This is a genomic window from Vibrio sp. 10N.222.55.A1 (assembly GCF_041473835.1).
In the GTDB taxonomy this organism is placed as follows: domain Bacteria; phylum Pseudomonadota; class Gammaproteobacteria; order Enterobacterales; family Vibrionaceae; genus Vibrio; species Vibrio crassostreae_C.
Map to the genome: position 1 here is coordinate 1 of NZ_JBFRSX010000038.1, position 41,984 is coordinate 41,984.

Below are 41,984 nucleotides of genomic sequence, written 5' to 3' on the forward strand. Positions count from 1 at the left end.
AGATAAAATCAATAAAGTAATTATATGAAATATAAAAATGAATGAATCATAAATAAAGTTCAAGAATGAACTCAATATTTCACTGAGAGGTGTCAAATGAACAGCACACTTTTTCTTACAGGCTTCGGCGTGTACGTATGTTTTTTAATTTGGTTAGGCTGGTTTGTCTCGCGTAATCAAAAATCTGGCGAAGATTTCTTATTAGGTGGCCGTGGCCTGCCATTATTCTTAGTACTTGGTACAACAGTTGCGACTATGGTCGGCACGGGTTCAAGTATGGGCGCGGTTGGCTTTGGCTACGCAAATGGTTGGGCGGGTGCTCTGTACGGAATAGGCGGTGCTGTGGGCATCCTATTGCTTGCACTTTGGTTTGCTCCGGTTCGTAAACTGAACTTCATGACCATGAGTGAAGAGCTGGCTTATTACGTTGGCGCTAACCGAATCGTAAAAAACGTGGTTGGCCTACTTATCTTTATCGCGTCAATCGGTTGGTTAGGTGCGCACATTCTAGGTGGCGGCATGTACCTAGCGTGGATTGCAGACATCGACCTTAACCTTGCGAAAATTATTATTGCTGCAGCTTTCACTATCTACGTTGTTATCGGTGGTTACACAGCAGTTGTATGGACCGATACGATTCAAGCAATCATCCTTTTTGCTGGCTTCATCCTAATGGCGGTAATGTCTGTTGATCACATTGGTGGCATGGATAACCTTTACGCTGCGATGGACCCTGATGCTACAAGCTTTTTAGCAATCGATAAACTGGGCATTCTGCCTGCTGTTTCTCTGGCTGTGGTTATCGGTGTGGGCGTACTTGCAACACCTTCATTCCGTCAGCGTATCTACTCTGGTAAAGATGTTTCAACTATCCGTCGCTCATTTGTCGCTTCTGGTGTGTTGTACCTTTTCTTCTCTATTATTCCAGCAATCATTGGTATGGCTGCGCACGCAATCGACCCATCATTGGATAACCCGAACTACTCGTTCCCATACGTAGCTGCAACGGTTCTTCCAGTTGGCGTAGGCATGATTGTTCTTATCGCAGGTCTATCAGCAACCATGTCGAGTGCAAGCTCAGATGCGATTGCCGGTGTATCTATCCTACTGCGTGACGTGTACGTGATGTTCACAGGCCGCGTACCAAACAAAGAATCAATGTTGAACTACTCTCGTCTAGCTTTGGTTGTGGTGATTGGCTTCGCACTACTGTTCGCACTGACGTCAAACGACATCATTGGCTACATCACTAAGATGATTTCAACGGTTATGTCGGGCATGTTTGTGTGCGGTATGTTGGGTAAATTCTGGAAACGCTACAACTGGCAAGGTGCGCTTGCAACACTAGCGGGTGCTTCTGTAGCTTCATTCGTAGTAATGTTAAACGCTGACTACACAGCCTTCTGGGGCAACCCAGTTATCCCATCATGTCTGTTTGCTCTAACGGCAGGTGTGGTTGTGAGCCTAGTGACTCCGGCTAACCAAGTAACACCTGAAATGGCAAAAGCGATTCTTGATGACGAGCGTGCTCTGATGGAGATGGAAATGTCTGAGACTGGCGTACTTGAAGAAGAAGCGGCACCTCAACGTCCTGCAAATCAAACAAGCTAAACCTAGTCTCCACAACTGGTTTGCTTAATTCAGGCCCTGCTTAGTGGCAGGGCCTTCTCCCACATATATCTCTCTATTTTAGGATCGGCTATGCCTGCATCTTCTCATTTCAATATTGCTTTCTTTGGCGAATGTATGGTCGAAATCAGCGGCTCTCCATTAACCAAAAAGTTTGGCGGTGACACACTTAATACCGCACTTTACCTTTCTCGCTTAACTCAACATCAAAACCTCTCTGTGCACTATGCGACAGGGCTTGGCAGTGATGAGCTGTCTCAAAATATGATTGATAGCTGGCAACTAGAAGGCATTCAAACCAATTTCGTCGAACGCATTGCGAACAAGCTTCCTGGACTCTACATGGTTGAAACCGACGAGACAGGCGAGCGACACTTTCATTACTGGCGCAACGACGCGGCAGTCAAATCTTACTTTCAAGCTAGTGATCTGAATAAGCTTGAAATCGCCCTGACCGAGAAACAAGTCGATGCGGTTTACATCAGCGGTATCAGTATCGCGATTTTAGATGACGCCTATCGTGAGCGCTTATTCAAAGCTATTAGCGTGTTCTCAAATCAAGGCGGCAAGCTGATTTTTGATAACAACTATCGCCCGCAACTTTGGACGACTGAACAAGCTCAGCATTGGTACGCCAAGTTACTACCATTGGTCGACATTGCACTGATTACCGAAGACGACGACCTGCTGGTTTGGGGCAATGGCGAGAGCGTTCAACAACGCTGCCTTCGCTTAGGCTGCCAAGAGATCGTCATCAAACGTGGCTGTGAGCCATGCAAGATTGTTCAAGTTGAACAAGGCGATGTTGTTGAGAGTTATGTATCCGCGACTCGTGTTTCTAACGTGGTCGACACCTGCGCTGCGGGCGATTCATTCGCTGCGGGTTATTTAGCTGCGCGTCTTACTGGCGAGAGCGCCACCGACGCAGCCGAATTTGGCCACCAACTGGCTTCCATCGTTATTCAATACTCTGGCGCAATAATCCCTATGAGCGCTATGAGCCAACTGATTAAAAAATAAAAAGCGGAACTATTATGTCTCAAGAAATGATCAACACACTTAAGCAGTTCAAAGTTATCCCTGTTATCCAAATCAACAAGGTGGAACATGCGATTCCACTAGCAAAAGTGTTGGTAGAAAACGGCCTGCCAGTAGCAGAAGTGACGTTCCGTACCGAAGCGGCAGCGGATTCGATTCGTGCGATGCGTGATGCCTACCCAGAGATGTGTATCGGTGCAGGTACAGTACTCACACCTGCGCAGATCGACCTTGCGAAAGAGGCGGGCAGCGAATTCATCGTAGCACCGGGCTTGAATCCCAACACAGTAAAACGTTGCCAAGAGATCGGTATGCCAATCGTTCCTGGCGTAAACAACCCAAGCCAAGTAGAGCAAGCGTTGGAGCTAGGTCTTAACTTTTTGAAGTTCTTCCCAGCAGAAGCGTCTGGTGGGATCAATATGGTGAAATCTCTGTTAGCGCCATACGTTGATGTGTCTTTAATGCCAACGGGAGGTATCGGCAAGCACAACGTGAATGACTACCTAGCCGTGGATCGCGTGGTGTGCTGTGGCGGTACTTGGATGGTATCTCCGAAGATGATCGAGAATGAACAGTGGGATGAGATCGCGGTGTTGGTTCGTGAAGCGGTTGAGTTGGTTAGCTAATCATAAGTTTGTGAGCTCATTCGTTTTTCACAGACGATAGGCTTTGAGCTCACGATAAACAACAGTAGTGGCTGAAGGTTCTGTTTTGTGAATCGCCTCCGATAAACAAAACAGAACGTCCGTTATATAGGAAAACTAATAATGAAAAAAACTATATTGTCTCTATTGATTTCAAGTTCAGTAGTGTCCCCAATGGCGTTAGCAATGGCTCCGAATACCGATCTAAATTTAATGCCGTATCCACAAACAGTCGAGCTGCAAGCTGGGCAAGTTAAGGTCGACGGTAACTTCAAGGTTTACATCAAAGGCTTTAACTCTGATCGCGTTGAATACACCGCGAAACGCTTTATCGATCGCCTAGAGCGCCAAACTGGCGTGCCGATTCTAAACTGGCAGGTTGATAGCGCAGACGAAGCGAACCTGATCATTGATATCGACGCGGCGCCAAAGTCTGAAGTACAGAACATCGACTCTGTAGAGTCTTACAAAATTACGACTCAGGGTGAGCAAATCACGCTGAGCGCACCAAGCCCATATGGCGCTATTCACGGCATCGAAACCCTTTTACAGCTCGTTGAAACCACGGCGACTGGGTACCATATTCCTGCCGTAACCATTGTCGATGAGCCTCGCTTCCGCTGGCGTGGTGTTTCTTACGATACTTCACGTCACTTCATTGAATTCGATGTGCTGATTCGTCAGTTAGATGCGATGGCGTCGGCGAAGATGAACGTGTTCCATTGGCACTTCTGGGACGACCAAGGCATTCGTATACAAACCGAATCATGGCCGCGTCTGTGGTCTGAAACCGCTGATGGTAATTACTACACCAAAGACCAAGTTCGTTACTTAGTGGAATACGCCCGTAACCTCGGTATTCGTGTGATTCCTGAGGTGTCTCTTCCGGGTCACTCTTCTGCGGTTGCTCACGCTTACCCACGTTTGATGTCGGGCGGTGAAGGTCAAAGCTACGAACAAGAACGTGGCTGGGGTGTATTTGAGCCATTGATGGACCCACTTAACCCAGAGCTCTATGAAATGCTGGGCGACGTGTTTGATGAAGTGACAGAACTGTTCCCAGACGAGTACTTCCACATTGGTGGCGATGAGCCGAACTATGCGCAATGGAAAAACAGCGAAAAGCACCAACAGTTCATTGAAGAGAATAATATCGATGGTGAGCGCGGCTTACAGTCTTACCTCAACGTAAAAGTTGAAAAGATGCTGGAAGAGCGTGGCAAGAAGATGACGGGTTGGGATGAGATTTGGCATAAAGATCTGCCAACTTCTATCGTGATTCAAAGCTGGCAAGGGCACGATAGTATCGGTCGTGCAGCGAAAGAGGGCTACCCAGGTATTCTTTCTACGGGTTACTACCTAGATCAACCTCAGCCAACTAGTTACCATTATCGCAACGATCCAATGCCAAGCGGCATCACGGTTGACGATAAGCTGCACAGTGGCGAAAAATTCGTGACTTACCAATGGCAGAAACCTCGTTCTAAAGGCAGCCCACGTAAGGGAACACTGACCATGATTGAAGCAAAAGACGGCACGTTCCGCGCATTCAGTGATTACAACGGCAAGTCTCGTGAAGAGATCTACATCCTTGATTACGTGCCGGGCAAAACCTTTGTCGGCCACTTCGATAACTTCATGTCGTACACCGAGTTCAACCTGAACCTAAATCCAAATGGGTTTGCGGAAGGCAGCTATCAGTTAATTGGTAACGTGCGCTGGCCAACCACAGGTGAAGTGATTGCGAGCAGTGATGTTGAAGGCAGCGTGATCCCTGAGCCAAATGGTGGCTACCCTGCAGAGTTAACCGACAAAGAAAAAGAGCTGATTTTAGGCGGCGAGATCACCATGTGGCTAGAAAACAAAGACAGCCTCACGGTTGAAAACTACCTATGGCCACGTAGCTATGCAATTGCAGAGCGTTTCTGGTCGGATGCAGAACTGACCGACGAACGAAGCATGTATAAGCGCATGAAAGCGATGGATACATGGTCGGAAGTGTCGGTTGGGTTACGTCACCACGCCGATGCTGACATGTTGTTGAAGCGCATTGCAAAAGGCCAAGATATTCACGACCTGCGCGTGCTAGCTAAATACACCGAGCCTGCTCAATACTACGCTCGCAACTGGGAGAAGTGGAATTCTACGGAACCTAAGGGCACTTTATACAGCCAATACGAGCGCTTAAACCGCTTCGTTGATGCGCTGCCTGTGGAAAGCTACGCGGTGTATGAGATGCAAGACTTGGTTAATGAAGTAGCGACAGGCAATCAACAGGCATTGGAGCAACTTGCTGAGCATTATCAGCAAGCAAAATCGGCTGCACTAGCGGCTAAAACTGTCTTCGTTGGCAACGTATCTTCGGTAGAGACTGTGGTGGTTGCAGAGAAAACCGTTGAAGTGGCAGACTTGGCGTTAACCTTGATTGCTAAAGCACAAGCAGGCGAGAAAGTAAGAGAAGCAGACGTGAATGCCTACCAAGCGATACTGTCTGATTCGGCGAAAATCTATGATGAATCAATCATCGCGATTGTTCGCCCAACAGAACTGTTGTTGAAGCAGTTAGCTGAGTAAGTCGTTAACGGATTAGTGAATAAGTCACACGCCAATAAGTGAATCAAAACCGCCCTCTGTGGGCGGTTTTTTAGTTCTAGCGCTTCAATAGAATGTGGAGTTCAAGGTCTGTGTAAGTAACTACTCACTATCGCTATTGTTTAGTGTTAACGTAAATGTCATGCCTTGGTCTGAATTGTTCTTCGCTATTAATGTGCCTTGCATATCGCGCACGTTGTTCGCTGTGATAGCCAACCCGAGCCCCAAGCCTTCGCCCATCTTTTTGTTGGTATGAAATGGTTCGAAAATGGTTTCGAGTTGATCTTCAGACACACCACAACCGTTATCTTGAACCTTGATGATCACGCGTTGTTGCTCGGTATGAGCGCTGATCACAATGGTTGCTGGTTTCTGATTCTGCGTGGCATCGACAGCGTTTCTAAGCAGGTTACCAAGCACTTGACGAAGTCGCGCCTCTTCTCCCATTACCATCGAAATATTGGAAGCGACACGCACGCGAATATCGACGTTTTCCAGTTCGGCTTGATGAATTCGCAGGGTTTCTTGCAGTGCGTCTGTCAGTGAAACTGGGTAAGGCTTTTCAAGTCTTTGGAAGGCGAACGACTTCAATTGGCTGGTCATGTTAGCCATTCTGTCGATCAGGCTCATGACTAAGTCCATGTTCGCTTTCAACATCTTGGTCTCGCCTCTTTCCATCAATAGCTGGTTACTTGAAAGTAGCGTTTTTAGGCCAGTAAGCGGCTGATTGAGTTCATGAGTAATCGCACTCGACATCCGCCCTAGTGCAGCCAGTTTGCTAGATTCGACAAGTTCTTGCTGCGCATCTTTTAGATCTTGAGTTCGCTCTTCGACCCGCAGTTGTAGCGTTTTATTGGCGTTTTGCACCGCAATTTCGGCTTTCTTACGTTTGCTGATATCGATTACGGTACACAGGTAGTAAGTCGTCGCATGCCAAGGAAAGGCGCTAATAGAGAATAAAACAGGGAAGTAGCTGCCATCGCTGCGTCTTGCCATGGTTTCGACGCTAGTTATCTCGGCCAGCTCTTGATGCTGCTCTAAGTTTTTGAGCAGTTGCAAGGTGGTTGAATTCGGATTACCTGCCTCAAATAACTGCCACGCCTTGATGTTATTGATCATTGAATCAGATAGTGAAAAGTAGTTCTTCGCCATCAGGTTGATATCGTGAATGCGTCCGTGTTTATCGATCAGTATTAACCCAACATGGGTTTTATTGATCATCCCAGACAGTCGTTTCTCAGACTCTTCGATAAGCTTTTGGATTCTCAGATTGCTGAGCTTTTTCTGGCGTCTTTGGTAAAGAATAACCAACAGTAACAGAATGAAAAGACAGCCAACCGCCACACTCCAGCTGATCCAGTTCGTGGTCTGGTTGAGGCTGGTTAATGGCGTTAGGTAGGTTAAACGCCAATTCAGATCGTCTAACTTGATGGACTGAATTAGGTAATCTTTATCTTGCAATCGCCACACGCGAATATGGGTTTGGTCATACAGCTCACGTTTTGTCGCTGTGGGCTGAGAATTGAAGGTGTCATTGAACCAATCGGCACTCAACCTGTTGTCACTGGAGAGAAAGAACTGATCGCGAGGGTTCTGAAACAGTATCGCCTCACCATCGGCAAACCATTGATCGGTTAACAATGACAAATCGATTTGCACCGCGACAATGCCAACCACATCAGAGGCTCGATATACGGGTGCCGCTATGAAGTAATCGGGTGTCACGCCTTTGTTTTTTGTCACCACTGAAATCGCACCACCTTGTTGGTGGATCTTCGAAACAATTGTACTGGCGTTCTTATTGCTCAGTTTGCTTCTTTCAACACTCGATACCAACAAGTCCCCTTCGCCAGAAAGCAGATACCAGCCCTTGGTGTTGGCGGCTTTATCCAATTGAATCAGCTGCTTCTTAATGCGTTTTTCTAGGCGGGCTTCACCATCAATGAAGCGCACACTGGTTTCATCATTGGTTACTAGGTAGGGCAGATAATAGAAACGCTTAAGGGTTCGCCTTGCTTCGGCAATGTAGCCAAGGAAGCGCTGTTCGGCATAGCGTTGGGCTTGTTCAAGCTTCCACTGGCTGATGCCATTCTTGGTGGTGACCTGCACCAAACCAATCAATAAACAGGTACACAGGAATAACCAATATCGATTGTTATTCATCATTTCTGATCAAATCCCTTTAAAATTAGTGGCTTGCCTCTTTGAGCTAGTGGTTTGACAAGGTTTTATGTTTGCTTTTTAAGCGAATGGAGAGTGAGACAAATCGAAGCTAACAAACATTATTAAACTGTTAAAGGAGTGTTATTCAAAGTGGGAGCTAGCTCCTTTTCGTCTGAGGTTTTTTTACATACCGTGGACGATATTAATCAGATGTAGAGTGGCGGAACCAAACTATGCAGCGTATTGCTTTAATTGAAGATGACGCGATTGTGCGTCAAGCAACCAGCCAATGGTTGCAGCTGGCGGGCTTCGATGTCACCGCATTTGAAGTAGGACAAGATGCGTTAAACGCCGTAGAGCAGGGTGATTTTCAAACCATTATCACCGATGTTCGTTTACCTGATATTGATGGTGTTGATCTGCTAGGGCGTTTCAAAGGTCTTGTGCCAGATGTGCCTGTTATTTTGATTACTGGGCATGGTGATGTCGATATGGCGGTGAAAGCCTTACAGCAAGGTGCCTATGACTTCATTGAGAAGCCATTCGACCCAGAGCGTCTGTCTCAAACGGTATCGGAAGCGGTAGATAAACATCAAAGTGGCCAAGACAGAAACAGTCGTCAGAACTATCTGGATAACCTTAAGGGCATTGAACAGGTGCTGATCGGTCGCAGTAAAGTGATGTGTGAACTGCGCGAGCAAATCCAGAAAGTCGCTTCCATAGACACCAACGTGATCATCTATGGTGAAACGGGTTGTGGTAAAGAGCTGGTCGCCTCTTGCTTACATGAATTCAGCCAACGTAAAACCCATCCGTTTGTTCCGCTCAACTGTGGCGCAATCCCAGAAAATCTCTTTGAAAGCGAGCTGTTTGGACACGAAGCCGGAGCGTTTACTGGTGCGGCCAAACGACGCATTGGTAAGCTGGAATTTGCCGACAAAGGCACAGTGTTCCTTGATGAAATAGAGAGTATGCCGCTGTCGATGCAGGTAAAAGTGCTGCGCACCTTGCAAGATAATGTCGTCGAACGCGTGGGGGGGAATCAGCAACAACATGTTGATCTACGAGTGGTCTCTGCCTCGAAAAGCGATCTACTGAATCACCCCGACTTTCGCCAAGATCTATTCTATCGTTTGAATGTTGCCCAGCTGCATTTGCCTCCACTCAGTGAGCGTGAAGAAGATGCCTTACTTTTGTTTGAACACTTCACCCAAGAAGCCAATTCCGAAACACGTATAGCCAGTGAGGCTGATCGCTATGCACTGCTCTCGTATGCGTGGCCGGGCAATGTGCGTGAACTGCGTAATGTTGCGATTCGTTTTGCATTGGATGAAAGCTTGACCGTTGGGGATATTTTGGCGTGTCGTCCCAATTCTGTCACAGAGTCCACAACGGCGGGCATCCCTTTGGCGGTTCAAGTACAGAGCTTTGAAAGGAAAGTGATTCATGATGCCTTAGTTCGTTATAAAGGGCGTATCAATGACGTGATGCAAGATTTGGATTTACCTCGTCGAACATTGAACCAAAAGATGGTGCGTTATGGGTTAAATCGAAGTGACTATGTTAACCCTTAGAGAGCGGCTTCATCGCAGTGCTTGTTGATTTTTAATGAGCAATAAATGGCTCATTGCATATTTATCAATTTACATACATTGATCACACAACTGCAACATGGTGTGACTTGCTTCCCGATCTACAGGTGTTAATTCCGGTAGCCGATAAGCCAAAAATGGCTTACTTAATAACAGGGGAATAAGCAAAAAACGGCTTATTTTGAATAGGTTTTAAAATAAAAGTAAATTAAAACAAATAGTTAAAAACTGGCATTACGCTTGCTATCTATTGTTGTTAACAAAAATATAACGTGAATAACCCTACATGGAGAGTAACAATGAAATACAACAAGCTGGTTAAAACTTTAGCGCTAGCAATGGCTTCTCTTGGCCTTATCAGTAATGCGTCAGCTGAAGAAGATCGCAGCTATATTTTAGCGACGGCTTCAACGGGTGGTACCTATTATCCAGTGGGTGTGGCCTTAGCGACATTGAGTAAAGTTAAGCTTGCGCCTAAGCAGCATTTTTCTTTAGCGGCTATCAGCTCTGCGGGCTCGGGTGAGAACGTAAAGTTGTTGAACGAGAACGAAGCTCAGTTCGCAATTCTACAAGGTTTGTATGGTGCTTGGGCTTGGCAGGGTTTGGGGCCATATGAGAAATCTGGCAGACAAACTCAACTGCGTTCAGTTTCCATGTTATGGCAAAATGTAGAACACTTTATTGTGCGTTCAGATCTAGCAAAAACAGGTACGGTAAGCGATCTAGAGAACCTAAACGGTAAGAAATTCTCTATCGGTAAGAAGAACTCAGGCACTGAGAATTCAGGACGCCAGATCATGCAGGGCCTATCGGTTAACCCAGAACAATTTAAACTCGCCTTTATGGGTTACGGTGGCAGTGCTAGTGCACTACAAAACGGCACGATTGATGGCATGAATACGCCTGCTGGTGTGCCTGTTGGTGCGGTAACACAAGCCTTTGCTGCCTTGGGTGAAGATATTCAAATCCTGTCGTTTACCGATGCGCAGATCAAACAAGCGAATGGCGATTACAATATCTGGACCAAGTACGAGATTCCAGCAAACACTTATCCAGGTGTCGACAAACCAATTACTACGATTGCCCAACCTAACTTCCTAGCAGTTCGCGAAGACATTTCTGAAGACGATGTGTATCAACTGACCAAAGCTATCTATGAAAACCTACCTTTCCTACAAGGTATCCATAAAGCAACCAAAGCAATGGCACTTGAGAAAGGGATCGCAGGTCTGCCTGTTCCTCTTCACCCAGGCGCTGCACGTTATTATCGAGAGATGGGCATCGAGATCCCTTCTGAGTTGATCGTTAACTAGCTTATCTTTTGTCAGGTAACTATTGGTTCGTGAGCTAATGATTTGTCGCGAACAAGCTGTTTGTCATCAACTAACCCCTTCGTGACTTAATTGCTTGGTGCACGTTCGCTCAAGAATGTGTTCGTGCCCCTCCTCACTTTATGGATTTTCTCTTCGTGTTTGCTGCGGAGAGCAGGAGTTTTCTATGAGCGATTCGCTGCAGCAGGAACTGAAAAAATTTGAACTGCCGACCCGAACGGATTTCCCGTGGGTGGGTAAAGCAATAACGACAATGGGAGTGCTCCTCTCGTTGTTACACATTTGGTTTAACACCTTATCTACCTTGCCTGAACTTTGGATCTCGGCGACCCACTTCGCTGGCTTTGCGATCATTTGTGCACTCTGGTATCCCGCTCATATCTCGCTGAAAAATAGCAAGATAGCGCTGGCTGTCGACATCGGAATTGCCTTGGCGGCTCTGGCTTGTCTTATCTACATCCCCTTTGCAGAAGATGCGTTGTATGACCGAGGCGTAAAATTTATCGCCAGTGATTGGTTTTTCTCTATCTTGGCGATTGCCATCGTCATTGAGCTGATTAGACGCACTATGGGCTGGTTCATTCCAGTGCTTATCTTAGTGTGTTTAAGTTATGTAGTGCTTTGGGGACAATGGACCAGCGGTATTTTTCATTTTCCGGGTTTAAGCCTTGAGACGTTACTTTATCGAAGCTTTTATTCATCAGAAGGGATGTTTGGTTCGATCTCAAGAATCAGTTGGACCTTCGTGTTCATGTTCATCTTATTTGGCGCATTTTTAGTTCGATCTGGTGTCGGCGACTACATTATTGATGTATCCCGTGCCGCGGCGGGCAAAGTGATTGGTGGCCCTGGTTTCATTGCCGTTATTGGCTCCGGCTTGATGGGCTCAGTCTCCGGGTCGAGCGTAGCAAACACAGTATCGACGGGCGTGATCAGTATTCCCTTGATGCAAAAGGCAGGTTTCCCTTCGCGCTTCGCGGCAGGTGTTGAAGCGGCTGCATCTACTGGCGGGCAGCTGATGCCACCTGTGATGGGTGCGGGCGCGTTCATCATGGCCTCTTACACGCAAATTCCTTATGTCGATATTATTGCGGTTTCCTTCGTTCCTGCGCTTATCTACTTTTTGTCTGTGGCATTCTTCGTGCGCATCGAAGCAAAACGCAGTGGTGTGCAAAAGGTGACTTCTGGCTGTGAGCCTCTATTGAAAGTATTGCTGTCGGGTTGGCACAACCTGATCCCATTAGCGGTGTTAGTGACTCTGTTGGTGAAGGGCTTTACGCCGACTTACGCTGCGGGCATCTCGATTCTGTCTGTCGTGGTGGCTTCATGGTTCTCTAAAAATCACAAAATGGGTCCAAAGGCGATCATCGAAGCGCTTTCTCAAGGCGCAAAAAACATGGCGACCACGGCTGTGTTGCTAGTGGGCATTGGTCTGGTGATCAACGTGATCAGCACGACTGGTATTGGTAACACCTTCTCGTTGATGATCAATAGCTGGGCGAACGGCGATTTGTTGGTGATGATCGCCTTAATTGCACTGGCGTCTTTGATTCTGGGCATGGGGTTACCAGTAACCGCGGCTTATATCGTGTTGGGTACTCTGTCTGCACCAGCTTTGTATAAACTGATTGCTGAAAGTCAGTTGCTCGACCTGTTGGTTTCGGGACAGTTACCGGAACAGGCGAAAGCTATCTTCATGTTGGCTGCGCCAGATAAGCTTGATTTGCTGAACGCGCCAATGGCACTTGAAACAGCCAAAGAGATGATTGCGTTAGTCCCTGCTGATTTTGTGGAAACTCTGCTTGAACAGAGCCTTGGCTTAGAAGCGATCAGCCTTGCACTGCTTTCTGCCCACTTGATCATTTTCTGGCTATCGCAAGACAGCAACGTGACTCCGCCTGTTTGTTTAACTGCATTTGCGGCTGCAACCATTGCTAAAACACCCCCGATGAGAACGGGATTAATGGCATGGAAGATAGCCAAAGGCTTGTATTTAGTACCATTGTTGATTGCCTACACTAACTTGGTAAGTTGGGATGTGATCTCCGTGTTAGTCACGGGTGGCTTTGCTGTTATTGGTACTTACGCGTTTATCGCGGCGATTGAAGGTTATCTAGAGAGCGAAGTTAATATTATTACTCGAGTAGCGTTGGTTGCGGTAGGTATAGCTCTAGTATGGCCTGATGTTTCAGTCGTGATCCGTTTGGTATGTGTTGCCATTTTTGTTGGCATCTTTATCTACAGCGGTCGTAAATACGATGCTAATCAAGTGAAAATGGAATCAGAAAGTGAGGAAAAAAAGTTACCTCAAACCGGGTCTAACACTGTCGCGTCTTCCCTATAATTAAAAGGATTGAATGTAGGAATATTATGAACTCAATATACGACTATATTATCGTTGGTGGCGGCATTGTTGGCGTGTCGACGGCTTGGCAATTACAGCAAGCTCACCCTGATAAAAGTATCCTTTTAGTCGAGAAGGAACGTGGTTTCGCGCAGCACCAAACTGGCCATAATAGCGGGGTGATTCATGCTGGTGTTTACTACGCTCCGGGCAGTTTAAAGGCGGATTTTTGTAAACGCGGCGTAGAGCGCACCATCGCCTTTTGTAGCCAACACGATATCCCCGTCGAAAACTGCGGTAAGTTGTTGGTCGCGACCAATGAGCAAGAAGTGGAGCGCATGAATGCGCTCTATCAGCGTTGCCACGATAACGATATTGATGTTGATTTGTTGGATCAAGCTCAGCTCAAACTTGCCGAGCCAAATATCACGGGTTTGGGTGCGATTTATGTCAAAACCACCAGTATCGTCGACTACAAAAAAGTCACCGAAGTGATGGCTCAAGAGTTTGTTGAGGCGGGTGGTAAGCTTAGCCTTGGTACGGAAGTGATCATGGCCGATGAGCAAGAAGATGAAGTGCAGTTAACGTGCAAAGTAGATGGTCAGACTCTTCAACTGAACAGTCGATTCTTGATCACGTGTTCTGGCTTGATGGCCGATAGAATGACCAAGATGTTAGACATCGAAACCGACTTCCAAATCGTGCCTTATCGCGGTGAGTATTATCAGTTAGACGCTAAGCACAACCAAGTGGTGAATCATCTTATCTATCCGATCCCTGACCCAGAACTGCCTTTCTTGGGCGTGCATTTAACACGCATGATTGATGGCTCCGTAACAGTAGGGCCAAATGCAGTTCAAGGCTGGAAGCGAGAAGGTTATGGCAAGCTTAACTTTAGCTTCAAGGACACTTGGCAGATGCTGAGCTTTGTGGGTTTTTGGAAAGTGACTGCGAATCACTTGAAAACGGGTTTGGTCGAGTTTAAGAACTCGTGGTGGAAACCGGGATATCTAAAGCTAGTGAACAAATACTGCCCGAGTATTACGGTTGATGATTTTAAGCCTTATCCTGCTGGGATTCGTGCTCAAGCGGTGCTGAAAGATGGCACCTTGGTTCATGATTTCCTGTTTGCCGAAAGCCCAAGAAGCTTACATGTATGTAACGCGCCATCACCGGCTGCGACCTCTGCAATGCCGATTGGTGAGTACATCTGTGGCAAGGTAATGAAAAAGACGGCTTGATGATAACTAAAGGTTATTAAGTTGAGATGCTCTCCGAAGACAATAAAAAATCCGCAAGCTCCAATCTATTTATGATCGTGGGCTTGCGGATTTTTAGTTTTAGCCGTGTCTACTCGGTTTAACTGTTAGTCAATTAACTAACCCTACAGCCAATCAGGAACGAAATTAGCAACGATAGATACGTCGCTGAAGTTGCGATAGCCACGCACCATGATGTTGAACTCACCCGCAGGCATATCTAACACACACTGTTCGTTGCTGCTGTTCTGGTATGGGCGACAGTCGTAGCTTGCTTTTGATACGGTGCCATTGTGTTTCACATAAAGGTCGGCATCGCCACTACGAGGGCCTGTTAATGTTACCGTTAACTGACCTGCACTTTCCGTCGTAAATGTGAAGAATTGCTCTTCACCATATCCTGCAGAAAGCCCTTCAACGGGGACGTCATTTTGCAGCTCTTTAGGGCCAGCAACCGGTGAATCAAGGCTGGTTTCGACAAGGTAAGCAATGGCTAGTTTGGCGAACTTGGTCGCGTGTGTTGCGGTTGGATCGGAATTCTCAAGCGTGTCGTGTTGGGTATGAATACTTGGGTTGTAATCATTGAACATGCTTTCGAATGGCATGGCAGCTGGGTAGCCAACATTGTGCCAAGATGCGTGGTCAGAACAGGCATAGCCACAATCATCAAAACCGTAACTGATGTCGCTCGCGTAAGTGTCGATTAGCTCGCTTAAGTAGGCGGTGAGGTTGCTGTCGGTGTAGTCCGTGATGAAGGTGATATCGTGCGCAGAACCGTTGTAGTTGGTCATGTCTAATTGCAATACGGACAAAACGTTGGCTTGCTCATCTCTTAAAGCGTTGGCGACATCTTGTGAGCCACGTAGCCCTACTTCTTCAGCAGCATAACCATAGAACTTAATGGTTTTGTCTGGTTGAATGCCACTGGCGATCATCAGGCGAAGCGACTCTGTTACCGTTGCAATGCCAGACGCATCATCATCGGCTCCCGGTGAGATGGTGCCTTCGCTTGTCCAAGATCCAACGGTCGAATCAAGGTGTCCACCAACCACGACGATCTCTTCAGGATATTTAGCGCCAAGCAGTGTCACTTCAACGGATTTCTGTGGGTATTCGGCATGCGTGATCTGGCGTGCAGACGCATACGGCACATCTTTAATTTCCTTCTCCCAACGTTCTAAAAGCCAATCTGAAGCAGCGACACCAGTAGAAGTAGTATAAAAACGGTTGGTGAAGTTGGTTAGATTTTCGATGGTCGTGACCATGTTGTTCGGCTCGACCTGAGCGAGTAGGTCGTTCACCGTATCTTGATGGCTGATAACTGGCTTTTCGAAGTTGCTCATGGTCAGTGGCATAGCTGCCGCTTTGAGTGCGCTTGCTTTGTCTTCGTGCACCATGTAGCCACCACAACGGTGGGTTTCTTCGTGCATGTGGCTAGATAGTTTCGCCAGCTCTTTCTGGTTGATTTTCGCGACGATGGAATGCTTGTTTCCGGTCACGCTTGGATAAACCGTTGCGCCATGCTGAGTCATTATATGCTGTGCGTCAGCATCGGTGGTGATCCAAACTTCTTCGTTCGCTGGTGGTGTGATGCCTAGGGATGCGTAAGCCGAAGTACTGTTGATTAAGGCTAAAGAACCTCCGAGTACAGCCAAAGCTAGCATGCTTTTTTGAATAGCCATTTGTCGTCCTTTTTATGGTGAGTATTGTTATGTTGATGGGGGTGATTTTTGTGTAATACGTGGATGTTTCATGTAGACGTTTCATTCGCTAAATAGCTCATTGCCAAATAGCGAAAAGGGCTCCTATAAGGAGCCCTGAATCTACTTTCGATTATTGAGTTTTAATGAAACGGTAATGCTTGGTTTCTGAACAGATATCGCTTGAGGTACACACTTGGTACTCCACATCCACTGTGCCGTTGTGACGGAACTTGTCGACGTATGAGTTGAAGTCTGTAGCACCAACATTCTTGCCATTACGCTTAATCACGAAGTAGTCGTTGGTATCGTAATCCCATGCCAGCTTAACGCGCGCCTTGCCGTTCGGGTTTTTGTTACCAAACTTCAGTTTTAGCGGGAAGCCTTCTGCTGAGTCACCTTCAATCGTGATCGACTTGCTGGTTGATGTTGCAACGCCTGCATCGTCAGTCACGGTTAGAGTCACCACGTAGTCGCCAGCTTCAGCGTAGGTATAACGAGTCACTTCACCGGTTTGCGTGTTGCCATCGCCTAGGTTCCATTGGTAAGAGACGATCTGGCCATCGCTGTCCGAACTTGTGCTACGCAGCTCTACTTCTTTGCCTACGACCGTGTGTTCGAAAGAAGAAACTGGCGGTACGTTAGCATTGCCTGATTCGTACGATGCTTTCAGATTTGCACCTGCGTAATCTGAGTAACCCAGAATGTTCACCGTGTAGCGACCAGCTGTTGGGTTTTCAATTACACATACTTCATCGGTTACGCTTTCACTCTTACAGATATTCTCTTGAGAGCTTGGCGCATAATCTAGACCAACATACATATCCGGATCACCAGTAGACACAGCAAGATCAATCGTTAGCTTATCTTGGCCTGCTGGTACTTCGATATCGAAGTAAGTTTTTGAGCCGGTTTCACCAGCAACCGCAGCTTCAACACCGTTTTCAAGGCGTTGGTATTCCGGTTCTGGTGGAAGTGGTGGTTCGCCACACGGTGACACACCCACTAAGTTAAACGCAGAAACAACATCATCGGCACTGTAGCCAAGGTCGGTTGCTGAGTTTTTCACGCCACAAGCACCCTGCCAGAAGTCGCTGTTTTCAGACCAGTAGATCTGGTTGGCTAACACGAACAGTTCGAACGCTTTCTTGGTATCCCAACCTTGTGTGGTTGCAAGATGGTAGAACGCCTTGTTGAACACGCCAGAGCTGTAGTGCACGTTTAAGCCATCGTAGTACTCGGATGCATTGTTGATTGAAGAGCCATCGCGTGATGGATCGTCCATGTAACGCAGTGCACCTTCGCCTTTAAAGATATTGCGTCCGACCATCCAGTCGTTGGTGCCTTTCATGTAGTATTCAGCCGCTTCACCCGCCATGTCCGAGAATGCTTCGTTCATACCGCCGGATTGGTTTGCGTATATCAAACCTGAGTTTTGCTCAGTGAAACCGTGGCTCACTTCATGGGCTGATACATCTAGGCTAACAAGCGGGTAAAAGAAGCTCTCCCCATCACCAAAGGTCATGGCTCTGCCGTCCCAAAATGCATTCTCGTAGTTTTCACCGTAGTGAACACGCATCATGAGCTTGAAGGAGAGTGGCGCTGTGTCGAACCAGTTTTTATACATATCGAACACGATGTTGCCAAAGTAATGGGCATCGTTGAGTGGTGAGAATGCGCCGTTCACTGCTTTATATTCGTTACGAGGACATTCATAGCTGTAAGTGGTGTCGCCGTCGGTCGCGCCATTAAGGTCAACGGTAACGACATTTTCAGACTCCATTACACACTCTGTGCCCACTTCTTGAACATCAAGGTAGTGGTAGTCGGTGCCGTATTCGTACATGCCGGTTTTTTCGTTGCCGCCAGGGCCAGTGCCGATCTGAGCATGGGCAATACCTTCCCAGCGGTCGATGACTTCGCCTGTGTGCGCGTCTAGCATGGTGAACGGTCGAGTCGGCAGTTCACTGCCTTCTACTAGGTAAGAGACAACGTACACTAGTCGTGTTTTATCTACGCTTTGCTGTCCGATGCCTTGCTTCACAGAGCCTTGATAGATAAATAGCTGATGTTGAACGTTGTCTAGAGATTTGCTGGTTAAGCCTTGAGTCTTTAGATCTTTACTTGCGAGTTCAACCGCTTGAGCGCTGTTGATTGATGGCTTAACAAAAGATCGCTCTAGGGTCGTTGTTTTAAGGTAGCGACCTTGAACGGACTTAAGTGCGCCACCTTGGACACTTTGGGTGGCATTTAGGTAATGTCCCCATACCGGTGTTCCCCAGATGTTCTGCTGGATCTTAACTTTATAGATACCACGCTTTTTCAGGTTTACTTCTTTCACCATCTTGAAGCTAGAGGCGTTACTGACTCCTAACTGAGCGTTTAACCCAGAGAAGCTAGTAAAGTTGATCGGTTGATCGATTTGAACGGATTCACTTGCATGCACTGACAAAGACATAGCACTGGCTATAGCAACGGCAACTAAACGTTTTCTTATTTTCATTGTTGTTTTCTCTTTCCATGTAAAATCCAAGAAAACGTAACAAATTAATCACAGCGAATTTACATCATTCGATCTGATTAATTAGTAGCATGGCAATGATCTCTTTTATTCATGAAACTTATATTTCTCGTATTTACAGATAGTTATCATTTCTGTTTATTTTTGAACGCACCTATATGTTTATTTATAAAATCATGACACTTTTATTAAGTGTTTATTTCTCTTGGAAATTAAGATTTTCGAGTAAATTGATCTGTGCCTCAATTAACGGATTCTGGGTTGATAGAAGGATCAACGATTTGAAAGTGTCACTTTAAACAGAAGGCCATTTAGCGAATTTAGGGGCAATTTTGATAAGAAATCGAAGACTTTTCGGCTTATTTTTCGAATTGTTAGTTAAAAGAGGGAAGGGGAATCGGGCACTTGTTTGGCACAGAGCACAAAATCTGCTGGATGAAAAAAGCCAGCGACGGGTCACTGGCTTAGATTAACTCAGTTTGTGCAGGCTACTGAATATAGGTAGGCAACTGCGACACTTAATTATGGTACGTGGCTAACGTCACTATAGCGAATTACTGCTTTTTACCGCCAACTTGTACGTAGTCGATACCGATAATACGGTTGATGATACCCAGAACAGAGCTCGTATCAGAGTTTGTTGAGCGAATCGTATCAACCGTTGCACCTTCAGGTACTAATTCTATTGCGCGGTCTTGAGTGTTACCTGGCACTTGGAAACCGACAATGTTGAAGCTCTCTGCGTGCGCTGTGTACACTTCTTCGTTGTGGCTGATACCAGAACAACCCGCTAGAGAAACAATGCCTAAAACAACTAATAACTTTTTCATACAAACACCTTAAGAAAGATTGGAATTTAGATTCAATAGGTTCATTGGGAGACAGCATCTCCCGACCGATGTTGAACATTATTCCAGAGGTGTTTTGTAGTTACTGTATGGGTTTGTCAGTTGAATCATTACATAGCTGAATGGTTATGGTGAATACCGCCCCCTTTAAGGTTTGGCTCTGACCAACCTCTACGGTCGCGCTATGTTGAGCACAGATCTTTTCGACGATAGAAAGCCCTAAACCATGGCCGCTCTTGGCCTTGTTACGCGCTTTGTCGCCAACGTAAAAGGGTTCGAACAGGCGAGCTTGATGTTCTTGTGCCACGCCATCACCATCATCATGTACCGCGATCTGTAGCTTATCTTGATGCACGCTTGCTTCAATCGACACTTGCGAACGTGCGAATTTCATTGCGTTACGCACTAGGTTATCTAGTGCTCGGTTAAATAGCGTTTCATCCGCCATTATTGAGCTAGGTTGCGCTGGTAGCGATAGGTCGATGTTGAGCTGAGTGTCTTTGTTCCAACGCGCCATTGCGTGGTCGAGAAAGTCTCGAATCTCTAATGGCTTTTTTAAGTTCTCTAGGTCAGTGCTATCGAGTTTGGCGTAATACAATAGTTCATCGACCATCTTTTCCATCTCTTCAGTGTCTTCGACAATACTCTCTATCGTACGCTCCTGCTCTTCGTTTAGCTGAGTGTCTTTCAACATTTCAGCTTGCCACTGAATACGGAATATTGGCGTACGCAGTTCATGAGCGACAGCATTAGTGAGTGAGCGATTACTTTCAACTAAGCGATGAATTCTGTCGGCCATCAGGTTGAAGGATTTGTTCAGTGAACCAATCGCAACACCGCTTGAAGTCTCGGCTCGTGTGGAGAGATCCCCTTCAGCAAAACGCAGAGTGGCAGACTCAAGCTTTTTGACTCGGCGGAAGATAATAAATAGATGACACAAGCCATATAAGATAAAGCTCGCTAAAAAGAACAACCAAATGAGGTCATCCTCCAACTCAATTTTTTGCCTAACGAACGCTTCACTGTTGGGAAGGTAGTGATAGGTATTGTCGCTGCTTGCTAAGCGAAACCATAGGTCACGCTCATCATCGTGAAAGATAAAGGTATTCGGATTGGTACTGAAGAACTCTGAAACGGGGCCTGGTATTTCATCGTCTGGGCTGAACGTAACCAGTTTATTTCGTGTGGTTTCTACAAATTGGTTTATCGCTTGATGAGCAGCTTCAAGACCCTGATTTTTAGCGATATTTTCGATCAATTGCTGGTGGGCAGTCGCTTCGTAATCTTCCAGTACATATTCGTAGTCGGTATTGAGCTGATAGACGCTAATCTCGTAGGCGACAAGGCCGGCCATGAAGCAAACTAACAGCCCTAATAGGGACTCCAAAAAGATACGTCGCATAATCGCTCTCTCTATTACGCTCGTATTGAGCGAGGTTAACGCCAGGCGGTCGAAACAAATAAGTAGCCTTTACCGCGAATGGTCTGAATTTTCTCTGCTGGTGTGTGGTCGTCGCCCAAAATCTTCCTTAGACGTACAACCTTGTTGTCAATCGTCCGGTCTATTCCGTCGTACTCAATCCCGCGCAATGTTTGCGTCAAGTAGTCACGAGATAACGGCGTGTCTGGGTTGCTTGCCAATAACCAAAGTAGGTCAAACTCGCTGTCAGTGAGTGATAAAACCGCACCATAAAGTTCACACTTCTTATAAGTGTTTTTCAGAACGAGTTGATCGAACTGAAGGGTGTCTGAGTCATCGACTGAAGCGGTATTGGTGTCTTGGCGGCGTAATAGCGAACGAACTCTGGCCAGCAGAACTCTTGGTTTGATTGGCTTGGTGACATAGTCATCAGCCCCTGTCTCTAAACCAGCGACGTGGTCAAAGTCGTCATCGCTAGCAGTGAGCATCAAGATTTTACCTTTATAGTGCGTACGCGTCTGTCGGCAGATTGTAAGTCCATCAGTTACAGGAAGCATCAAATCCAGCAGTACGATGTCAGGTTGCTCCGTGAGGATGGTGTGTGCGGCATCACTGCCATCGTCCAACACCGTGACATCAAAATCTTGCGCGACGAAGTAGTCCTGCAACATTTTCTGAAGTTTCAAATCGTCTTCCACGATGATCATTTTAGGTTTTGTCATTCCATTATCAGCCTTGTCGTGCGTTTCACTTATTGAGATTAGGTGAGCGAGTCTTCGTCGTGATGAACCATTACGATTATACGCTATTGCATATAAGTTCAGATGCTTCGCCAAATACCTAAAGCGAATGATTAAACACTTTATAAGTTAGTTCAATGATGAATTGGCATTTATAGGAAAATAAAAAACATCGTTCAAATAGGCTCGACATTCTCATACATTTCCACGACAGATAAATTCAGCGCTAAACAATAGAATTTTCTCATCAAACATTTTGGGAATAACGGTATGAACGACTATAGAAATGCATTACTGGCGTTACCTTTGATTCTGTTAGCGGGCTGTAATTCAAGCTCTAACTCAGGTAAAGCTGCCACCAAAGTGCAAGCAAAACCTCAAGCGGATTACGTATTTTCATCAGCGAAACTGGGTGAGTTGTATAAAGAGCGACAAGAGGTCCAAGAATCCATAAAACTTGATTACAACGGTGTGCAGTATGAAATCGTTCTGTTTGCGGAAGATATTAGTGATAAGCAAAAAGTGGTTAGGCTTGCGGATAGTTTAGGTCAAAGTGTGGATCTGTACCTCCCTGATGCAGGATTTGATAGCTGCGGTATCTACACAGAGAGCAAGGGTTTGGACGTGTTTGATTGTGGTGCGGCTCAACGCTCAATCGGCAATGACACCACGTTAATTAACACGACGACGAATACTCATAAGCCCGTCGAGCTTGAGTATCACAATGAACTGGTTCAATACGTGACTAGCCTTGGGTCTACCATTCTGAGTAACACTAAAAGTGGGAACAAGGTAACGATAACCACCTCGTTTGCTTTCAACGCTTTTTACCGTGATGTGCTCAACGAGACTGGCGCTGTTGATCGCATTACTTCCACTCTAGGCGCATCAACCTATTCTCAGCTTTTTGATATCGTGAAATTGTATCAAGGCAGTGAGATGACGTTGAAGTTTACCAACCATATTGGTGGAAGTGCCGACGATGATATCAATATGTACACCGGTCGCATGATCCACAGTAACAACATGACGACGATCGTAACGCCTACGGGGTCGGTGTTCTCTGGCGGCACGGATCTTTTCGCTGCGGGTAACCCACGAGTTTTGCAACGAGCAGATACCACTAAAGCCATTGAGCTTAATAAGCAGGTTGGTGTGCACAGTTGGGCTGAGGATGATAAAACAGCCAAAGACTTCCCATACACGAACGAAAGCCATCGCAAGCAAGCGACCTACTTTAAAAAGGTAATGGGAGACAAAGGAATCGACTTCTATATCTTCACGTTGGATTCTGCTCCGGCTTCTGGCGAACACTGGGTGACTAAGGCTGAGTCAGATAAATACGGTTTCATCACACGCATTGAGTAGCTTAGGCTTGCAATAACATTAGAAACGACTGAGAAGGTTGGTGATGACGCTGTTGTCGCCAACCTTTTTTGTTCATTTTTTGATTCGTTACCTGTGTTGATTGTGGATTTCCTTGTCTTAAATTTCAGTATGAAAATTCCTTGATACTTCCTTTCCACTCCCTCCCCAAAAAGTTTCTACAAGGACTCTCACTGATTGATTCTTGAACTTTCTAAGCAAAAAAATTTGACCAATAACTATCATACCTCAAATCTTTAATTGTTTTCGTTAGTGCTCTAAATGATATTTAAGCTGTTGTTCCATAATGATTTTTGTTGTTTTGAATGCTGTATTGTTACAAGTTTGTTTTAAATAATCATTTGAACCCTAACTAAATTTCTGTCATTTTATATTTAACTGAACGTTCAATATAAAATAAAAGGACTGAGAAATGCCGAAGGTTGGGATGCCTGATATACGTAAACCACAGCTTGTTCAAGCCACCATGACGGTGATTGATCGAGTGGGTTTGCATGCCGCGAGTATTGCGTTGATCAGCAAAGAAGCGGGAGTCTCCACTGGCATTATTAATCACTATTTTGGCGGGAAGCATGGGCTGCTCGAAGAGACCATGCGTGAAATCCTTCGCCAACTTTCTAATACCATCACCACGTCACTAAAAGCACTTCCTGTTGATGATCACCAACAGAGAATCAACGCGATCATCGATGGTAACTTCGAAGGTTACCAAGCAGAAAATAAGGTCGCGAAGGCGTGGTTGGCATTTTGGTCATATTCAATGCATGACGAGCAGCTGAAAAGACTGCAACGTGTGAATGAAAAACGTTTGATTTCACACTTACGTCTTGAGTTGAAAGGTATTTTGAATCATGAACAAGCGGATCTCGTTGCTCACGGGATTGCGTCTCTGATTGATGGTTTGTGGCTGAGAGGCACATTAAACCCAGATGGTATCGATGCTCAAAAGGCGCGTGCCATCATCAATGATTATCTAGATAAACAACTTACGTTCTACTCGTGTCACAGCCAATAGATCGCAGTGGCAGCGCTAGACCTAAACCTAAACCTAGGTCTAGAGCAAGAGCTAGAACGACCACTATTCGCACCCAATACTCACATATAGACCAGTAGAGTCTAATAACAATAATTAAGTCAGAATCTCAAATGGAAATGAACTCGTTATACATCGATGGCGCAGCGGTTAAAGCAACCTCTGGTGAAACCTTTGATAGCATTAACCCTGCCAACGGTGAACCTATCGCGACGTTAGGCCAAGCATCTTCAGCGGATGTCGACAGTGCTATTGAATCTGCGAAGCGCGGGTTTGCGGTATGGTCAGCAATGACCGCTGTGGAACGCAGCCGTATTCTTTTGAAGGCAGTGGAAATACTTAGAGCTCGAAATAATGACCTTGCAAACCTTGAGGTTGTTGATACGGGCAAGCCGCTGCAAGAAGCGATTGAAGTAGATGTGGCGTCTGGCGCTGATGTTATTGAATACTTTGCTGGCTTGGCACCAACGCTACAAGGCGACCAACAACCGCTGAGTGAATCTCAATTTTTCTACACTCGCCGCGAACCGCTAGGCATTTGTGCGGGCATTGGTGCGTGGAACTACCCCATTCAAATCGCGATGTGGAAATCAGCTCCGGCATTGGCCGCGGGTAACGCGATGATTTTCAAACCTTCAGAAGAAACGCCGCTCACAGCGCTCAAGCTTGCTGAGATCTTTACCGAAGCTGGTCTTCCTGATGGCGTGTTCAACGTGGTTCAGGGCGATTACCGTGTTGGTCAGATGCTAACGGCGCACCCAGATATCGCGAAAGTATCGTTCACGGGCGAAACCGGTACCGGTAAAGCGGTAATGGCAGACAGCGCTAAGACGCTGAAATCAGTCACCATGGAACTTGGTGGCAAGTCACCAATGATCGTGTTTGATGATGCGAAATTGGATGATGCGGTTTCCGCTTCGATGGTGGCTAACTTCTACACCCAAGGCGAAGTGTGTACCAACGGTACTCGCGTTTATGTACACGAAAACATCTATGACGCATTCATCGACCAACTTAAAACACGCACTGAGAAGCTGATCATTGGTAACCCAATGGATATGGAGACTCAGATCGGCGCGTTGATTTCTAAAGAACACCTTTCAAAAGTTCTCGAAGCGATTGAGCTGGCAAAACAGTCGGGTGCAACCTTGCTGACGGGCGGCTATCAAGTGACAGATAACGGCTTAGCAAACGGCAACTTTGTTATTCCTACGGTATTCACAGATTGCCATGACGACATGCCTCACGTTCAGCAAGAAATTTTCGGCCCTGTTATGTCGGTGTTGAAGTTTACGGACGAAGACGATGTGATTCGTCGTGCTAACGATACTAAGTACGGCCTTGCGGCTGGTGTGTTCACGCAAAACCTTTCTCGTGCGCACCGTGTTATTCACCAAATGCAGGCGGGTATTTGTTGGGTTAATACGTGGGGTGACTCACCAGCAGAAATGCCAGTTGGGGGTTACAAGCTTTCGGGTATTGGCCGTGAAAATGGACCAGAAACTCTACTTCACTATACGCAGACTAAGAGCATTCTTATTGAACTTGGCGACTACGCCAGCCCTTATGCCTAACGCGTAACACTCAATTTTATGGGTTAGCTTAACAGAGCTAGCCCTACTGACTCATCTCAGGGAAATCAAAACATGGAACAACGCTACGATTATATTATCGTCGGCGCGGGTTCGGCCGGCTGTGTGTTAGCGGATAGGCTAACGGAAAGCGGTGAACATAGCGTTTTATTACTGGAAGCTGGTGGCACGGATAAGAGTATTTTTATCCAAATGCCAACCGCGCTTTCTTACCCAATGAATACTGAAAAGTACGCTTGGCAATTTGAAACAGAGAAAGAACCGGGCCTTGATGGACGTGAACTGCACTGCCCACGTGGCAAAGTGTTAGGCGGTAGCTCATCGATCAACGGCATGGTTTATGTTCGTGGCCACGCGTGTGATTTTGACCAATGGGAAGAAGAGGGTGCAGCGGGTTGGAACTATCAAGCATGCTTGCCTTACTTCCGCCGTGCTGAATCATGGAACAAAGGCGGTGATGAATACCGTGGTGACAATGGCCCTGTCGGCACTTGTAATGGTAACGATATGGAGCTTAACCCGCTTTACCAAGCATTCATCGATGCAGGTAAAGACGCTGGTTACCCAGAAACCAACGATTACAACGGCTACCAGCAAGAAGGCTTCGGCACTATGCATATGACGGTAGACAAGGGTGTTAGAGCCTCAACCTCTAACGCTTATTTACGTCGAGCATTGAAGCGTTCAAACCTGACCTTGAAGAAAGGTATCGTGGCGCGTCGTTTCTTACTTGAAGCACAAGACTTAGAAGGTCAATCAGGCTTGAAAGCGGTTGGTGTCGAGTTTGAAAAGTCAGGCAATACCCAGGTGGCTGTGGCGAACAAAGAAGTGATCTCTTCTGCGGGTTCTATTGGCTCGGTTCAACTGCTGCAGCTTTCTGGTATCGGCCCGAAAGCCGTGCTTGAAAAGGCCGGCGTTGAAGTTAAACACGAACTAAGCGGTGTCGGTGAAAACCTTCAAGATCACCTAGAAGTGTACTTCCAATATCACTGCAACGAACCCATCACGCTCAACAGCAAGCTTGGCTTGGTCAGCAAGGGCATGATTGGCGCGGAATGGATTCTGACTCGTAAAGGCCTTGGTGCCACTAACCACTTTGAATCGTGCGCGTTCATTCGTTCTCGCAAAGGATTGAAGTGGCCAAACATTCAATATCACTTCCTGCCAGCAGCGATGCGTTACGACGGGCAAGCGGCCTTTGATGGTCACGGTTTCCAAGTACACGTTGGGCCTAACAAGCCAGAGAGTCGCGGTACGGTAGCGATCACTTCTGCTGATCCGCATGCCAAGCCAGAGATCATTTTCAACTACATCTCGACTGAACAAGATCGCCAAGATTGGCGCGATTGTATTCGTCTGACGCGTGAGATTTTGTCTCAACCTGCGATGGATGTGTACCGAGGCAAAGAGATTCAGCCGGGTCTAAATATTACTTCTGATGAAGCGATTGATGAATGGGTTAAGCAGAACGTTGAAAGTGCATATCACCCTTCTTGTGGCTGCAAAATGGGTTCAGATAACGACCCAATGGCGGTGCTTGATGAAGAGTGTCGCGTTCGCGGTATCGACAGCTTACGTGTTGTCGACTCATCGGTTTTCCCAACCATTCCAAACGGCAATTTGAACGCCCCGACCATTATGGTTGCTGAGCGTGCTTCCGATTTGATTTTAGGTAAGCCGATGCTCAAAGCGCAGGACGTTCCAGTGTGGATTGCACCTGAGTGGCAAGAGAAGCAAAGAATAAATAAACCAGTAAGAGAAGCGTAAGCCTCTGTTATTAGTTCAAAAATAGAAAGTAGTTCAAACATAGAAAAAGCAAAAAGTAACAACAAAAATTAGTCAAAAGTCAGAAGAACTGCTCTCTATCGGTGTTGATATCGAGCAGAAAAAGGAAAGATAAAAAGGAACCATTATGACGACTCTAAATATTCAGAACATGACCACGAAAACGTTAACAGCACTAGCCATTAGTTCATTTGCATTTGGTGCTAACGCTTCTATTGAACCACAGCAATGTGAAAACGTTCGCTTCGCTGATGTAGGCTGGACTGACATTACCGCAACAACCGCCGTTACTTCTGAACTATTAAAAGGCCTTGGTTACCAAACCAAAACCGACCTACTTTCAGTACCGGTGACTTACTCTTCAATGGCGAACGGCGATATTGATGTATTCCTAGGTAACTGGATGCCAACCATGGAAGGCGATATTGCTAAGTACCGTGAAGCGGGCACGGTTGAAACCGTTCGTGCCAACCTTGAAGGCGCAAAATACACACTAGCTGTACCAAAATATGTGTACGACTCTGGCGTAAAAAGCTTCGCAGACCTAGCAAAACATGCCGACAAATTTAAAGACCGCATCTACGGCATCGAGCCGGGTAACGACGGTAACCGCTTAATCCAATCAATGATTGATTCTGACGCGTTTGGCTTGAAAGATTTCAGCCTAGTGGAATCAAGTGAAGCGGGCATGGTATCGCAAGTATCTCGCGCTGCTCGTCGTAGCCAGTGGATCGTTTACCTTGGTTGGGCACCGCACCCAATGAACAGCAATGTTGAGATGGAATACCTATCAGGTGGCGACGACTTCTTTGGCCCTAACTACGGTGGCGCGAATGTTTATACTAACGTTCGTTCAAATTACCTGTCTGAGTGTGCAAACGTCGGTCAACTTCTACAAAACCTAGAATTCACTCTAGAGATGGAAAATCAGTTGATGGAAGAGATTCTTAACCAAAAAGTGAAGCCAGAAAAAGCGGCTCAACAATGGTTGAACAATAACCCTCAACAAGTTGAAGCTTGGTTAGACAACGTAAAAACGCATAAAGGTGAATCAGCGACTCAAGCGGTTACTGAATACCTAAAACAAGTTAAAGCTTAGTTCTACCTATCTCAACAGCTACATAAATAATAAAGGTGGGCTTACCAATTTATCGATTGGTTTGAAGTAGCCCGCCCATAATAAAAGGCAATATTGTGAATTTTATTACGGAAAACAAAATCCCTGTCGGACAATGGATGGAAGCGGGTGTTGATTGGCTAACAATCAATGCAGCAGGATTCTTTGACGCTATTTCGATTTTTTTAGAAACCGTCATTATGTTTTTAGTCGATGTATTTAAGTGGATGCCGCCTGCACTGCCAATCGTGATGACTGCTGCGATTGCATGGTACTTACACCGTAAACCTTCGCTGGTGATCTTTGTGGTCGCGGCTTTGCTGACTATTCTTAACCTCGGCTACTGGCAAGAAATGCTGGAAACCTTTGTTCTCGTCTTTGCGGCGACAACGATTTCCGTATTAATTGGCGTACCGGTTGGCATCATGGCTGCGCATCGTCCTTGGCTCTATACGATGTTGCGCCCAATTTTGGATTTAATGCAGACCGTTCCAACGTTTGTGTATCTGATTCCAACTCTGGTTCTATTCGGCTTGGGCATCGTTCCTGGCTTAATCTCGACCATTATTTTCGCGATAGCTGCTCCGATTCGTTTGACCTACTTAGGGGTAACGAAAGTCCCTGAAGAGTTGATTGAAGCGGGTAAAGCCTTTGGTGCAAGTCGCATGAAGTTACTGCTCAAAGTTGAATTACCTGCCGCTCTGCCAAGCATCATGGCGGGTGTAACCCAATGTATTATGTTGTCGCTTTCGATGGTGGTTATCGCCGCTCTTGTCGGTGCTGACGGACTTGGTAAACCGGTTGTTCGTGCATTGAACACAGTGAACATCTCACAAGGTTTTGAAGCCGGATTAGCGATTGTTTTAGTTGCAATCATTCTTGACCGCTTGTGCAAAACACCAAACCAGAAGGAAGCTTAATCATGTCTATCTCTCAAGAACAAAAGCCAATGGACGCGATTGCCATTAAAAACCTTGATGTTGTGTTTGGTAACAAAGCCAATCAAGCGCTTGATCTACTCGACCAAGGTAAAACTCGCCAAGAGATCATTGATGAAACAGGGCAAGTTGTTGGTGTGGATAATGTATCGCTGACGGTGGAAGAAGGCGAGATCTGTGTATTGATGGGTTTGTCTGGTTCTGGTAAATCATCTTTGCTTCGCGCAGTTAACGGTTTGAATGAGATCAGCCGTGGTTCACTAACAATCAAAGACGGTGACCAACAAGTCGATTTAGCACAGTGTGATGAAGCGACTCTGCGTCATCTTCGTACTCACCGCGTATCAATGGTGTTCCAAAAGTTTGCTTTGATGCCATGGCTTAACGTATTAGACAACGTGGCATTTGGTCTTGAAATGCAGGGTGTCGCTAAAGATGTTCGTCGTGCTAAGGCGCGTGAACAATTAGAAATGGTCGGCCTAGCCGAATGGGAAACGAAATTCCCGCATGAGCTTTCTGGTGGTATGCAGCAACGTGTCGGTTTGGCACGAGCGTTTGCCATGGACACTGACATTCTATTGATGGACGAACCGTTCTCAGCGCTTGACCCATTGATTCGAGCTCAACTACAAGATGAACTGATCACGCTGCAAAACAAACTCAACAAGACGATTCTGTTCGTGAGTCACGACCTAGATGAAGCTCTGAAAATTGGCAATAACATTGCGATCATGGAGTCAGGCAAACTGATTCAACACGGTAAACCTGAAGAGATCGTTCTGACGCCGAAAACAGAATATGTGAAGGACTTTGTTGCTCACACCAACCCGTTGAATGTGCTTAAAGGTCGTTCTTTGATGCAGCCTCTTGATTCACTGACGCAAGAGAATGAAAGCTGGAAGATCTGCGATTCTAAAGACCTTTGGATTGAACAGAGTGAAGGTGCTTTATCGGTCAAAGGTGAATCGACTTTGGCGCTTGTCGAGTGGAGCGAGTCAGATGACTTAGCGGCGATCAGCGCGTCGAGTGTCGTGGTCACAAGCCCTGAAATTGGCATGCGTGATGCGATCAAGCTCAAGCAGATCAGTAACCATCCGATTTTGCTGGTTGAAGACAATCAATTGGTTGGGATCTTGGATAATAGCGAGTTCTACAACGCGCTGACAGGTAATTTTCAACTAAATAATGCTGCTTAGTCTTTTGAACTAAAATAGTCAGATATCGAAACATTTAATAGGTAGTGGGGCCATCACAACCTCCCTACCTATTTGACTGCTCTGCTTTTTTATTTGTTAACGACTTCTGGCTTTTTGTTACCTTGTTAGCCGATATAAGAGCGAAAATCGTGACTCATTGAGCAAAAGTGTTGCCCTGCGCAAATTCAGAGGCATAGAAAAGATTGAGAATAGTATGAACATCAGTACAATGCGGAAAAATTAATGACGTAATTTATCAATTTACAGTGTAATTTGAGCGGTCCTGACTCCGATTTCATGAGAGTTCTTCGCTTCGACACTGTAAAACCACTCACAGTATATTAGTACAAAGGTCTGCATCTTGGACAAACATGACGAAATCCTGGTCGCTATTCGACAAATTATTCGCGCTATCGATTTACACTCGAAAAAGCTGAGTAAAGAGTATGGTTTGACTGGCCCTCAATTAATTCTAATGAGAGCAATCCAAGAAATGGGTAATGTGACGATCAAAGAATTGTCGAATCACACCAATGTAAGCCAAGCCACAACCACGACGATCATCGATCGCCTAGAGTTGAATGGTTACGTACAACGTATCCGTAGTGTTGCAGACCGTCGTAAAGTGCATGCGAACTTGACGGAAAAAGGCCAAGAGCTGCTAAACAATGCGCCACCGCCGCTGCAAGATAACTTCGTTAAAAAATTCCAAAACCTAGAACCGTGGGAGCAGAGCCTACTGCTTTCCTCGATGCAACGCGTATCATCAATGATGAACGCAGAAGACATCGATGCTGCCCCAGTGCTACAGCTTGAAGGCATTGCCAACGTTGCCAAGAGCTAGTCAGGAAGATTATTTAATTGTTTTAAAACAATAAATTAGAATAATATTTAGTGGTCGCTTTAAGCGGCCATTTTTGATCTTGTAGCCTCTATCCCTTTGACTATTTCAGTCCAAACTGTCTTCCAATTACTCCTTTCGATTTTAAATTCCCAAGCTTTCTGATTTTTAATTTGTTTAACGTTTATTCACTTATTTCATAAACGCTTTGACGATTCTCTGACAAAATAATACTAGACCGACCGGTTTGTTGTGTATTATTGTGTGCCTCTCCTAACCATGAGGTGATGTATGAAACATGAATTGACGGCAACACAAATGACAGCGACGTTGAAGACTATGCAGGAAGCTTTTGCAGATGACCCGATGCCCACTGTGTCGGTGAGAATAGAACAGTTGCTTGCGCTGAAATCTGCTCTGATCGATTACACAGACCGTTTGTGTGCCGCGGTAAGTGAGGACTATGGTCACCGCAGCCGACAAGATACTTTGATGGCCGACATACTTCCTTGTTTAGGAAATATCGATCACACCATCGAGTGTTTGCCACATTGGTCGACATCTTCAATTCGCCACTCCGGTCCTTTGCTTTCAACTTCTCGTGTTGAAGTGGTTTATCAGCCTAAAGGCGTAGTGGGGATCATTGCCCCGTGGAATTTCCCTATCATGTTATCCGTAGGCCCGCTCATTTCAGCCTTGGCAGCGGGCAATCGCGCCATGATCAAGATGAGTGAATTTACGCCAGAAACCAATCACGTTTTAAGACAACTATTGGATGAAGTCTTCAATGCCAACGAGGTATGTCTTGTTGAGGGCGAGGTTGAAATTGCCGCGGCATTTTCGGCGTTGCCGTTTGATCACCTTCTGTTTACGGGTTCAACCCAAGTGGGTCGCCAAGTGATGAAGTCAGCGGCTGATACGCTAACTCCTGTCACGCTTGAGCTGGGTGGAAAGTCGCCGGTTATCGTGGCTGAAGATATGCCAGTCGATCTTGCTGTTGAGCGAATCATTTATGGTAAGAGCCTAAATAACGGTCAAGTGTGTGTTGCTCCAGATTACGTGCTACTCCCTGAAGAGAAGCTTGAAGCCTTCATTCTTGAGTATAAAAAACAGTACCAATTATTGTTTGATGAAGGGATCTACTCTGAGAGTTTAACCTCGCTCATTAACCCTCGCCAATGTGATCGTATTGTTGGTTTATTGAATGAAGAGCAGGAAGCTGGGACACGAATCGTTGCTTGCCATGACGAAGCGATGGACCTAGATACTCATCGATTGGTGACACATTTGATCGTTGAACCAAGCCTGTCATCCAAAGTGATGAACGAAGAAATTTTCGGCCCATTATTACCCTTGATTACGTATCGCAATATCGAAGAGGCGTTCCAAGTCATCAATAGCAAACCAAGGCCGTTAGCACTCTACCTGATGAGCTTTGATTTGAGTTTACAGGCTCAGGTTAAGCACCAAGTTCACTCCGGTGGCATGTGTATTAATGACTGTGTTTTCCATTTAGCGGTTGATGACGCGCCGTTTGGTGGCATTGGCGAATCAGGCCAGGGCAATTATCACGGTAAAGAAGGGTTTATCACTTTCTCTCACGCTAAAACTGTGTTGGAAACAGGTTTAGATCACCGCGTTAAGCATCTGTTTTCAAAAGAAGACAACGAATTAAAAACCGCAGTGATGGGCATGCTTGGCCAGTAAATCACTGTTGGTATGACACTGTTTATTTTTCAAAAAGTTATTTTCACGAAATTATTTTAAGAGGTTACTTTTATGTTGGAACGTTTTTTTGAACGTACGATCAAATCGTATTTGATGATTACAGGTTTCTTAACGGCGACGGCTTTTTCCACTTTCCTAGCGCCTGATTGGAGTATGCAGACGCTGTTCTCGTACAACGATACCATGATGGAAAACAAAGAGTATTTGCTCGGTACTTATCAACACTGGGGTGTGGTGGTTGGCTGTATTGGTGTGTTGTTGATGTTCTCGGCGAAGTACAAATCGCTGCGTACCTCAACCATGATTTACAGCGCATTTGAGAAGTCGATGTTTGTTGGCATCTTCTTATACAACGTGTGTATCAACGATTATGAGTGGTTCTATGGCTGGAGCGGCGTGTTTGCGCTCGATGGATTTGTGACCGTTTATTCTTTGGTTTATCTGTACTACTACCTCACTAGAGATAAGAGTAAGGTCCCAGCTTACCTTCGTTAATCGTTAACCGTTTGTGAGTTGCTCAGGGTGAGTCAATGACACTTCTTTAATGATCAATAGCTTACTTATGATTACAGCCCGCATTTGCGGGCTTTTTTCGTTTTGGGGCAATGATCCATAAAGATCTTAATTGACAGATCTTTGACATTTACGCTCTAGACCGACCGGTTTGTTTTGGTTATTGTTTAGTCATCAACTAGAAATGAGGTAAACACCATGACAGCCAATAATTTTAATTTTCAACTGAAAACCATTGTTCACGCTCAGGAGAACGGTATCGAAAATATTCCGTCTCTGTTTGCTCGATTGGGTGCGAAGCGAGTCGTGCTTTTTTCTGATAAGGGCTTGGAATCGTTGGGCTTTGTTGAGCAATTCTCGGCACTGTTTGTTAATCCGGAAGCTAGCCAAGATGCTGCGCAACTCGTCGGCGTGTATACCGACATTGCTCCGGATGCGACGTGCGACAACATTAACTCTGCAATTGAGTTTGCGAACAACTTGAATGCAGACGCTATTTTGTCAGTCGGTGGCGGTAGTGTGATTGATGCTTCGAAAGGCGTGAAATACGCACTTCATAAACAGATTGATGATATCCGCACTGTGATTGCCGGCGGTGGCTTTATGGAAGTGTGGCCAAATAACGAAGACATTCGAGTGCCTCACATTGCGGTACCAACAACAGCAGGCACGGGCGCAGAAGCTTCTCCGATTGCTGTTTTTTACAACGAGCATGAAAACATTAAGGCAAGTTTGGTTGCGTCTGGTTTAGAAGCTGACATTGCGATTCTTGATCCAACGGTTACGACTAAATTACCCGCTCACCTTACTCGTTCCACTGCGATGGATGCACTTACACATGCGGTTGAAGCGATTGTTTCGCCAATGAGCAACTCTTTTACCGATGCTTACGGTATCCAAGCGGCAAAATTGATTGTTGAAAACTTACCCGTGGCACTTGAGGAACCTGAAAATCTCACGGCACGCGGCAATCTTCTTCAAGCTAGCACCATGGCAATCTCTGCGTTCTACTCTTCATTGGGCGGTATCCCAATCCACAACTGTGCTCATGCCTTTGGTGCGATTAGCCATATCCCTCATGGCGACGCCAACACGGTATTGATGCCGGTAGTGATTGAAGCTTTGCCTGAATTCTATATGCCAAACGCATTCAAATTAGCCCAAGCGTTCTCGGTTGATTGCACAGGTACCGACGAGATGGTTTACCAGAGAGTGTTGGGCTTTTTAAACGATTTCCAAACTCGTGTCGGAGCGATGAAGCGCTTTAGTAGCTGGGAGTTTGATGATAATGAGAAGGTCAATATTGCCGAAGCAATTGAAAAAGATATTTGCTTCCAGTTTTACCCAATTTCAAAGCAAGTGATTGAACAGATTATAGAAAAATCCATCTAGTTAGTTGCTGAGAAGATTTAGTCATTAATTGTACACCGAGGACTCACCATGAAGATTGAAAACGTATTGCTGTCTAGCTTGTGCATTATCGCGCCATTCCTGATTTTCACCTAATCCATTCAACAGGGACGTTGTGACTTTTATTCCCGAGGAGGAAATAAATGATCAATAAACGTTTAACTACCGTGATTCTGACTGGTGTTTTGGCTGCTGTGTTTTTTGCCAAAGCAAGCGTTGGAAGCGAAAGCTCTAAGAACCTGGCCACTATGGTTCAATCGCAGCAGCATCAAGATGTCGTGCAACTGTTGGATCAAGCTTACCAAGGGCAATTGGATGCCCAGCTCTCTGTCGCTTATTTATATCTGAGCGGAGAGGGCGTCGAGCAGAACGATGATAAAGCTGCTCAATGGTTCGAGACCGCCGCGAGTAAAGGTAGCCCTGAAGCTCAAACTCAGCTTGGCCTGATGTATTTCTCTGGAAGTGGCGTTGAAGTGAGCCAAGCGGAAGCTGTCACCTGGATTGGTATGGCAGCAGCTCAAGAGTATGACCCTGCGCTCGACTTATTACATTGGATGTCGCAAGCCGCGCATTAATTCAAATCTTAACTCAGGTTACTCACAGAAAAAGTTACTCGCAGAAAAGTTAATTACTGAAACAAGTTAATCACAGAAATTGGAGAACGTCTTATGCAGACATTCAAGAAATCTTTAGTCTTCACTGCAATGGCTGCGGCAAGCAGTGCTGCTCTTGCGGCTGAATCAGAAAAACCGAATATTGTTGTTATTGTTGGCGATGATGTGGGCTTTGCCGATACACAGCCTTATGGCTCAGAAGCGGATACCCCAAACCTAATGGCGCTGGCTGAAGAGGGGGTTAAGTTTACTAACTTTCACGCGTCACCAACCTCATCGGTAACGCGCTCTATGATGCTAACCGGAGCAAACAGTCACGAGGTTGGGCTAGGCACCTTTGATTATGCCGTCTATCCGGGCGCTATTGGTAAGCAGGGTTATGAAGGTTACCTCACTAAGAAAGGTGTTACGGTCGCCACGTTGCTTGAAGAGAGCGGCTATAACACTTACCTCTCTGGTAAATGGCATTTGGGGCACGAGGATGGCTTCCTACCTGATGATCGAGGTTTTGGTGAGAGTTATGGTATTTTAGCGGGCGGTTCGAATCACTTTAACCGAGATATGATGTTCCGAGCCAAAAACGCTGCGACAGCGGATGCGCTGCAAAAAGGCGATATTCCCGGTGTTGAAGTTGAGCCAACTTACCGCAACGGTGAAGTGGTTGAGGATAAATACAAAGGCGAATACTCAGACCAAGTTTACACCAACGAGATCATCAAGATGATCGACAGCAAAAAAGACGACGGCAAGCCTTTCTTCGCTTACGTCCCATTCACCGGTATTCACCTGCCACTGCAAGCGCCTGAGTCTGCCTATCAAGATAAAGTCGATTACTACGTTGAACATGGTTGGGACTCGGTTCGAGAAGATCGTTTCCAACGCATGAAAGAGATGGGCGTGATTCCTAAAGAGGCTGATATCTCAGGACGTAATTCATTAAGCCGCCCTTGGGACTCGCTTTCTGAGAAAGAACAAAAGTGGTACGGCAAGAAAATGGCTGTCGCAATGGGCATGATGGAGATGCAGGACCAACAAGTCGGTCAGATAGTCGATTATCTGAAAGAAATCGGGGAATACGATAATACCTACATCATGTATCTAGCGGATAACGGCCCAGAAGCGGCGGATATTACCGGTGAAAACATCAGTGACCTGATCCGAACGTGGACCGCTCATCATTTCGATAATTCGACCGAAAACTTAGGTAAGGCGAACTCCAGTGTGTCACTTGGTCCTGAGTGGGCAAGCGCTTCAACCGGCGGCCTATCTTGGTACAAAGCTTACACAGCAGAGGGCGGCATCCGTGTGCCGTTTATCGTTAAGCCAGCCAAAGCGCTTTTAGAAGGTGGAGATGCGTTGCAACCGGGAACTCAAACAGACGACTTATCACAAGTGAAAGACATTGCAGCCACGATTCTTGAAATTGCAGAGGTAGAGCATCCAGGAACGGAATATCAAGGTCGAGAAGTCGCGCCGATGAGTGGTGTGAGCTTGTTGCCTTACTTCAAAGGTGAAACGGCAGAGGTGCACAGTGCCGATAATGCGATTCCATTTGAATTGTTTGGTAGCGGGATTTTGCTAAAAGGTGATTACAAGATCATTCGAATCTCTACCGGTATGGGCGGTGACAGTGAATGGCACTTATACAACACCAAGAAAGACCCTGCTGAGCAACATGACTTGAGAAATCAAATGCCAGATCTGTTCCTTGAAATGGTCGCTGAATATCAAGAGTACGAAAAAGCGCAAAACATCGTCCCGGTTGACGAAGCGTGGAATCCGTTTGAAAACGTGAAATAGAGGAAATGAACCACTCGGCCAACCTAATGCCATTAAGCTTGGTTGGTCGATGAACACCGTGTAAAGGAATTACGAATTGTTTTGGCTAATACAATAACTTTTACATCGAGGCACTCTTCATGACGACATTATCGCTATCAAACTTGAGTTCAATTCCACAGTTCAATGGCAAAGCACACAGCAAGCTTCAAGCGCTAGCAAAACCGATTGGGGCGGTGTGTAATATCAGCTTCACCTACTGCTATTATTTAGAAAAACAGCAGCTGCTTGAATACCCAAAAGGCTCTCAATATACGATGGATGAAGTCCTGTTAGAGCGTTATATCAAACAGTACATAGAGGGGCAGAACACGCCTGAAATCATCTTTTCTTGGCATGCTGGAGAGCCTACCTTGTTGGGGATTGAGTACTTTCAAAAGGTCGTCGAGCTGCAGAAAAATATTGTCCCAACCACAGTAAGATCAGCAATGACCTTCAAACCAACGGAACGTTATTGAATGATGCGTGGTGCGAGTTCTTCAAGAACAATGACTTTATCATTGGCGTCAGTATTGATGGACCAGAGCACCTACATAATCACTACCGAACTAACCGTGCAGGCAAAGGCACTTTTTCTCAAACAATGCGTGGCATTCGCTACTTGAAACAACATAACGTCGAGTTCGCGACTCTAAGCTGCGTGAATGATGTGACAGGTAAGTATCCATTAGAGGTCTATCGCTTTCTACGCGATGAAGTGGGTTCGAAGCAATTGCAGTTTATTCCTGTGGTCGATAAGCGTGAGGCTCATACCAACAATAAATGGTTGAGCAACCAACAAGCGATCATTCCTGTATCAGGTGAGGTTGAACCGTGGAGTGTCGGCTCTGCGCAATGGGGAGAGTTCCTCACTACCATTTTTGATGAGTGGTTCGAACACGATTTTGGTCGAGTGTTAGTGCCGTACTTTGAAAATTTTGTCGGTGTATGGATGGGCAGAGAAAGCACCATGTGCACGCTGAGTGAGATCTGCGGCAAAGGTTTAGCGGTTGAGCCCAATGGCGATGTGTACTCATGTGATCATTATGTCTTTCCTGAATTTCAGTTAGGTAATATTCAGGAACAAGCACTTTCAACTTTAGCCTTTTCGCCAAAGCAGCAGCGTTTTGGGTTCGCCAAACAAAAGTCTCTGCCGAAACAATGCCAAGCCTGTGAGTTTAAATTTGCATGTCATGGCGAATGCCCTAAAAACCGTATCATCACAAGCCGAGATGGTGAGGCGGGGTTAAATTATCTCTGTGAAGGTTGGCTGAGCTTCTTCAAGCATATCGACCCGGTTATTAAGGGCTTACTCAAAGCCAATAATATTGCGTCTCGTCTGGGGTAGCGGAGTAGGCGTGAATGGATTCAATCAAGATTTAAGTTAGATAGAAGGCTCGCTAAATTGTGCGAGCCTTTTGGTTTTTGGTTTTTGGTTACGGGGGTATTTAGTCAGCCGATTCTTGTGCCGAGATCATGGCAAGAATGGTCTCATCCATGGCATTGTTTAGAATCGAACGATTGCGCTGCATAGCGGCCATAAGCGTTGAGCCTAGCCATAAGCCATAAAGCGTGCGAGATAGCGATTCTGGCTCTGCGATAGTGAAATCACCAGCCTCATTGCCTTCTTCAAACAGCTTCGCCATACGCAGGATGATCTTTTCTGCGCCTTCTGCCATGGTCGATTGCAACGGGTTTTCAGAACCAGCTACTTCTCCCGCCAGTTTTACGACAAGACATTGGATATTGAAGTCTTCAGTCAGTTTCGATGCACACCAAAACTCGAAATAGGCTTTAACGCGATCACGACGAGAAAGCGATTCATCACTTAAAAAGTCATCCAGCTTAGCGAGATGCTCATCAAAGTAGTTAGTAAGAAGGACCTCACCAAAGTGCTCTTTGGATTTAAAGTAGTGGTAAAAAGAACCCTTCGTGCCTTCCGCTTGGTTGATGATTTTCATCAGGCCAACACCAGCAAACCCGTGTTCATTAATAAGGCTAAACCCTGCATCGAGCATAGCTTGTCGCATGTCTTTCATTGTTCTTACTCTTTATGCTGAGAATGAGGAATAGTGTAACGAGCAACATACCAACCGTCCAGTCTAGCGCGTTAGGACACGGTCAATAATTGACTCGTTTCGTCAAATTGATTTTTCTCTTGCTTACACTTCTAAGCGATAAAACTTTTTTCAAGATAAGCGCATGCTATAAAACGAAAATAACAACCTTATAGGGCTTGTTTGGTGCCTTAAAATGGCTAAATTGGGGTGTTTTAAGTTGCTGTTTTTGTTGGTTTTTAATTTGGTGTTTTCTTGAGATCGCAATGATAGTCTTAGATTAATTTCTTTAGGGGGCTAAATGGACACCAATAACAGCACTTATCATCACCACAATTTTGCTCAGCAAGACTTATCAGAGCTTACATTTACAGCCTGTACGTTTATCCGTTGTGATTTCAGACGTTCGAACTTACGTGATGCAACGTTTATTAACTGTAAGTTTATCGAACAAGGCGATATTGAGGGATGCCACTTCGATGTTGCAGATTTGCGTGATGCAAGTTTTCAGAACTGTCAGTTGGCGATGGCGAATTTTAGCAACGCGAATTGCTACGGTATTGAGTTACGTGATTGTGACCTGAAAGGGGCGAACTTTACTCGCGCTAACTTTGCCAATCAGGTAAGCAATAGAATGTACTTTTGCTCTGCGTATATTACGGGCTGTAATCTGTCATACGCCAATTTTGAACAAGCTTGTTTAGAGAAGTGTGAGCTGTTTGAGAACCGTTGGATAGGCACTTACCTTGGCGGCGCGTCACTGAAAGAGTCTGATCTCAGCCGAGGTGTGTTCTCGGAAGATGTATGGGGGCAATTCAGTATGCAAGGTGCTAATTTATGCCATGCTGAATTAGAAGGGTTAGATCCTCGCAAGGTAGACACATCGGGGATTAAAATCGTTGCTTGGCAGCAAGAGCAACTGCTTGAAACCATGGGTATTGTGGTCATGCCCGATTGATAGCTGTAATTTCCAACGGCAGGCTATTTGGAATATGTAAGATTTCGCTATAGAAGAAAAGCCCAAAGCTAATAACTTTGGGCTTTTCCGTATTTGGTCGCATGCATTTTATAATGATGTTTAGAAAAGAGAATGCTTGGCGAATATAGGGTTGATTAATGCATACCTGAACGCATTTTGTCGGCGAGCGCAAAGAAGACAAAAACGACGAAACAGACTAGAGCAGCACACAGTGAAGTTAAGATGGTTGTGGCGTCTTTTGAAATCAATGGAATGGTGATAGAAGCTAGCGCTATCAACATAACAAGGATATGAACAATTCGACCCGGAATTGGATTTTTATGACAGAATGAAGCCCAGAGGTAACGCATTTTCAACACCAGTATAAAATTAGTGGTTTTATTCTATTTTCTTAGTGAGTATTTTGTAAATAACAATTGGTTACAATTGGTTGTAAATATGATCTAAGTCGAATTAGTATTAAACCAGTTAAATAACAGCAGTTTATTGATCTTTTATTGAATTTTAACTTTCAAAATGAACATCATAATATTCCGTATTCTTTGGAATGCTAAGTCAAATATTATTCGAATTTTTGTTTTTTGACTTAAGATCTCATTTATTGAGTGTTCTGTTAAGAGACCGTTTGCGTACAGGTATTGGTGGCGTAACTATCAAGCGAATTAGAGTCATCCTAGAGCCTGTTATTCGTTTTATGTTATTTATCAAAGTGACTCCTCAAATTGAGAGCGAAGTAATCTTGTGAATTTTTCGGTTTGATATACTCAATATTCATTCGATAAAGATGATGGAGATGATATGTCGAAAACCGCGAAGATCATTAATGAAGATAAGCTGGTAAAAAAAGCAGTTGAAGTCGGTTTTAAGATGGCTAAGCTACAAGGTTTTGATTTGCCAAATTCATCCCAACCGATAAAGGTTAAAGCGGTGTACTTGTTCCTTGTTGAAGTCAATCAGATCACACCTCTCCCTGAGAGCAAGCTTGATGGTGCGAACATCAAGAAGCGTTTAGCACTCTGGCTTCATAATGCACTTCCTGACAATGACCCTTTGAAGTAAACTTGTATTACCTCATTTTTTATATTTGAAACCTAGCGATTTTTCGCTGGGTTTTTTGCTTTATGGAGCAGTAAAAATAGGTTCATCGCGGATTAGC

The 41,984-nt window shown here is 45.6% G+C and carries 31 protein-coding genes and 1 pseudogene; 24 read left to right on the forward strand and 8 right to left on the reverse strand.

The window, feature by feature from the left end:
* Window positions 1–96: 96 nt before the first annotated feature.
* From AB4493_RS13020 to AB4493_RS13035, 4 genes are all read left to right on the forward strand, one after another.
* A complete protein-coding gene (locus tag AB4493_RS13020) occupies window positions 97–1,611 on the forward strand; it encodes a sodium:solute symporter family protein (protein WP_372116365.1) in 1,515 nt (504 codons plus the stop codon).
* Between the two features lie 90 nt (window positions 1,612–1,701).
* Window positions 1,702–2,649, forward strand: a complete 948-nt coding sequence (locus tag AB4493_RS13025) for a sugar kinase (RefSeq protein WP_372122802.1) — start codon at window positions 1,702–1,704, stop codon at window positions 2,647–2,649.
* Between the two features lie 14 nt (window positions 2,650–2,663).
* Complete coding sequence (locus AB4493_RS13030) at window positions 2,664–3,293, forward strand: bifunctional 4-hydroxy-2-oxoglutarate aldolase/2-dehydro-3-deoxy-phosphogluconate aldolase (protein WP_055319259.1); 630 nt, start codon at window positions 2,664–2,666, stop codon at window positions 3,291–3,293.
* A 141-nt stretch (window positions 3,294–3,434) separates the two neighbouring features.
* Window positions 3,435–5,885 (forward strand): family 20 glycosylhydrolase, encoded by a 2,451-nt coding sequence (locus tag AB4493_RS13035; protein WP_372155119.1) that lies wholly within the window; start codon window positions 3,435–3,437, stop codon window positions 5,883–5,885.
* Window positions 5,886–6,005: 120 nt separating this feature from the next.
* Here AB4493_RS13035 and AB4493_RS13040 read toward each other — a convergent pair whose 3' ends face one another.
* Entirely contained in the window at window positions 6,006–8,069 is a 2,064-nt protein-coding gene (locus AB4493_RS13040; RefSeq protein ID WP_017065171.1) for an ATP-binding protein, read from the reverse strand.
* 230 nt (window positions 8,070–8,299) lie between these two features.
* Between AB4493_RS13040 and AB4493_RS13045 the strand changes: the two genes are divergently transcribed.
* The 4 genes from AB4493_RS13045 (at window position 8,300) to lhgO (ending at window position 14,574) form a co-directional block, all read left to right on the forward strand.
* Window positions 8,300–9,640 carry a sigma-54-dependent transcriptional regulator gene (locus AB4493_RS13045; protein WP_372155121.1) on the forward strand — a complete coding sequence of 447 codons (1,341 nt, stop codon included), beginning with the start codon at window positions 8,300–8,302 and terminating at the stop codon, window positions 9,638–9,640.
* Between the two features lie 317 nt (window positions 9,641–9,957).
* Window positions 9,958–10,971 (forward strand): TAXI family TRAP transporter solute-binding subunit, encoded by a 1,014-nt coding sequence (locus AB4493_RS13050; RefSeq protein ID WP_017061064.1) that lies wholly within the window; start codon window positions 9,958–9,960, stop codon window positions 10,969–10,971.
* Between the two features lie 184 nt (window positions 10,972–11,155).
* Window positions 11,156–13,333, forward strand: coding sequence for a TRAP transporter permease (locus AB4493_RS13055; RefSeq protein ID WP_017061065.1), 2,178 nt, complete (start codon window positions 11,156–11,158; stop codon window positions 13,331–13,333).
* 26 nt (window positions 13,334–13,359) lie between these two features.
* The gene (lhgO, locus tag AB4493_RS13060) at window positions 13,360–14,574 is read left to right on the forward strand and encodes an L-2-hydroxyglutarate oxidase (RefSeq protein WP_065584461.1); all 1,215 of its coding nucleotides are present in this window, start codon (window positions 13,360–13,362) and stop codon (window positions 14,572–14,574) included.
* A 143-nt stretch (window positions 14,575–14,717) separates the two neighbouring features.
* Here the strand turns inward: lhgO and AB4493_RS13065 are convergent, their stop codons facing one another.
* From AB4493_RS13065 to AB4493_RS13085, 5 genes are all read right to left on the reverse strand, one after another.
* Window positions 14,718–16,274, reverse strand: a complete 1,557-nt coding sequence (locus tag AB4493_RS13065; RefSeq protein ID WP_372155123.1) for a M28 family metallopeptidase — start codon at window positions 16,272–16,274, stop codon at window positions 14,718–14,720.
* Window positions 16,275–16,425: 151 nt separating this feature from the next.
* Entirely contained in the window at window positions 16,426–18,795 is a 2,370-nt protein-coding gene (locus AB4493_RS13070; protein ID WP_372155125.1) for a M4 family metallopeptidase, read from the reverse strand.
* Between the two features lie 572 nt (window positions 18,796–19,367).
* A complete protein-coding gene (locus AB4493_RS13075) occupies window positions 19,368–19,643 on the reverse strand; it encodes a hypothetical protein (protein ID WP_372155126.1) in 276 nt (91 codons plus the stop codon).
* Between the two features lie 100 nt (window positions 19,644–19,743).
* Window positions 19,744–21,063, reverse strand: a complete 1,320-nt coding sequence (locus AB4493_RS13080; RefSeq protein ID WP_372155128.1) for a sensor histidine kinase — start codon at window positions 21,061–21,063, stop codon at window positions 19,744–19,746.
* Window positions 21,064–21,098: 35 nt separating this feature from the next.
* The gene (locus AB4493_RS13085) at window positions 21,099–21,803 is read right to left on the reverse strand and encodes a response regulator (protein ID WP_017065179.1); all 705 of its coding nucleotides are present in this window, start codon (window positions 21,801–21,803) and stop codon (window positions 21,099–21,101) included.
* A 288-nt stretch (window positions 21,804–22,091) separates the two neighbouring features.
* Between AB4493_RS13085 and AB4493_RS13090 the strand changes: the two genes are divergently transcribed.
* The 14 genes and pseudogenes from AB4493_RS13090 to AB4493_RS13155 all read left to right on the forward strand — a co-directional run bounded on the left by AB4493_RS13090 (window position 22,092) and on the right by AB4493_RS13155 (window position 39,140).
* Window positions 22,092–23,189, forward strand: a complete 1,098-nt coding sequence (locus AB4493_RS13090) for an alpha/beta hydrolase (protein WP_102393797.1) — start codon at window positions 22,092–22,094, stop codon at window positions 23,187–23,189.
* Window positions 23,190–23,619: 430 nt separating this feature from the next.
* The gene (gene betI / locus AB4493_RS13095) at window positions 23,620–24,222 is read left to right on the forward strand and encodes a transcriptional regulator BetI (RefSeq protein WP_372155130.1); all 603 of its coding nucleotides are present in this window, start codon (window positions 23,620–23,622) and stop codon (window positions 24,220–24,222) included.
* A 131-nt stretch (window positions 24,223–24,353) separates the two neighbouring features.
* Window positions 24,354–25,814: a betaine-aldehyde dehydrogenase gene (gene betB / locus AB4493_RS13100; protein WP_372155132.1), complete on the forward strand. Its 1,461-nt coding sequence runs from the start codon at window positions 24,354–24,356 to the stop codon at window positions 25,812–25,814.
* 72 nt (window positions 25,815–25,886) lie between these two features.
* Window positions 25,887–27,599 carry a choline dehydrogenase gene (gene betA, locus AB4493_RS13105; protein WP_372155133.1) on the forward strand — a complete coding sequence of 571 codons (1,713 nt, stop codon included), beginning with the start codon at window positions 25,887–25,889 and terminating at the stop codon, window positions 27,597–27,599.
* 145 nt (window positions 27,600–27,744) lie between these two features.
* Window positions 27,745–28,716, forward strand: a complete 972-nt coding sequence (locus AB4493_RS13110; protein WP_229647607.1) for a choline ABC transporter substrate-binding protein — start codon at window positions 27,745–27,747, stop codon at window positions 28,714–28,716.
* Between the two features lie 95 nt (window positions 28,717–28,811).
* Window positions 28,812–29,654: a choline ABC transporter permease subunit gene (choW, locus tag AB4493_RS13115; RefSeq protein WP_060980753.1), complete on the forward strand. Its 843-nt coding sequence runs from the start codon at window positions 28,812–28,814 to the stop codon at window positions 29,652–29,654.
* Between the two features lie 2 nt (window positions 29,655–29,656).
* The gene (gene choV / locus AB4493_RS13120; protein WP_371714243.1) at window positions 29,657–30,868 is read left to right on the forward strand and encodes a choline ABC transporter ATP-binding protein; all 1,212 of its coding nucleotides are present in this window, start codon (window positions 29,657–29,659) and stop codon (window positions 30,866–30,868) included.
* Window positions 30,869–31,229: 361 nt separating this feature from the next.
* Window positions 31,230–31,712: a MarR family winged helix-turn-helix transcriptional regulator gene (locus AB4493_RS13125; protein ID WP_017632044.1), complete on the forward strand. Its 483-nt coding sequence runs from the start codon at window positions 31,230–31,232 to the stop codon at window positions 31,710–31,712.
* Window positions 31,713–32,000: 288 nt separating this feature from the next.
* Window positions 32,001–33,416, forward strand: coding sequence for a coniferyl aldehyde dehydrogenase (locus AB4493_RS13130; protein ID WP_372155135.1), 1,416 nt, complete (start codon window positions 32,001–32,003; stop codon window positions 33,414–33,416).
* Between the two features lie 72 nt (window positions 33,417–33,488).
* Entirely contained in the window at window positions 33,489–33,932 is a 444-nt protein-coding gene (locus AB4493_RS13135) for a hypothetical protein (protein ID WP_372155137.1), read from the forward strand.
* 216 nt (window positions 33,933–34,148) lie between these two features.
* Window positions 34,149–35,342, forward strand: a complete 1,194-nt coding sequence (locus AB4493_RS13140) for an iron-containing alcohol dehydrogenase (protein ID WP_371714240.1) — start codon at window positions 34,149–34,151, stop codon at window positions 35,340–35,342.
* A 161-nt stretch (window positions 35,343–35,503) separates the two neighbouring features.
* Entirely contained in the window at window positions 35,504–35,935 is a 432-nt protein-coding gene (locus AB4493_RS13145; protein WP_372155139.1) for a tetratricopeptide repeat protein, read from the forward strand.
* Between the two features lie 93 nt (window positions 35,936–36,028).
* Window positions 36,029–37,774, forward strand: coding sequence for an arylsulfatase (locus tag AB4493_RS13150; RefSeq protein ID WP_372155141.1), 1,746 nt, complete (start codon window positions 36,029–36,031; stop codon window positions 37,772–37,774).
* 119 nt (window positions 37,775–37,893) lie between these two features.
* Window positions 37,894–39,140, forward strand: a pseudogene (locus AB4493_RS13155) (anaerobic sulfatase maturase).
* Window positions 39,141–39,240: 100 nt separating this feature from the next.
* On the opposite strand, the gene AB4493_RS13160 reads toward AB4493_RS13155, so the two are convergent.
* Window positions 39,241–39,831: a TetR/AcrR family transcriptional regulator gene (locus tag AB4493_RS13160; RefSeq protein WP_372155143.1), complete on the reverse strand. Its 591-nt coding sequence runs from the start codon at window positions 39,829–39,831 to the stop codon at window positions 39,241–39,243.
* Window positions 39,832–40,150: 319 nt separating this feature from the next.
* On the opposite strand from AB4493_RS13160, the gene AB4493_RS13165 reads away from it, so the two are divergent.
* Window positions 40,151–40,807: a QnrS family quinolone resistance pentapeptide repeat protein gene (locus tag AB4493_RS13165; protein ID WP_372155145.1), complete on the forward strand. Its 657-nt coding sequence runs from the start codon at window positions 40,151–40,153 to the stop codon at window positions 40,805–40,807.
* A 155-nt stretch (window positions 40,808–40,962) separates the two neighbouring features.
* Here AB4493_RS13165 and AB4493_RS13170 read toward each other — a convergent pair whose 3' ends face one another.
* A complete protein-coding gene (locus AB4493_RS13170; protein ID WP_029235681.1) occupies window positions 40,963–41,178 on the reverse strand; it encodes a hypothetical protein in 216 nt (71 codons plus the stop codon).
* Between the two features lie 448 nt (window positions 41,179–41,626).
* On the opposite strand from AB4493_RS13170, the gene AB4493_RS13175 reads away from it, so the two are divergent.
* The gene (locus AB4493_RS13175; RefSeq protein ID WP_065677671.1) at window positions 41,627–41,887 is read left to right on the forward strand and encodes a DUF5062 family protein; all 261 of its coding nucleotides are present in this window, start codon (window positions 41,627–41,629) and stop codon (window positions 41,885–41,887) included.
* Window positions 41,888–41,984 lie beyond the last annotated feature (97 nt).

Excerpts from the sequence above, each read along its gene's own strand:
- AB4493_RS13085 (WP_017065179.1), bottom strand. The coding sequence starts at position 21,803 with ATGACAAAACCTAAAATGATCATCGTGGAAGACGATTTGAAACTTCAG.
- AB4493_RS13165 (WP_372155145.1), top strand. The coding sequence starts at position 40,151 with ATGGACACCAATAACAGCACTTATCATCACCACAATTTTGCTCAGCAA.
- AB4493_RS13035 (WP_372155119.1), top strand. The coding sequence starts at position 3,435 with ATGAAAAAAACTATATTGTCTCTATTGATTTCAAGTTCAGTAGTGTCC.
- AB4493_RS13160 (WP_372155143.1), bottom strand. The coding sequence starts at position 39,831 with ATGAAAGACATGCGACAAGCTATGCTCGATGCAGGGTTTAGCCTTATT.
- AB4493_RS13045 (WP_372155121.1), top strand. The coding sequence starts at position 8,300 with ATGCAGCGTATTGCTTTAATTGAAGATGACGCGATTGTGCGTCAAGCA.
- AB4493_RS13090 (WP_102393797.1), top strand. The coding sequence starts at position 22,092 with ATGAACGACTATAGAAATGCATTACTGGCGTTACCTTTGATTCTGTTA.
- AB4493_RS13065 (WP_372155123.1), bottom strand. The coding sequence starts at position 16,274 with ATGGCTATTCAAAAAAGCATGCTAGCTTTGGCTGTACTCGGAGGTTCT.
- AB4493_RS13055 (WP_017061065.1), top strand. The coding sequence starts at position 11,156 with ATGAGCGATTCGCTGCAGCAGGAACTGAAAAAATTTGAACTGCCGACC.
- AB4493_RS13110 (WP_229647607.1), top strand. The coding sequence starts at position 27,745 with ATGACGACTCTAAATATTCAGAACATGACCACGAAAACGTTAACAGCA.
- AB4493_RS13030 (WP_055319259.1), top strand. The coding sequence starts at position 2,664 with ATGTCTCAAGAAATGATCAACACACTTAAGCAGTTCAAAGTTATCCCT.
- AB4493_RS13130 (WP_372155135.1), top strand. The coding sequence starts at position 32,001 with ATGAAACATGAATTGACGGCAACACAAATGACAGCGACGTTGAAGACT.
- AB4493_RS13070 (WP_372155125.1), bottom strand. The coding sequence starts at position 18,795 with ATGAAAATAAGAAAACGTTTAGTTGCCGTTGCTATAGCCAGTGCTATG.
- AB4493_RS13025 (WP_372122802.1), top strand. The coding sequence starts at position 1,702 with ATGCCTGCATCTTCTCATTTCAATATTGCTTTCTTTGGCGAATGTATG.
- AB4493_RS13140 (WP_371714240.1), top strand. The coding sequence starts at position 34,149 with ATGACAGCCAATAATTTTAATTTTCAACTGAAAACCATTGTTCACGCT.
- betA (WP_372155133.1), top strand. The coding sequence starts at position 25,887 with ATGGAACAACGCTACGATTATATTATCGTCGGCGCGGGTTCGGCCGGC.
- AB4493_RS13175 (WP_065677671.1), top strand. The coding sequence starts at position 41,627 with ATGTCGAAAACCGCGAAGATCATTAATGAAGATAAGCTGGTAAAAAAA.
- AB4493_RS13075 (WP_372155126.1), bottom strand. The coding sequence starts at position 19,643 with ATGAAAAAGTTATTAGTTGTTTTAGGCATTGTTTCTCTAGCGGGTTGT.
- AB4493_RS13020 (WP_372116365.1), top strand. The coding sequence starts at position 97 with ATGAACAGCACACTTTTTCTTACAGGCTTCGGCGTGTACGTATGTTTT.
- AB4493_RS13050 (WP_017061064.1), top strand. The coding sequence starts at position 9,958 with ATGAAATACAACAAGCTGGTTAAAACTTTAGCGCTAGCAATGGCTTCT.
- choV (WP_371714243.1), top strand. The coding sequence starts at position 29,657 with ATGTCTATCTCTCAAGAACAAAAGCCAATGGACGCGATTGCCATTAAA.
- AB4493_RS13135 (WP_372155137.1), top strand. The coding sequence starts at position 33,489 with ATGTTGGAACGTTTTTTTGAACGTACGATCAAATCGTATTTGATGATT.
- AB4493_RS13080 (WP_372155128.1), bottom strand. The coding sequence starts at position 21,063 with ATGCGACGTATCTTTTTGGAGTCCCTATTAGGGCTGTTAGTTTGCTTC.
- AB4493_RS13145 (WP_372155139.1), top strand. The coding sequence starts at position 35,504 with ATGATCAATAAACGTTTAACTACCGTGATTCTGACTGGTGTTTTGGCT.
- AB4493_RS13150 (WP_372155141.1), top strand. The coding sequence starts at position 36,029 with ATGCAGACATTCAAGAAATCTTTAGTCTTCACTGCAATGGCTGCGGCA.
- lhgO (WP_065584461.1), top strand. The coding sequence starts at position 13,360 with ATGAACTCAATATACGACTATATTATCGTTGGTGGCGGCATTGTTGGC.
- betI (WP_372155130.1), top strand. The coding sequence starts at position 23,620 with ATGCCGAAGGTTGGGATGCCTGATATACGTAAACCACAGCTTGTTCAA.
- AB4493_RS13170 (WP_029235681.1), bottom strand. The coding sequence starts at position 41,178 with ATGCGTTACCTCTGGGCTTCATTCTGTCATAAAAATCCAATTCCGGGT.
- AB4493_RS13040 (WP_017065171.1), bottom strand. The coding sequence starts at position 8,069 with ATGATGAATAACAATCGATATTGGTTATTCCTGTGTACCTGTTTATTG.
- betB (WP_372155132.1), top strand. The coding sequence starts at position 24,354 with ATGGAAATGAACTCGTTATACATCGATGGCGCAGCGGTTAAAGCAACC.